This is a genomic window from Cellulosimicrobium sp. EB106-03-01-XG111 (genome assembly GCF_058792115.1).
This window is the reverse complement of sequence record NZ_JBYTEQ010000021.1, coordinates 57672-104922: the sequence shown is the minus strand read 5'-3', so window position 1 is coordinate 104922 and position 47251 is coordinate 57672. Positions and strand designations below refer to the sequence as shown.

The 47251-nt window shown below is 74.9% G+C and carries 48 protein-coding genes, 1 tRNA gene and 1 other RNA gene (1 of these 50 running past the window's edge); 16 read left to right on the top strand and 34 right to left on the bottom strand.

Translation table 11 applies throughout. The features are described 5' to 3' along the window. Positions 1–126: 126 nt before the first annotated feature. From AC3WT4_RS16330 to AC3WT4_RS16295, 8 genes are all read right to left on the bottom strand, one after another. Positions 127–1260, bottom strand: coding sequence for an aspartate-semialdehyde dehydrogenase (locus tag AC3WT4_RS16330; RefSeq protein ID WP_492315934.1), 1134 nt, complete (start codon positions 1258–1260; stop codon positions 127–129). A 25-nt stretch (positions 1261–1285) separates the two neighbouring features. Continuing rightward, the gene (locus tag AC3WT4_RS16325; RefSeq protein ID WP_074804183.1) at positions 1286–2623 is read right to left on the bottom strand and encodes an aspartate kinase; all 1338 of its coding nucleotides are present in this window, start codon (positions 2621–2623) and stop codon (positions 1286–1288) included. A gap of 139 nt (positions 2624–2762) precedes the next feature. Next, on the bottom strand, positions 2763–3557 hold the full coding sequence (locus AC3WT4_RS16320; protein ID WP_074803065.1) for a formate/nitrite transporter family protein: 795 nt from the start codon (positions 3555–3557) through the stop codon (positions 2763–2765). Positions 3558–3723: 166 nt separating this feature from the next. Continuing rightward, positions 3724–4488, bottom strand: a complete 765-nt coding sequence (locus tag AC3WT4_RS16315; RefSeq protein ID WP_400112929.1) for an ABC transporter permease — start codon at positions 4486–4488, stop codon at positions 3724–3726. Beyond that, complete coding sequence (locus AC3WT4_RS16310; RefSeq protein WP_108050403.1) at positions 4485–5321, bottom strand: ABC transporter ATP-binding protein; 837 nt, start codon at positions 5319–5321, stop codon at positions 4485–4487. Before AC3WT4_RS16310 ends, AC3WT4_RS16315 begins: the two co-directional genes overlap by 4 nt. 36 nt (positions 5322–5357) lie before the next feature. Then, positions 5358–6200 (bottom strand): DUF4097 family beta strand repeat-containing protein, encoded by an 843-nt coding sequence (locus tag AC3WT4_RS16305; protein WP_074803085.1) that lies wholly within the window; start codon positions 6198–6200, stop codon positions 5358–5360. 73 nt (positions 6201–6273) lie between these two features. Continuing rightward, the gene (locus AC3WT4_RS16300) at positions 6274–6804 is read right to left on the bottom strand and encodes a histidine kinase (protein ID WP_492315933.1); all 531 of its coding nucleotides are present in this window, start codon (positions 6802–6804) and stop codon (positions 6274–6276) included. Positions 6805–6899: 95 nt separating this feature from the next. Beyond that, positions 6900–7715 (bottom strand): TSUP family transporter, encoded by an 816-nt coding sequence (locus tag AC3WT4_RS16295; protein WP_286186169.1) that lies wholly within the window; start codon positions 7713–7715, stop codon positions 6900–6902. A 125-nt stretch (positions 7716–7840) separates the two neighbouring features. Between AC3WT4_RS16295 and AC3WT4_RS16290 the strand changes: the two genes are divergently transcribed. Both AC3WT4_RS16290 and AC3WT4_RS16285 read left to right on the top strand, forming a co-directional pair. Next, complete coding sequence (locus AC3WT4_RS16290) at positions 7841–8206, top strand: ArsR/SmtB family transcription factor (RefSeq protein ID WP_492315932.1); 366 nt, start codon at positions 7841–7843, stop codon at positions 8204–8206. Continuing rightward, positions 8203–8802, top strand: coding sequence for an SRPBCC family protein (locus AC3WT4_RS16285; protein ID WP_492315931.1), 600 nt, complete (start codon positions 8203–8205; stop codon positions 8800–8802). Before AC3WT4_RS16290 ends, AC3WT4_RS16285 begins: the two co-directional genes overlap by 4 nt. A gap of 41 nt (positions 8803–8843) precedes the next feature. On the opposite strand, the gene AC3WT4_RS16280 is transcribed toward AC3WT4_RS16285, so the two are convergent. From AC3WT4_RS16280 to ffs, 9 genes are all read right to left on the bottom strand, one after another. After that, positions 8844–9413, bottom strand: coding sequence for a DUF5063 domain-containing protein (locus AC3WT4_RS16280; protein WP_061268027.1), 570 nt, complete (start codon positions 9411–9413; stop codon positions 8844–8846). A 15-nt stretch (positions 9414–9428) separates the two neighbouring features. Then, a complete protein-coding gene (recR, locus tag AC3WT4_RS16275; RefSeq protein ID WP_021483478.1) occupies positions 9429–10028 on the bottom strand; it encodes a recombination mediator RecR in 600 nt (199 codons plus the stop codon). 84 nt (positions 10029–10112) lie between these two features. Continuing rightward, entirely contained in the window at positions 10113–10979 is an 867-nt protein-coding gene (locus tag AC3WT4_RS16270; protein WP_108050397.1) for a hypothetical protein, read from the bottom strand. Continuing rightward, a complete protein-coding gene (locus AC3WT4_RS16265; protein ID WP_492315930.1) occupies positions 10976–11572 on the bottom strand; it encodes an RNA polymerase sigma factor in 597 nt (198 codons plus the stop codon). Before AC3WT4_RS16265 ends, AC3WT4_RS16270 begins: the two co-directional genes overlap by 4 nt. Positions 11573–11615: 43 nt before the next feature. Further along, positions 11616–14753 (bottom strand): DNA polymerase III subunit gamma and tau, encoded by a 3138-nt coding sequence (locus AC3WT4_RS16260; protein ID WP_492315929.1) that lies wholly within the window; start codon positions 14751–14753, stop codon positions 11616–11618. A gap of 78 nt (positions 14754–14831) precedes the next feature. Beyond that, positions 14832–15494, bottom strand: coding sequence for a methionine ABC transporter permease (locus tag AC3WT4_RS16255; protein WP_108049735.1), 663 nt, complete (start codon positions 15492–15494; stop codon positions 14832–14834). Further along, positions 15494–16699 carry a methionine ABC transporter ATP-binding protein gene (locus AC3WT4_RS16250; protein ID WP_083384570.1) on the bottom strand — a complete coding sequence of 402 codons (1206 nt, stop codon included), beginning with the start codon at positions 16697–16699 and terminating at the stop codon, positions 15494–15496. Before AC3WT4_RS16250 ends, AC3WT4_RS16255 begins: the two co-directional genes overlap by 1 nt. Positions 16700–16870: 171 nt before the next feature. Further along, positions 16871–17773, bottom strand: coding sequence for a MetQ/NlpA family ABC transporter substrate-binding protein (locus AC3WT4_RS16245; protein WP_074803104.1), 903 nt, complete (start codon positions 17771–17773; stop codon positions 16871–16873). 530 nt (positions 17774–18303) lie between these two features. Continuing rightward, positions 18304–18400, bottom strand: an RNA gene (gene ffs, locus AC3WT4_RS16240) — signal recognition particle sRNA small type. A 167-nt stretch (positions 18401–18567) separates the two neighbouring features. Between ffs and AC3WT4_RS16235 the strand changes: the two genes are divergently transcribed. The 5 genes from AC3WT4_RS16235 to AC3WT4_RS16215 all read left to right on the top strand — a co-directional run bounded on the left by AC3WT4_RS16235 (position 18568) and on the right by AC3WT4_RS16215 (position 23125). Beyond that, a tRNA-Ser gene (locus tag AC3WT4_RS16235) sits at positions 18568–18653 on the top strand. 288 nt (positions 18654–18941) lie between these two features. Beyond that, positions 18942–19637: a TetR/AcrR family transcriptional regulator gene (locus AC3WT4_RS16230; protein WP_492315928.1), complete on the top strand. Its 696-nt coding sequence runs from the start codon at positions 18942–18944 to the stop codon at positions 19635–19637. After that, positions 19634–20569 (top strand): ABC transporter ATP-binding protein, encoded by a 936-nt coding sequence (locus tag AC3WT4_RS16225; RefSeq protein WP_074803111.1) that lies wholly within the window; start codon positions 19634–19636, stop codon positions 20567–20569. The genes AC3WT4_RS16230 and AC3WT4_RS16225 overlap by 4 nt, the downstream gene beginning before the upstream one ends. Continuing rightward, a complete protein-coding gene (locus AC3WT4_RS16220; RefSeq protein WP_492315927.1) occupies positions 20566–22233 on the top strand; it encodes an ABC transporter permease in 1668 nt (555 codons plus the stop codon). Before AC3WT4_RS16225 ends, AC3WT4_RS16220 begins: the two co-directional genes overlap by 4 nt. Before the next feature lie 64 nt (positions 22234–22297). Then, complete coding sequence (locus tag AC3WT4_RS16215; protein WP_194227196.1) at positions 22298–23125, top strand: hypothetical protein; 828 nt, start codon at positions 22298–22300, stop codon at positions 23123–23125. Between the two features lie 28 nt (positions 23126–23153). Here the strand turns inward: AC3WT4_RS16215 and AC3WT4_RS16210 are convergent, their stop codons facing one another. From AC3WT4_RS16210 to AC3WT4_RS16175, 8 genes are all read right to left on the bottom strand, one after another. Then, positions 23154–23648: a hypothetical protein gene (locus tag AC3WT4_RS16210; protein ID WP_492315926.1), complete on the bottom strand. Its 495-nt coding sequence runs from the start codon at positions 23646–23648 to the stop codon at positions 23154–23156. 134 nt (positions 23649–23782) lie between these two features. Next, on the bottom strand, positions 23783–24493 hold the full coding sequence (locus AC3WT4_RS16205) for a response regulator (RefSeq protein WP_021483553.1): 711 nt from the start codon (positions 24491–24493) through the stop codon (positions 23783–23785). After that, positions 24490–27003 (bottom strand): sensor histidine kinase, encoded by a 2514-nt coding sequence (locus AC3WT4_RS16200; RefSeq protein ID WP_492315925.1) that lies wholly within the window; start codon positions 27001–27003, stop codon positions 24490–24492. The genes AC3WT4_RS16205 and AC3WT4_RS16200 overlap by 4 nt, the downstream gene beginning before the upstream one ends. 2 nt (positions 27004–27005) lie before the next feature. Continuing rightward, positions 27006–27620: a potassium-transporting ATPase subunit KdpC gene (gene kdpC / locus AC3WT4_RS16195; protein WP_086149782.1), complete on the bottom strand. Its 615-nt coding sequence runs from the start codon at positions 27618–27620 to the stop codon at positions 27006–27008. A 26-nt stretch (positions 27621–27646) separates the two neighbouring features. After that, on the bottom strand, positions 27647–29800 hold the full coding sequence (kdpB, locus tag AC3WT4_RS16190; protein WP_492315924.1) for a potassium-transporting ATPase subunit KdpB: 2154 nt from the start codon (positions 29798–29800) through the stop codon (positions 27647–27649). A gap of 3 nt (positions 29801–29803) precedes the next feature. Beyond that, on the bottom strand, positions 29804–31477 hold the full coding sequence (gene kdpA / locus AC3WT4_RS16185) for a potassium-transporting ATPase subunit KdpA (RefSeq protein ID WP_492315923.1): 1674 nt from the start codon (positions 31475–31477) through the stop codon (positions 29804–29806). After that, a complete protein-coding gene (locus AC3WT4_RS16180) occupies positions 31477–31566 on the bottom strand; it encodes a potassium-transporting ATPase subunit F (RefSeq protein WP_061268977.1) in 90 nt (29 codons plus the stop codon). The genes kdpA and AC3WT4_RS16180 overlap by 1 nt, the downstream gene beginning before the upstream one ends. Further along, complete coding sequence (locus AC3WT4_RS16175; protein WP_163188684.1) at positions 31563–31700, bottom strand: hypothetical protein; 138 nt, start codon at positions 31698–31700, stop codon at positions 31563–31565. The genes AC3WT4_RS16180 and AC3WT4_RS16175 overlap by 4 nt, the downstream gene beginning before the upstream one ends. A gap of 228 nt (positions 31701–31928) precedes the next feature. Between AC3WT4_RS16175 and AC3WT4_RS16170 the strand changes: the two genes are divergently transcribed. Genes AC3WT4_RS16170 through AC3WT4_RS16160 form a run of 3 tightly spaced genes read left to right on the top strand, consistent with a single transcriptional unit; the run spans position 31929 to position 33560 of the window. Then, a complete protein-coding gene (locus AC3WT4_RS16170; protein ID WP_021480409.1) occupies positions 31929–32225 on the top strand; it encodes a type II toxin-antitoxin system VapB family antitoxin in 297 nt (98 codons plus the stop codon). Between the two features lie 25 nt (positions 32226–32250). Next, positions 32251–32901: a LytR C-terminal domain-containing protein gene (locus tag AC3WT4_RS16165; RefSeq protein ID WP_043652283.1), complete on the top strand. Its 651-nt coding sequence runs from the start codon at positions 32251–32253 to the stop codon at positions 32899–32901. Between the two features lie 50 nt (positions 32902–32951). After that, positions 32952–33560, top strand: a complete 609-nt coding sequence (locus tag AC3WT4_RS16160) for a GNAT family N-acetyltransferase (protein WP_074803144.1) — start codon at positions 32952–32954, stop codon at positions 33558–33560. A gap of 78 nt (positions 33561–33638) precedes the next feature. Here AC3WT4_RS16160 and AC3WT4_RS16155 read toward each other — a convergent pair whose 3' ends face one another. The 3 genes from AC3WT4_RS16155 to AC3WT4_RS16145 form a co-directional block, all read right to left on the bottom strand. Then, on the bottom strand, positions 33639–34973 hold the full coding sequence (locus AC3WT4_RS16155; RefSeq protein WP_074803147.1) for a uracil-xanthine permease family protein: 1335 nt from the start codon (positions 34971–34973) through the stop codon (positions 33639–33641). A 97-nt stretch (positions 34974–35070) separates the two neighbouring features. Beyond that, positions 35071–35994: an LLM class F420-dependent oxidoreductase gene (locus AC3WT4_RS16150; RefSeq protein ID WP_074804194.1), complete on the bottom strand. Its 924-nt coding sequence runs from the start codon at positions 35992–35994 to the stop codon at positions 35071–35073. Between the two features lie 148 nt (positions 35995–36142). Then, entirely contained in the window at positions 36143–36442 is a 300-nt protein-coding gene (locus tag AC3WT4_RS16145) for a Dabb family protein (RefSeq protein WP_108049720.1), read from the bottom strand. A 23-nt stretch (positions 36443–36465) separates the two neighbouring features. On the opposite strand from AC3WT4_RS16145, the gene AC3WT4_RS16140 reads away from it, so the two are divergent. After that, the gene (locus AC3WT4_RS16140; RefSeq protein ID WP_108049718.1) at positions 36466–37359 is read left to right on the top strand and encodes an LLM class flavin-dependent oxidoreductase; all 894 of its coding nucleotides are present in this window, start codon (positions 36466–36468) and stop codon (positions 37357–37359) included. 34 nt (positions 37360–37393) lie between these two features. On the opposite strand, the gene AC3WT4_RS16135 is transcribed toward AC3WT4_RS16140, so the two are convergent. After that, positions 37394–37687 carry a hypothetical protein gene (locus AC3WT4_RS16135; RefSeq protein WP_146177717.1) on the bottom strand — a complete coding sequence of 98 codons (294 nt, stop codon included), beginning with the start codon at positions 37685–37687 and terminating at the stop codon, positions 37394–37396. Positions 37688–37823: 136 nt separating this feature from the next. Between AC3WT4_RS16135 and AC3WT4_RS16130 the strand changes: the two genes are divergently transcribed. Then, the gene (locus AC3WT4_RS16130; RefSeq protein ID WP_074803159.1) at positions 37824–38024 is read left to right on the top strand and encodes a DUF2510 domain-containing protein; all 201 of its coding nucleotides are present in this window, start codon (positions 37824–37826) and stop codon (positions 38022–38024) included. Between the two features lie 36 nt (positions 38025–38060). Here AC3WT4_RS16130 and AC3WT4_RS16125 read toward each other — a convergent pair whose 3' ends face one another. Together AC3WT4_RS16125 and AC3WT4_RS16120 are read right to left on the bottom strand one after the other, a co-directional pair. Then, positions 38061–38660 carry a dihydrofolate reductase family protein gene (locus tag AC3WT4_RS16125; RefSeq protein ID WP_492315922.1) on the bottom strand — a complete coding sequence of 200 codons (600 nt, stop codon included), beginning with the start codon at positions 38658–38660 and terminating at the stop codon, positions 38061–38063. 113 nt (positions 38661–38773) lie between these two features. Further along, positions 38774–40624 carry an ABC transporter ATP-binding protein gene (locus AC3WT4_RS16120; protein WP_492315921.1) on the bottom strand — a complete coding sequence of 617 codons (1851 nt, stop codon included), beginning with the start codon at positions 40622–40624 and terminating at the stop codon, positions 38774–38776. Between the two features lie 142 nt (positions 40625–40766). Between AC3WT4_RS16120 and AC3WT4_RS16115 the strand changes: the two genes are divergently transcribed. The 3 genes from AC3WT4_RS16115 to AC3WT4_RS16105 all read left to right on the top strand — a co-directional run bounded on the left by AC3WT4_RS16115 (position 40767) and on the right by AC3WT4_RS16105 (position 42124). Beyond that, positions 40767–41402: a TetR/AcrR family transcriptional regulator gene (locus AC3WT4_RS16115; protein WP_108049773.1), complete on the top strand. Its 636-nt coding sequence runs from the start codon at positions 40767–40769 to the stop codon at positions 41400–41402. Then, positions 41399–41686 carry a hypothetical protein gene (locus AC3WT4_RS16110; RefSeq protein ID WP_286186060.1) on the top strand — a complete coding sequence of 96 codons (288 nt, stop codon included), beginning with the start codon at positions 41399–41401 and terminating at the stop codon, positions 41684–41686. Before AC3WT4_RS16115 ends, AC3WT4_RS16110 begins: the two co-directional genes overlap by 4 nt. Before the next feature lie 177 nt (positions 41687–41863). Continuing rightward, positions 41864–42124 (top strand): hypothetical protein, encoded by a 261-nt coding sequence (locus AC3WT4_RS16105; RefSeq protein ID WP_108049711.1) that lies wholly within the window; start codon positions 41864–41866, stop codon positions 42122–42124. Between the two features lie 42 nt (positions 42125–42166). Here the strand turns inward: AC3WT4_RS16105 and AC3WT4_RS16100 are convergent, their stop codons facing one another. From AC3WT4_RS16100 to AC3WT4_RS16090, 3 genes are all read right to left on the bottom strand, one after another. Continuing rightward, a complete protein-coding gene (locus tag AC3WT4_RS16100) occupies positions 42167–44911 on the bottom strand; it encodes a polynucleotide kinase-phosphatase (protein WP_492315920.1) in 2745 nt (914 codons plus the stop codon). Further along, positions 44908–46428 (bottom strand): 3' terminal RNA ribose 2'-O-methyltransferase Hen1, encoded by a 1521-nt coding sequence (locus AC3WT4_RS16095; protein WP_492315919.1) that lies wholly within the window; start codon positions 46426–46428, stop codon positions 44908–44910. The genes AC3WT4_RS16100 and AC3WT4_RS16095 overlap by 4 nt, the downstream gene beginning before the upstream one ends. A 191-nt stretch (positions 46429–46619) precedes the next feature. Beyond that, positions 46620–47081, bottom strand: coding sequence for an MOSC domain-containing protein (locus AC3WT4_RS16090; protein ID WP_257418944.1), 462 nt, complete (start codon positions 47079–47081; stop codon positions 46620–46622). Positions 47082–47165: 84 nt separating this feature from the next. Here AC3WT4_RS16090 and AC3WT4_RS16085 point away from each other — a divergent pair, with 84 nt between their 5' ends. Then, positions 47166–47251, top strand: the beginning of a protein-coding gene (locus tag AC3WT4_RS16085) for a TetR/AcrR family transcriptional regulator (protein ID WP_400110529.1). It continues 682 nt past the right edge of the window; 86 of the gene's 768 nt are visible here — the first part of the coding sequence; it begins with the start codon at positions 47166–47168; its stop codon lies off the right edge, out of view.

The window sequence follows — 47251 nt, the reverse complement described above, 5'->3', positions numbered from 1 at the left end:
CCCCCCCCCCCCCCCCCCCCCCCCCCCCCCCCCCCCCCCCCCCCCCCCCCCCCCCCCCCCCCCCCCCCCCCGGGACCGGGGCTCTACCCCGCGGTTCCGGGCTTCTACCTCGCGGGACCCGGGGCTCTACTGTGCGAGGGCCGGGGCGAACGCGGCGCGGACGCCGTCGAGGTCCTGCGCGACGAGCTCGGCGAGCTGGACCGCGTTGAGCGCGGCGCCCTTGCGGAGGTTGTCGTTCGAGACGAACAGCACGAGACCGCGCCCGCCCGGCACCGACTGGTCGGTGCGGACCCGGCCGACGAACGACGGGTCCTTGCCCGCCGCCTCGAGCGGGTTGGGCACGTCCGCGAGCGCGACGCCGGGGGCGTCGGCGAGGATCTCGCGCGCACGGTCGGGCGTGATCGGGGCGCCGAACTCGGCGTGGATCGCGAGCGAGTGCCCGGTGAACACGGGGACGCGCACGCACGTGCCCGCGACGGCGAGCTCGGGCAGCCCGAGGATCTTGCGCGACTCGTTGCGGAGCTTCTTCTCCTCGTCCGTCTCCTCCTGACCGTCGTCGACGATCGACCCGGCGAGCGGGACGACGTTGAACGCGACGTTCCGCGGGAAGACGGTGGGCTCGGGGAAGGCGACCGCGCCGCCGTCGTGCACGAGACCGACGAGGCCCGGGCCGGACCCGTCGGCTGCGGCGGCCTCGGCCTGGGCGCCCGCGACGGCCTGGGCGCGCAGCTCCTCCGCGCCGGCGAGCCCGGCGCCGGAGACGGCCTGGTACGTCGCGACGATCAGGCGCTCCAGCCCGGCCTCGTCCGCGAGCGGCTTGAGGACGGGCATCGCGGCCATCGTCGTGCAGTTCGGGTTGGCGATGATGCCCTTGCGCGCCTCGCGCAGCGCGCCCGGGTTCACCTCCGAGACGACGAGCGGGACGTCGGGGTCCATGCGCCACGCGGAGGAGTTGTCGATGACGACGGCGCCCGCGGCGGCGAACCGCTCGGCCTGCGCCTTCGACGTCGCGCCGCCCGCGGAGAACAGCGCGACGTCGATGCCGCGCAGGTCCTCGGTCGGGGTCGCGGCGACGTCCTCCACGACGACGTCGGTCCCGCGCCACGGGAGCGTCGACCCGGCGGAGCGCGCCGACGCGAAGAAGCGGATGCTCGCGACCGGCAGGTCGCGCTCGTCGAGGAGGCGGCGCATGACCGCGCCGACCTGGCCGGTCGCGCCGACGACGGCGAGGTGCAGGCCCGGGGTGCTCTGGGTGCTCATGGGTGGGTTCCTCTCCTGCGTCGGGTCAGCGGCCGGTGCCGGCGTAGACGACGGCCTCGCCGTCGGCGGCGTCGAGCTCGAAGGCGGTGTGCACGGCACGCACCGCGTCGTCGAGCGAGTCCTCGCGCGTGACGACGGAGATGCGGATCTCCGAGGTGGAGATCATCTCGATGTTGATGCCCGCGTCGCGCAGCGCGCCGAACAGCTTCGCGGAGACGCCGGGGTGCGACTTCATGCCCGCGCCGACGAGCGAGAGCTTGCCGATCTGGTCGTCGAACTGGAGCGAGTCGAACCCGATCTCGGCCTGCAGCGCCGACAGCGCGGACATCGCGGCCGGGCCGTCGCCCTCGGGGAGGGAGAACGAGATGTCGGTGAGGCCCGTGCGGGCCGCCGACACGTTCTGCACGATCATGTCGATGTTCACGCCCGAGCCCGCGACGACCTCGAAGATCCGCGCGGCCGTGCCCGGGACGTCGGGCACGCCGACGACGGTGATCTTGGCCTCGCTGCGGTCGTGCGCGACGCCGGAGATGATCGGGTCTTCCATGACGGTCTCCTCGGGAAGGTCTGCGGTGCTGCCGGCGGTGCCGGCCGGGGAGGCGGCGCTCGCGCCGGGGCGCGCGGTGTACGCGTCCGCGCTGACGAAGGTGCCGTCCTTGCCGTTGAAGGACGAGCGCACGTGGATGGGGACGCCGTACCGGCGGCCGTACTCGACGCAGCGCAGCGCGAGGACCTTCGCGCCGCTCGCCGCCATCTCGAGCATCTCCTCGTACGTGATCCGGTCGATCTTGCGGGCGGACGGCACGATGCGCGGGTCCGCCGTGAACACGCCGTCCACGTCGGTGTAGATCTCGCACACGTCGGCGTCGAGCCCCGCGGCGAGCGCGACCGCGGTCGTGTCCGACCCGCCGCGGCCGAGCGTCGTCACGTCGTTCGTCGCCTGCGTCACGCCCTGGAACCCCGCGACGATCGCGACCTGGCCGCGGTCGAGGGTCTCGCGCACGCGCGTCGGGACGACGTCGACGATGCGCGCCTTGCCGTGCACAGCGTCCGTGATGAGACCGGCCTGCTGCCCGGTGAACGACTTCGCCTTCACGCCGAGGCTGGTGATCGCCATCGCGAGCAGCGACATCGAGATGCGCTCGCCCGCGGTGAGGAGGATGTCCATCTCGCGCTGCGGCGGGAGAGGGCTGACCTGCTGGGCGAGGTCGATGAGCTCGTCGGTCGTGTCGCCCATGGCCGAGACCACGACGACGACGTCGTTCCCGGCCCGCTTCGCCTCGGCGATGCGCTTGGCCACCCGCTTGATGCTCTCGGCGTCCGAGACGGACGAACCGCCGTACTTCTGCACGACAAGTGCCACGTGCTGCTCCATCTGTCGCCGGCCTCCGTCTCTCTCAACGGCCCGCCGGGTGCTTGTGGGTCGGTCGATGATAGGCACGCGTCCCGGGCCTCGGCCAAGCCCGTCCCGCCCTGCGGACCGCGGCGGGCCGCCGCCGGGGTCACACCTCCGGCAGCACGCGCGCCCGCGGACCGGCCACGACGACGTACGCCAGCCCGACGACGACGGCCCCGCCGACGAGGTTGCCGAGGCCCACCCAGGTGAGGTTGCGGCCGAAGTCGGCCCACGTCGTCGGGCCGAGGTCGCCGAAGAGCCCGAGGGAGAACGTCGTCATGTTGGCGACGACGTGCTCGAACCCGGACGCGATGAACGCGAGGATCCCCCAGAACAGGATCACCGCCTTGCCGGCCTCCGAGCGCAGGCGCCCGCAGGCCCAGATCGCGGCGCACACGAGGATGTTGCACAGCACGCCGCGGAAGAAGAGCTCTCCCCCGGTCTCGTGCGCCTTCGCGCGGAGCATCGAGGCGACCATCTCGCCCGCCGCCGCGTTCGAGCGCAGCACGCCCGCCTGCGTGACGGCCCAGCCGAAGAGCATCGACCCGGCCAGGTTGCCGACGAGGCACAGGCCCAGCGTGGCGACGGCGTCGCGCACGCGGACAGCGCGCGTCGCGACGCCCTGGGTGAGGACCATCATCGCGGACGTGGCGAGCTCCGCCCCGGCGAAGACGACGAGCGTCAGCGCCGCGGCGAACACGCCCCCGGCGACGAGCCGCTCGGCGGGCGCCCCGGCGGCGAGGAACGGGCCCGCCGTCGCGACCATGAGCACGACGCCGACGCCGATGTACGCGCCCGCGAGCATCGCCGCGACGAGGTAGCGCCCGGGACGTCTGGCGAAGAGCACCTTCTCCCGGGCCGCCTCCGACTGGGTGGTCACCGCCTGGGCGAGGGTCTGCACGACCTCGATCCTCGCGTCCGGGCGACCTCCCGGACAGGGCCGGTGGTCGCCCCGGCTCGGGACCGAAGGTCCGCGCGTCGGCCCCGGGGCACGGGGGTGCGGACGGGCGAGGGGCCGCGCACGGTCTCCCGCGCGCGGCCCCTCGGGCGTCGGTCCCCGGCGGTCGTCAGCCGACGCGGCGCCGGTAGACCGCCGTCGCCCACGCGTAGGCGAGGACGAGGATGCCGACGAGCCACGCGAGCGCGACCCAGATGTCGCTCCCGACGGGCTGGCCGGCGAAGAGGGACCGCAGGGTGTCGACGATCGCGGTGACCGGCTGGTTCTCGGCGAACCACGCGACCGGCCCCGGCATGCTCTCCGTCGGGACGAACGCCGAGCTGACGAAGGGCAGGAAGATCAGCGGGTAGCTGAAGGCGGACGCGCCGTCGACCGTCTTGGCCGACAGCCCGGCGACGACCGCGAGCCAGGTCAGCGCGAGGACGAACAGGACGAGGATGCCGAGGACGGCGAGCCACGCCCCGACGGACGCGTCGGTCCGGAACCCCAGCAGGAGGGCGACACCCACGACGAGGGTCACGGAGACGAGGTTCGCCACGAGCGAGGTGAGCACGTGCGCCCACAGGACGCTGGACCGGGCGACGGGCATGGACCGGAAGCGCTCGACGATGCCGCCCTGCAGGTCGAGGAACAGGCGGTAGGACGTGTACGCGACGCCCGACGCGACGGTGATGAGCAGGATGCCGGGCAGCAGGTAGTTCACGTAGGACTCGCCGCTGCCGGTGTCGATCGCGCCCCCGAGCACGTAGACGAAGAGGAGCATGAGCGCGATCGGGGTCACGGCGGTCGTGATGATCGTGTCCGGGCTGCGCAGGACGTGGCGCAGCGAGCGGCCCGTGAGGGCACGGGTGTCGGCCAGGGCGTGGGTGGTCATCGGGCTTCCTCTCCTGCCGGGCGGACGCCGTCGGCGCTCGTCCGGTCCGTGGTGGGGGCGCTGTCGCCGGCGTCGCCGACGAGCGCGAGGAACACGTCCTCGAGGGAGGGCTGCTTCTCGACGTACTCGACGGTCGCCGGGGGCAGCAGGGCCTTGAGCTCGGCCAGGGTGCCGTTCTGGATGATCGTCCCGCGGTGCAGGATCGCGATCCGGTCGGCGAGCTGCTCGGCCTCGTCGAGGTACTGGGTGGTGAGCAGCACGGTGGTGCCGCCGCGGGCGAGCTCGCGCACCGTGGCCCAGACCTCGATGCGGGCCTGCGGGTCGAGCCCCGTCGTCGGCTCGTCGAGGAAGATGACCGGCGGGTCGCCGATGAGGCTCATGGCGATGTCGAGCCGGCGCCGCATCCCGCCGGAGTAGGTCCCGGCGCGGCGGGCCCCGGCGTCGGTCAGGGAGAACCGGGCCAGCAGCTCGTCCGCGACGCGCCCCGGGTCCGCGAGGTGCCGCAGGCGGGCGACGAGGACGAGGTTCTCCCGTCCGGTGAGCACCTCGTCGACCGCGGCGAACTGCCCCGTCAGCGAGATGGACTCGCGCACGTGCCCGGGCTGCGCGACGACGTCGAACCCGTCGACGGTCGCGGTGCCGGCGTCCGGCGCGAGCAGGGTGGACAGGATCCGCACGAGCGTCGTCTTGCCCGCTCCGTTGGACCCGAGCAGCGCGACGATGCTCCCGCGCGCCACCTCGAGGTCGACACCACGCAGCACGCGCAGGTCGCCGTACGACTTCTCGATGCCTCGCACCCGGACGGCGGGGGCGAGGGTCTGGTCAGCAGACATCTGCGGATCTCCGATCCCTGGGTTCTGGTGGGTGGTTCAGGGCCGGCGGACGACGACGTCGCCGAACCCGGTGCTGGCGTGGATCTCCGCGGTGGCCTCGTCCTCGACGGGGCCCTCCGTGGGCGTGAGGTGGTTGCGCACGCTGCCGTGCTCGGAGCTCGCGTCGAGGAACGCGGCGGTCCCCTCGGGCACGCCCACCTCGATCGAGCCGTACGACGTCGCGAGGGTGACGCTCCCCGACTCCAGTCGCTCGACCCGGATGCCGGCGTGCGCGGACTTCGCCGTGAGCGTGCCGGCGACGCGCGCCACCGCGATGTCGCCGTGCGCGCCGTGCACGGCGAGCGAGCCGGTGACGGCGCCGACCGTCGTCGTGCCGTTCGTCGCCTTGATCGTGCCCTCGCCACGGACCTCCTCGACGCGGACCGACCCGGCGCTGGCGCGGGCGTCCAGCGAACCCCGCACGCGGCGCGCCGCCACGGAGCCCGCCGAGGCCTTGACGTCGAGCCGGTCGACGTCCTCGACGCGGGCGTCCCCGGCGGAGAGCGCCATCTCGACGGTGCCGAGGCTGCCCTCGGCGTAGAGCGAGCCCGCCTTGCCGCGCACGTCGGAGCCCGCGGGCAGCTCGACGGTGATGTCGGCGGTGCCGGACGCGAACGGCAGCACGTACTGCTTCCACGAGCCGGGGTAGGAGATCGTGAGGGCGCTGCCGTCGCCGTCGACGCGGACCGCCTCGGCGGCGCGGACGCTGCCCGACTTGGCCGGGTCGGTCGGCAGGACCGTGACGACGACGTCGTCGCGGTCCCCGGCGACCACGTGCAGGTGGGCGAACGGCACGTCGACGACGACGGGCAGGGGCTGCGGGGCGGGGAAAGTGGGCATGACGAAGCTCCAGGAGTGGTGTCGTGGTGGTGTCAGGTGCGGTCGGAGAGGGCGGGAACGGAGACCGAGGCGGTCAGCGCACCCAGCCGGTGACGCGGGCGGAGCCGCGCTGCTGCGGGCGGGTCTGCGCGGCCGGGCGCCCGGTGGACTGCTCGAGCGCCGCGGCGACCGCGCGCACGAGCCACGTGTTGACGGAGACGCCGTCGCGGGCGGCGGCGGTCTCGGCCTGCGTCTTGAGATGGTCGGGCAGGCGCAGGGTCGTGCGGGTCGTGGCCCCGGCCTCGACGTCGGACGGCGCAGGGCCGGTCGGCGTGGCCGGGGTGCTCGCAGGGACGAGGTCCTCGACCGGGGCGGGTGCGACGGCGGGGACGGCGACCACGAACTCGGGGGCGCCACCGCGCAGCCGCACGTCCACCGACCCCGGGGCGAGGTCCGCGGAGATCTCTCCCGCCGCGGCGGAGAGCGCGTCGAGGAGCACGAGGCGCACGGCCGCGTCGAGCGGTGCGGTCAGGCGCTCCGCGAGCCGACGGCCGTCGTCCCCGGCGGCGTCCGCCGCGGCGGCGAGGCGGTTCTGGAGGTCGTCGACATACGGGGTGAGGTCCATGACGCCATCATGGCACCACGAATGGTGTCACCGCAACCCTCTGTGACAACACTTTGACACCACTGGTGGCATCGGCCCCCGACGGCGCGGATGCCTCAGGCGGTGAGGTCGCGGACGACGTCGTACCCGAGCTTGACGATCAGCGCGCCGACGACGACCACGAAGACCACGCGCACGAACGCGCTGCCCTTGGCGACCGCCATCCGGGCGCCCACGTACGCCCCGAGCAGGTTGGCCGCGCCCATGAGGAGGCCCAGCCCCCACAGCACCGCCCCGTACGGCACGAAGAAGATCAGCGCGCCGGCGTTGGTGGCGAAGTTCGCGATCTTCGCGAGCGCCGACGCCGGCAGGAACGCGTACCCGAGGATGCTCACGAGCGCGATGACGAAGAACGTCCCGGTGCCCGGCCCGAGCAGGCCGTCGTAGGTGCCGATGACCAGGCCGATCCCGGCCGCCGCCCACCGGTGGCCGTTGCCCTCCCAGCGCAGGTTCGTGGTGTGCCCGAGGCTCGGCTTCGCGATCGTGTAGGCGGCGACACCGACGAGCACCACGAGGATGATCGGCTTGAACAGGTCGGCCGGGATGCGCGACGCGAGCGCCGCTCCCCCGACGGCGCCCACGAGCGCGGCGAGCGCCATGGGCCCGGCGGTGCGCAGGTCCGGCCCGACGCGCCGGTAGTACGTCGCGGCGCTCACCGACGTCCCCATGATGCTCGCGAGCTTGTTCGTCGCGAGCGCCTGCACGGGGCTGATGCCCGGGACGAGGAGCAGCGCCGGGAGCTGGACGAGCCCGCCCCCGCCGACGACGGCGTCGATCCACCCCGCCGTGAGCGCGGCGAGGACGAGCAGGAGGACGGTCACGCCGTCGATCTCGAGGCCGCCGGAGACCGGGAGGGAGAGGGCGGGAAGCACCCCCCAGTGGTACCACGCGGACGCGGCGCGCCCGGGCCGGGTCCACGACCGGTCCGCGGCCGGTCCACGGCCGAGGAGGGCGGGAGGCCCTTCCCTAAGCGTAACCGTGCGGTTACGCTTCCTGGATGGACGTGTTCGAGGCCGTCGCCGACGACGTGCGCCGCGACCTGCTCCGCGCGCTGGGGGCCGGGCGGCTCAGCGCGGGCGACCTCGCGCGCGTGCGCGACGACGTCTCCCGCCCGGCCGTGAGCCGCCACCTGCGCGTGCTGCGCGAGGCCGGGCTCGTGGAGGCCGTCGCCGAGGGGCGCCGTCGCGTCTACTCGCTGCGGCCCGCCGCGCTCGACCCCGTCGCCGCGTTCGTCGCGGCGCTCACCACGCCCGCCCCGCCCGTCCCGGCGCGGGCGCTCGACGGCCTCGACCTCGAGGTCCGCCGCACGACCCGAGAACGTCGTGCCGAACGCGGCACGGCCCAGCAGGAGGAGAGCGCATGAGCGACCCGACGAACCCCTCGCCCGCCCCCACGCCGACGGCACCCGGTGTGCCGGAACCCGGTGTGCCGGAACCCGGTGTGCCGGAACCCGGTGTGCCGGAACCCGGCGGGACGGTCGAGCGTGGCCCCGCGGGCGACGAGCTCGTCGTCACGCGGACGTTCCGCGCCCCCGCCGACGACGTGTGGGCGAGCCTCACGGAGCCCGGCCGGCTCGCGCGGTGGATCGGCTACTGGGAGGGCGACCCCTCGACCGGCCGCGTCGAGTTCTTCATGACGGCCGAGAGCGACGACCCCGAGCCCGAGGAGTACCGCATCACCCGGTGCGAGCCGCCGCACCGCTTCGCCGGGGTGACGTCGTCGGGCGACCAGACGTGGCACCTGTCCTTCGAGCTCGCCGAGCAGGGCGGCGTCACGACGCTGACCTTCCGCCAGCTCCTCGGCCCCGACGACGACGCCCGGAACGTCGGGCCCGGGTGGGAGTACTACCTCGACCGGCTCGTCGCCGTCCGCGAGGGGCGCGACGCCGCCACCGTGCCGTGGGAGCCGTACCTCGCCGGGCTCGCGGACCACTACGGCCGGGCGGGCGACGCCGGCTGACCGCGGGACGCCCGCGGCGCGGGGGCACCGGGAGCGACGGCTCAGGACTGGAGCGCGTCGTACTCCGCCTCGGTCGCGACGTCGTCCTCGACGTCGAGACGCAGGTGCGCGAGCGCGAGCTGCAGGACGCGCAGCGCGCTCGCGGCGCGCTCCCCCCACAGCGAGACGTACGAGAACTGCCACCACCACAGGCCCTCGAGCTCGCGCCCGGCGTCGTAGTGCTGCAGGCCCTTCGCGAGGCACTCGGCGACGCACGCGAGGTCGCCCGAGAGCGACGCCGCGCCGACCTCGGCGCCGACGAGCGGGTCGGTGATCTCGGCGTAGTCGTCGAACCCGTCGAAGAGCCGCGCGAGCGCCGTCCGCAGCGGGTCCACGTCCGTGTCGCGGCCGGCGTCGGGCTCGAAGCGCTCGACCGGCACGACGTCGCCGACGGCTCCCAGGCGGGCGCCCGCGGCGAGCGCGTCGGACAGCGCGAGGAGCAGGAGCGGCAGCACCGCCCCCGGGGCCGCGCCGGACGCGACCTGCGTCGTCGTGGTGAGGTAGGCGCGGGCCTGCTCCGCCATGCCCTCGGCGATCTCCCGCAGGTCGGGGTCGTTGTGGATCTCCCCCATGCTCGTCACCTCCCGTCAGCCGCCGACGAGGCGTCGGCCCTCGAACGCCCGGCCGAGCGTCACCTCGTCCGCGTACTCCAAGTCTCCACCGACGGGGAGCCCGGACGCGAGGCGGGTCACGCGCAGGCCCATGGGGCCGAGCATGCGCGCGAGGTAGGTGGCGGTGGCCTCGCCCTCGACGTTCGGGTCGGTCGCGAGGATCACCTCGGTCACCTGCCCGTCCGCGAGCCGGCTCATGAGCTCCGCGATCCGCAGGTCGCCCGGCCCGACGTTCTCGATCGGGTTGATGGCCCCGCCGAGCACGTGGTACCGGCCGCGGAACTCGCGCGTGCGCTCGATCGCGACGACGTCCTTGGGCTCCTCGACGACGCAGATCACCTCGGGCGAGCGGCGCGGGTCCGCGCAGATGCGGCACTGCTCCGACTCCGCGACGTTCCCGCACGTCTCGCAGAAGCGGACGCGCGCCTTCACCTCGGTGAGGGCGTCGGCGAGCCGGCGCACGTCCACCGCGTCCGCGGCGAGCAGGTGGAACGCGATGCGCTGCGCGCTCTTGGGCCCGACGCCGGGGAGTCGGCCGAGCTCGTCGATCAGGTCCTGGACCGCGCCTTCGTACACGCCCCCAGCCTACGGGGCGCGGCCCACACGCCGGGCCCGGCCCGCCGCTCTCGCGGACGGGCCGGGTCGGCGCTCAGGCCACGGTCATCCCGGCGGCTCGGGCGTCACGGTCCGCGTCGTGCCGTCGGCGTACGTCGCCTCGTAGGTGATGGCGGGCTCCGGGCCGCCCTCGCCGCCGGGACCGTCCACCGTCGCCGGGTCGAAGATCGGCCCGGGCCACCAGGCCACGAAGCGGCCGTCCTCGAGCGTGGTCGCGACGGCGGTCCCGTCCGCGAGCCGGAGCGTGAGCGCCACGACGTCGGCGCCGGCGCGCCCGCCCGTCATCGACAGCACGGGACGCTCGCGGCTCCACGGGTAGGCCTTGCCGCCCGACTGGAACATCGCGCCCTCCGCGACGCCGCGGGAGGACGGCACGAGGCCGCCGCCGCTCGCGGACGCTGCGGAGAGGTCCTCCGCCTCGTCCGCGCCCGGGGGCAGGTAGCCGACGCACGACGACTGCAGGGTCTGCCCCTGTGCGTCGTCGTGCAGGTACATCACGGCCGCCCACGAGCCGCGACGCTCCGCGAGCACGACGTCGTCGACCGTCACCACCCGTTCGGAGCCGACCCGCGCGCGGCACGCCGCGTCGAGCACGGCGAGGTCCTGCGCGGAGAGCGGGTCCGGTTCGGGCGTCCACGACGCGAGCGCGTGCGGCGCCGGACCGACGAACGGGACCGCGAACGCCACCGCGGCGACAGCCGCCACGGCCGCCGGGACGCCGACCCGGCGCGCCGTGCGGCGCCGGGCCTGCACGGCGAGGTGCCCGACGGCGCGGGCACCCGTCGTGCCGGGCTCCTCGCCCGCGAGGATGCGGTCGAGGCCCTGGGCCGCACGCGCGGCCTCGGCGGCGGAGAGGTCGGACGCGGGGGCGGGGTCGAGCCCGCGGAGGACGGTCAGGTCGTCGTGAGTCATCGGAGCGCCTCCTGGGCGGTGACGTCGAGGGATCGGGCACGGGAGGCGGCGGGCCGGTGGTCCGCAGCGTCCGTGTCGGCACCCTCGTCGAGGGCGAGCAGCCGACGGAGCGCCGTGCGAGCGCGGTGCAGACGGAGCCGGTAGGCGACCGCGGAGATGCCGAGGACGCGCCCTGCGTCCGCGGACGGCAGGTCCTCCCAGAGGAGCAGCGAGAGCACCTCCTGCTGGTCCGGGGTGAGGCGGCGCCACGCCGCCGCGAGGTCGGAGCGCGCAGCCGTCTGCTCGTCAGGGGCCGGGACGAGCGGCTCGGGCTGCGCGGCGAGCCGGACACCGAGCGCACCGCGTCGGGTGCTCGCCCGCCGGTCGTTGAGGAGGCAGCCGCGCGCGACCCCGAACAACCACGCCCGCTGGGCGTCCCGGGTCGGTGGGAGGTCGCGCACCCGCCACCACGCGACGACGAACGCCTCGTGGACGACGTCCTCGGCGTGGTCGTCGTCGGTGCGTCGCCGCACGAAGCGGAGCACGTCGGCGTACGTGTCTCGGTAGAGGTCGCGGAACCGTTCCTCACGGTCCGCCACGGGAGGTGGGCTCATACCTCGTACGTGTCCGGCACCCGGCCCGCTGTTTCGGCGGGCGTCAGCCCTGGTCCTGGATCTCCTCGATGATCTTGCCGTCGAGCAGGCTCACCACGAGCGCGGTCCCGACGAGGCCCGTCGAGACGATGTCGGGGTCGTCCGCGGACGGGAGGTCGTCCATCGGGTCGACGGCGGACGTCTCGCCCCGCCGCGCCGGCTCCTCGGTCCGCGGGACGCGGGCCGCCGCGATCGCCGCGCGCGCGGCGGAGACGCCGCGCAACGGCGCTGCCGACGGGCCCGCGGGAGCGGCCGGTGCCGCCGTCCGGGCGGGCGCCTCCTGGCGCGGGCCCGCGGGCGTCGCCGCGCCGGGGCGTCCGGGCGCGGAGGGTGCGGGGCCGCCGGACGGCGCGGTCCGGGCAGGGGTCTGCGTGGCGGTCGGGGTGGGCGCCGACGCCGGTTCGAGCACGGTCTCCGGCTCGGGGCCGTCGTCGAGGTCGGCGGGCGGCTCCGCGGGCAGCCCCGCGAGCCACGCCTCGTCCGCGCTGTCCGCGCGCGGCTCGGGCGCGGGCGTCGGGGCCGACGCCCCGGCGAGCCACGCCTCGTCGGCGGCGTCCACCACGGTCGAGCCGGCCGGCGGCGCGGCGGGCGCGGTCTCCGTGCCCGGTCGTTCCTGGAGCGCGACGGCGGCGCGCGGGGTCTCGTGCGCCTCCGCGGCCTCGTCGGCCGGGCGGGAGGTGCTCGCGGAGCGGGCGGTGCCGGGGGTGCTCGGCGCCACGACGGTCGCGACCGGGACCGTCGCCTGCGAGCCGCCCGGGCCGTGGAGGGCGGCAGCCCCGGCGCTCGCCGAGGCGGACCCCGCGGGGCGGGACACGGCGGGGCCGGCCGCCACGGCGGGCGCCGCCGTGCCGGACGCCGGGGCGCCGGGCGCGGGCGCCGGTGCGGGGGCCGTCGACGGCGCAGGCGATGCCGGCGCGGGGCCGGACGACGGTGCCGAGCCGCCGCCCGGCTGGCCACCCTCGTCGAGGCGCGGCTCGACGCGGACCTGGAGCCCGAGCGTCTGGTAGACGACGTCCTGGACCGCGCTCGTGTGCCGGGACGACGAGAACGTGCGGGCCAGCCCCGGCGACGGGAAGGCGAGGTAGAGCACGTCGGCGCCGAGCTCCGCGACCTGCGCGTTGGCGCTCACCAGCGACCACGTCACGGGGCTCGCGCGGAGGTTCTCGAGGACCTCCGGCCAGCGCCGGCGCAGCTCCTCGGTCGTCAGGGCAGCGCTCGCGCCACCCGCTGCCGGAGCGGACGGCGCGGCCGCCTCCTGCCGGGGAGCCGCCTCGCGCGGCGTCGACGGCCGCTGGGCGTCCTCGCGCGGCGCCTCCTCGCGTGACGTCTCGTGGTGCGGTGCCTCGTGGTGCGGTGCCTCGTGGTGCGGTGCCTCGGGAGCGGGCGAGGGAGCGTCCGCCGGGGCAGCAGAGGCAGCAGTGTCGCGGGCGCGGTCGGCCGAGGCCTCGGACTCCGAGACGGACGTCGTGCCGGAGACGGTGCTCGACGTCGCGTCGGGCGCGGTGCCGGGCCGGGCGCTCGCCGCACCGGACACGGGACCGGTCCGCTCGGGGGCGGACGCCTCGGCAGGCGCGATCCCCTCGCGCGGCGCGGACGAGTCGGCGGGAGCGGACGACCCCACGGCCGACCCGGCACCGTCGTCGCCCGACGCCCTCGCGCCGTCGGCCACGTGCGACGCAGCAGCAGGCGATGCGGCAGCGGGCGACACGGCGGCGTCGACGTCGCCGGACGGGCGGTCCTGCTCCGGCGCGGAGGGAGCCTCGACGCGCCCGACCGGCGTCGGGTCCTGCACGACCGGCGCGCCCGCGGCAGCCTGGGCCGGTCGCGGCGGCCGGAGCGCCGCGCGGACGGCGGCGGCGCCGGTGAGGCCCGACGAGGGCACGCCGACCGGGGACGCGGCCGGAGCCGTGGCCGTGGCGCCGCCGTCGCCCGGGGCGGCCGTCCCTGCGGCGGGCGGGACCACGACGTTGCCCAGGCCGCCCCGCTCGAGCCGGTCGAGGCGCGCCGCGAACCCGGCCGCGCCGTCGTCCGCCCCGGGCAGGAGCAGGCGGGCCATGAGGAGCTCGAGGTGCAGGCGGGGCGACGTCGCGCCCGTCATCTCGGTGAGCGCGGCGTTGACGAGGTCGGCGGCCCGGGACAGCTCGGCCACGCCGAGGTGCTGCGCCTGCGTGCGCATGCGCTCGAGCTGGTCGGCGGGCTGGTCGCGCAGGACGGCCTGCGCCTCGTCGCCCGAGACCGCGATGACGATGAGGTCGCGCAGGCGCTCGAGCACGTCCTCGACGAAGCGCCGCGGCTCGTGCCCCGTCGCGATGACGTGGTCCACGACGCGGAAGATGCTCGCGCCGTCGCGCGCGGCGAGGGCGTCCACGACGTCGTCGAGCAGGGTGGCGTGCGTGAAGCCGAGGAGCGCGACCGCGCGCTCGTACTCGACGGCGCCGTCCTCGGCACCCGCGATGAGCTGGTCCATGACGGACAGCGAGTCGCGGACGGAGCCGCCGCCCGCGCGCGTGACGAGCGGGACGACGCCGCTGCCGATCGACACGCCCTCGGCCGCGCAGAGCTCCTCGAGGTAGGGGCCGAGCACGTCCGGCGGGACGAGGCGGAAGGGATAGTGGTGGGTGCGCGAGCGGATGGTGCCGATGACCTTGTCCGGCTCCGTCGTCGCGAAGACGAACTTCACGTGCTCCGGCGGCTCCTCGACGAGCTTGAGCAGGGCGTTGAAGCCCTGCGGCGTCACCATGTGCGCCTCGTCGAGGATGAAGATCTTGTACCGGTCGCGCGCGGGGGCGAACGCGGCGCGCTCGCGCAGCTCGCGCGCGTCGTCCACGCCGTTGTGCGACGCCGCGTCGATCTCGACCACGTCGAGGCTGCCGGGGCCGCCGCGCGCGAGCTCGACGCACGACGGGCACTGCCCGCACGGCGTGTCGAGCGGGCTCTCCGGGGTGTTCCGCTCGCAGTTGAGCGTGCGCGCGAGGATGCGCGCGCTCGTCGTCTTGCCGCACCCCCGGGGCCCGGAGAAGAGATAGGCGTGGTTCACGCGACCGCTGCGCAGCGCCTGCATGAGCGGTGCGGTCACGTGGTCCTGACCGATCACCTCGGCGAAGGTCTCGGGCCGGTAGCGGCGGTACAGGGCGGTGCTCACCCCGGTCACTCTAGACGTCGCGACCCACACGCACGAGGTCGCTCCGCCGTCGGTCCCGCCGGTCCCGGCCCGGCCAGGTCAGCGGTGCAGCGCCTTGCGCGCGAGCCAGTTGCCGAGCAGCTGCGCGACCTGGACGATCGCGATGATGACGAGCACCGTCACGACCACGACGGCCCAGTTGTAGCGCTGGTAGCCGTAGACGATCGCGAAGTTCCCCAGGCCGCCGCCGCCGATGATCCCGGCGATGGCGGACATGTCGAGCACCGCGATGAAGAGGAACGTGTACCCGAGGATGAGCGGCGCGAGCGCCTCGGGCACGAGCACCGTCGTGATGATGCGCCACGACGACGCGCCCATGGCGCGCGCCGCCTCGATGACGCCCGGGTCGATCCCCACGAGGTTCTGCTCGACGATGCGGCTCGTGCCGAACGCCGTCATCACCGACAGGGGGAAGATGAACGCCTCCGTGCCCAGCGTCGTCCCGACCACCTGGAGCGTCACCGGGCCGAGCAGCGTGACGAAGATGATGAACGGGATCGGCCGCACGATGTTGACGAGCACGTTGAGCACGCCGAACACCCAGCGGTTGGCGAGCAGGTTGCCGCGCCGCGTCACGTAGAGCGCGATGCCGAGCGCGAGGCCCGCGACACCGCCCGTGAGCAGGGCGACGGACACCATCTGGAGCGTCTGGCCGAACGACTCGACGAGGATCGGCCACAGCTGGGACCAGTCGCGGTTCATCAGCGGCCTCCGAGGTTGCCGTGGCGGAAGAGGGTGTCGCGGGCGAGACCGTACGGGTCGCCCGGGTCGTCGTCGGGGTCGGGGGCGTCCTCGTCGGCCGGAGCCGCGGCGAGGCGCGCGACGCGCGGGTCGTCGAGCGGGTGCTCCGCCGTCCCGAGGTCGACGACGTCGGCACGCTCGCCGAGCGCGAGGAGGAACGGCGCGATGCGGTCCTCGGGCGCGTCGAGCTCGACGGTGAGCGACCCGAACGGCCGCTCCCCCACCTCGGAGATGCCGCCGTAGACGACGGACCCGTCGACGTCGTGCTCGCGCAGGAGGCGGAACAGGTCCGTCCCGGTGCTCGCGCCCTCGCGCACGCCGACCGTCACGAGGCGGCCCGGGTGGCGCTCGCGCAGGCGGGCGAGCGTCTCGCGCGACGGCCGGTCGTGCAGCGCGGTGCCGACGAACCGCTGCGCGGCGTCGGCGCGCGGCGCGGAGAAGACGTCGTACACGTCGCCCGTCTCGACGACCCGCCCGTGCTCCATCACGGCGACGCGGTGGCAGGTCGAGCGCACGACCTCCATCTCGTGCGTGATGACGACGATGGTGATGCCGAGCTCGGCGTTGACGCGCCGCAGGAGCGCGAGGACCTCGCGCGTCGTCTCGGGGTCGAGCGCGGAGGTCGCCTCGTCGGCGAGGAGGATCGTGGGCTGCGCCGCGAGCGCGCGGGCGATCCCGACGCGCTGCTTCTGCCCGCCCGAGAGCTGGCGCGGGTAGGCCTTCGCCTTGTCGGCGAGCCCCACGAACGCGAGGAGCTCGGCGACGCGCGCCGCCCGCTTCTCGCGCGACCAGCCCGCCACCTTGAGCGGGTAGGCCACGTTCCCGGCGACGGTGCGCGACGACAGGAGGTTGAACTGCTGGAACACCATCCCGATGCGCGAGCGCACCTCGCGCACGCGGCGCTCGGACAGGCCCGTGATGACCTGGCCGTCGACGACGACCTCGCCGCTCGTCACCGTCTCCAGCGCGTTGACGAGCCGCACGAGCGTCGACTTCCCGGCGCCGGAGTAGCCGATGACGCCGAAGATCTCGCCGCGGCGGATGGACAGCGAGACGTCGTCGACCGCGTGCACGGCCCCCTCGCCCTCGCCGAAGGTCTTGCTCACGTGGCGCAGCTCGATCGCGGGCTGCTCGTCACCACCCGGGTCGCGGGGGACGTCGGTCACGTCGGAATCCTCTCGTCGGAGGCCGGGCCGCAGGGCCGGGCCGCCTGGCGCGGTCGGGCCGCCCGCCGTCGGGCGAGCCGTCCGCCTGCCATCGTCTCTCCCCGGCACGACGGCGCGCGAGGGCGGGCGCGTCCTGCGCGCCCGCCCTCCCGTCGTCCGGGACGTGCCGGGTCAGCCGCGGATGTCGGCCTCGATGCCCGCGAGGATCTCCTGGAGCTCCGCCGGCGAGTTCTCCTTGATGACGGCCGTGCCGCCCGACGCCTTCTTCTCGGCCTCGACGACCTCCGGCGAGTGCGAGAGCTCGGCGAGCTTGAGCAGCGTCTCGTCGTCCTTGTCCTCGGCGCGCGCGACCCACACGTTGATGTAGGGCTTCGCGGCGTCGGAGTCGGGGTCGTCCTGGAACAGGGCCTCGTCGGGCGAGAGGCCCGCGTCCTCGACGAAGTCGTTGTTGATGATCGACGCGTCGACCGACTGGAGCTGGATCGGGGTCTGCGCGGCGTCGACGGGCGTGACGGTCACCTTGGAGCTGGGCAGCACGTCGGCCTCGGTCGAGATCGAGCTCCCGCCGTCCTTCAGCTCGACGAGGCCGGCCTCCTGGAGCACGAGGAGCGCGCGGGCGAGGTTCGTCGGATCGTTGGGCACGGCGACCTGGCCGCCGTCGGGGATCTGCTCGAGCGACGTGTGCTTCGTCGAGTACAGGCCGAGCGGGTAGACGGCGGTCGCGCCGATGGGCTGCAGGTCGTCGTTCGCGTCCACGTTGTAGCCCGCGAGGAACTGCAGGTGCTGGAACTGGTTCACGTCGAGCTCGCCCTGGGACAGCGCGGGGTTCGCCTGCGTGTAGTCCTGGAGGTCGACGAGCTCGACGTCGATGCCCTCGGCCTCGGCCTGCTCCTGGAAGACGGCCCACTTGTCGTCGGACGCGCCGACGACGCCGACGCGGATCGGGCCCTCGTCCCCGCTCTCGCCGGAGGCACCGCCCGAGGAGTCGCCGCCACCGCACGCGGTGAGGGTCAGGGCGGCCGTCGCGGCGATCGCGGTCCAGGTCAGGCGCTTGCGGGTGGTGGAGAACGACATGGGGGTTCCTTCCGATGACGACGGCGCGGTCACGGGTGGCGACCGGCACGGCCGGGGGTGCAGGGGGTCCCTGCGAGGTGGTGGGGTTCGGGGTGCTTCCGGCGGGCCATCAGCCACGCGGCGAGCGGGGGCCGGTCGTCGTCGAGGACGACGCGGCGGGTGCGGCGCAGGTCTCCCTGCGGGTCACGACGGCGTCAGCAGCCGCACATTCGCCCGGTGCGCACGCGGCGACAGCACGACGAGCCGGCGCAGGCTGCTGCGCGCGGGGTCGTGGTGACGACGTGCTGGCGGGTCATGCCGACATCATGGGCACGACGGCGGCCCGCACGCCAATCTCCGGCCACGAAAGTCCACGATGTGGACCACAAAGTGGTCGCATGTCGGGAACAAGGGCGCCCTCATCGGGCCAGAAGGGGGCAATTCGGTCAGACCCGCCGCAGCGCCGCGCACCGAGGCGCTGCTGCACGCGCGGACCGCCGCGCAACGGCCGGACGGCGCAGCCAGCACGGGGCCGCAGCGGGTCCGGGGACGCAAAGGACCCCTCGCACACCCACCAGAGCTCACCTACCCTTGCTGCCTTCCGGCCCTGGGGGAGTTCGGCGAGATGATGCCGCACGAGGGGTCTGCACCCACCCTAGCCCAGGTCGGCGCCGCGCTCGAAACCCGCTCCCCCACGCGCTCCACCACGCGTTCCGGCACACCGCCTCCCAGAGGCGATTCGGTCGGGGAGCCGCCGTCCGGTATCCTCGTTGCGCTGCTGTCGGTGCGCACCCGTGCGTCGTCGACCGTCGCCAGGAGGATTCGCCTAGTGGCCTATGGCGCACGCTTGGAAAGCGTGTTGGGTTAACAGCCCTCGGGGGTTCGAATCCCCCATCCTCCGCAGACCGAAGGGCCCGCCGCACTCGCGGCGGGCCCTTCGTCGTCGTGCACGCGCACACCGAAAAGGCCCGTCGCACAGGTGCGACGGGCCTCTCGACGTCCCGACGGTCCGACGCGCCGGGACGTGGCGCCGGCGGTGCCGCCGACGGCTCCCCCCAGCCTACGGGTGTCCGGCCCGGAACGGCAGGGGTGGAGAGCCCCGGAGTCCCGGATCTTCGCCACATCCGCCCACCCTGGGACTTCTCTGAACCGCTGGACAGGCGTTGAACACGTGTTTAGTCTATTGAACATGCGTTCAGAGCAGCAGCCGCCAGCGAGCACGCCCCCGCCGTCGGGCACCGACGACCTCACGACCCGCGCCCGGATCCGGGACGCCGCGATCGCCCGGTTCGCGCGGGACGGGTTCGGCGCGCCGCTGCGCACCATCGCGGCCGACGCGGGCGTGAGCGCAGCACTCGTCGTGCACCACTTCGGCTCCAAGGACGGGCTGCGTCGCGCGTGCGACGCGTACGTGTTCGACGCCGTCCGCGCCGCGAAGACCGACGCGATCTCGCCGCAGGACCCGGCGGCCGGGCCCATGGCGCTGTTCACGCAGCTCGCCGGGATCGAGGACTACGCGCCCGTGTTCGAGTACACGCTGCGCAGCCTCCAGGCGGGCGGCGACCTCGCACGCTCGTTCGTCGAGCACCTCACGCAGGTCACGCTCGAGTACATGGAGGACGGCGTCGCCGCCGGGGTGATCCGCCCGAGCCGGGACGAGCCCGCCCGCGCGCGGTACCTCGTCTCGCTCTCCCTCGGCTCGCTCCTCGTCGACGGCGCGCTGCGCGAGCGGACCGAGCCGCGCGACCCCGAGGCCGACCTCCGCGAGTACGTCGAGCGCGTGATGCTGCCCGCGCTCGAGGTCTTCACCGAAGGGCTCTTCGTCGAGCCGACGCTGCTCGACGCGTACGTCCGGCACACCACCCACCAGGAGGAGACGCGATGACGAGCACGACCCCCGCCGTCGAGGTGCACGACCTGCGCAAGGCGTTCGGCCACGTGCAGGCGCTCGACGGCCTCGACCTGACCGTCCGCACGGGCGAGGTCGCCGGCTTCCTCGGACCGAACGGCGCCGGGAAGTCGACGACGATCCGGGTGCTGCTCGGGCTGCTCCGCGCCGACTCGGGGACCACCCGGCTGCTCGGCGGGGACCCGTGGCGCGACGCCGTCGACCTGCACCGCCGGCTCGCGTACGTTCCGGGCGACGTGAGCCTGTGGCCGAACCTCACCGGCGGCGAGGCGATCGACCTGCTCACCCGGCTGCGCGGGCGCGTCGACCCGCGCCGCAAGGCGCTCCTGCTCGAGCGCTTCGAGCTCGACCCGTCGAAGAAGGCGCGCACGTACTCCAAGGGGAACCGGCAGAAGGTCGCGCTCGTCGCGGCGTTCGCGTCCGACGTCGAGCTGCTCGTGCTCGACGAGCCGACGTCCGGCCTCGACCCCCTCATGGAGTCGGTGTTCACGCAGTGCGTGCGCGAGGTCACGGCGGAGGGGCGGTCGGTCCTGCTCTCGAGCCACATCCTCGCGGAGGTCGAGAAGCTGTGCGACACCGTGACGATCATCCGCGCCGGCCGCACGGTCCAGTCCGGCACGCTCGCCGAGCTGCGGCACCTCACGCGGTCGTCGGTCACCGCGGTGACCGACCGCGACCCTGCCGCTCTCGACGCGCTCGACGGCGTGCACGACCTCCTCGTCGAGCCCGGCGCCGACGGGACGCGGGCGCGGTTCGACGTCGACAACGACCACGTGCAGCCCGTGCTGCGCGCGCTCACCGACCTCGGGCTGCGGTCCGTCACGGTCACGCCGCCGTCGCTCGAGGAGCTGTTCCTGCGCCACTACGGCGACGAGCTCGCCCAGCTCGACGGGGCCGGTGCGCTGTGAGCGCCCCCACCGCGGCGCCGCCCCGCGGACGTCGCGCGACCGCCGTCGCTCCCGAGCCACCCCGCCCCGGCCGCGCGGCCACGGGCTGGCTCACCCTGCTGCGCTTCGTCCTGCGCCGCGACCGCGTCCGCATCCCCGTCTGGACGGCCGCCGTCGCGCTCCTCTTCGGGTACGCGGCCGTCGCCCTCGACACGCTCTACCCGACGGCGGCCGACCGCCAGGCGCGCGCGGCGCTCGTCTCGAGCCCCGCCGGAATCATGCTGTCCGGGCCGCAGTACGGCATCGAGGACTACACGCTCGGCGCGATGATCGCCAACGAGATGGCCCTCACCGTCATGGTCGCGGTCGCGATCATGAGCATCTTCCTCGTCGTGCGGCACACGCGTGCCGAGGAGGAGACCGGCCGGGCGGAGCTCGTCCGGGCGGGCGTCGTCGGGCGGCACGCGCCCGCGACCGCGGCGTTCGTCGCCGCGGTCGTGGCGAACGCGGCCATCGCCCTCGCGACCGGCGTGGTGCTCGTCGCGACCGGTCTCGACGCCGTGGACTCCCTCGCGCTCGGTGCCGCCGTCGGGGTCACGGGCCTCGTGTTCGCGGCCGTCGCCGTCGTGACGAGCCAGGTCACCGAGCACGCGCGCGGCGCGAGCGGGCTCGCGCTCGCCGTGCTCGGCGTCGCGTTCCTCCTCCGCGCCGTCGGCGACGTCCAGGAGGAGCACGGCAGCTGGGTCTCGTGGCTCTCCCCCATCGGGTGGGCGCAGCAGATCCGGGCGTTCGTCGACCTGCGCTGGTGGCCCCTCGTCCTGTCCGTCGCGCTCGTCGTGCTGCTCCTCGCCCTGGGCGCGGCGCTCGCCGCCCGGCGCGACCTCGGCGCCGGGCTCGTCCCGCCGCGCGCGGGCCGGCCCGACGCCGCCCGGTGGCTCGCGAGCCCGCTGGCCCTCGCGTGGCGCCAGCAGCGCGCGTCCGTGCTCGCGTGGGCCGTCGGGGTCGGCGTCACGGCGCTCGCGTGCGGGACGTTCGTCGACTCGGTGGGCGACATGGTCGCGGACAACCCCGAGATCGCGCAGATGATCGGCGACGCGTCCGCCCTCGTGGGCGGGTTCGTCGCCGTCATGGCCCTCTTCCTCGGGCTCGGCGCGGGCGGGTTCGCCGTCGCCTCGGTGCAGCGCGCCCGGGGCGAGGAGACCGCGGGGCGGCTCGAGCCGGTGCTCGCGACGGGCGTCGGGCGCGTGCGGTGGCTCGCGGGCCAGCTCGTCGTGACCCTTTCCGGGACGTGCGTCCTGCTGGCCGTGAGCGCCGTCGGGCTCTGGCTCGGCGCGCTGAGCGTCGGGGAGGACGCGTTCGGCCTCGGCGACCATCTCGCCGCGTCGTTCGCGTACCTGCCCGCGATCGCGGTCGTCGCGGGGGTCGCGGTCGCGGCGTTCGGGTCGCGCCCGGGCCTCGCGGCGCTCGCGTGGGCGCTCCTCGCCTACTCGTTCGTCGTGACGATGTTCGGCGCCCTGCTCGACCTGCCGTCGTGGGCGAGCGGGCTCTCGCCCTTCTGGCACGTGCCCCAGCTCCCCGGGGCCGACGCCGAGCCGTGGCCCTTCGTGTGGCTCACGCTCCTCGCCGTCGTGCTCGTCGCGCTGGGCCTCGCGGGCTTCCGCCGCCGCGACGTCCCGCGCCCCTGACGCGTGCCCGTCGTGGGCTCCGGCTAGGCTCGATCCACCTTTTCCGACCACGGAGGTGACGGTCATGTCCACGCCCGACCGGAGCGACGCGACGCGCTCGGCCAGGGCCACCCTGCACGAGTGGGTCGACGCGATCCCCGCGCGGGAGCCGACCGAGGGTGCGGGAGCCCGCGAGCCGCGCACGTGGGTCGCGGCCCTCGCGCTCGAGGGCACGTGGCTGGGCCTGTACCAGGACGCGTACCGGTTCACCGAGACGGAGTGGGACGAGCTGGTCGACGACCTCTCCCGGTACGCCGACGTCCGGCCGCCCGCGCGCGCCGTCGTGTTCCGCGACGTCGAGCTCGACGAGGACCCGTTCCGCGACGACGAGCGCCCGCTCGTGGACGCGGTGCTGCGCGTCGCGCTCGAGGAGGGGGTCGAGAACGTCACGTTCGCCGCGGTCGCGCGGCGGTGCGACCGCAGCGAGTCGACCCTGCGGTCGATGTTCGGGGACGCCGAGACGCTGGTCGACGACGTCGCGATCGAGGTCGTGCAGTCCGGGTTCGACGACCTCTCGCCGCTGCGGCTCGACCCGTCGCGCGCCGCGGTCGCGGCGTCCGTCGCGGCGCTCGACGACTCGCGCAAGGCGGCGGCGCTCCTGCGCCTCTACGCCCTCGGCGGGGTCGCGCGCGACGACGTGCCCGAGGGTCAGCACACCGTCCACGCGGACGTGCTGCGCGCGTGGCGGGAGGAGGGCGCGCCGTCGTCCCTCGTGCTCGCGGCGCTCGCGTGCGACGGCTGGCGGGCGGGCGAGCGGCAGCGCGCGCTGCTGTTCCCGCCGGCCCTGCCGGGTGCGGTCGTGCGCGAGCTCGCGCGCCTCGTGGACGACGCCGCGGGCCCGGCCACGCCGTAGCGGTCCCGGCACGGCCCGCGGCTCCCGGTCAGCGCCGGAGCTCGCGCTCCCGCACGACGCCAGGGCACGGGATCGCGACGACGTCCCCACGCCTCAGGTCATCGGGGAGCCGCGCGGCGGCCCCGGCGCGGCCGGGGGCGGGGTGCACGGTGAAGCGGCGCAGGGGTGCCGCCGAGACACGGCCGACGAGCCGGGCCTCCTCGACCGCCGCGCCGCACGCGTCGAGGTCGGCGTCGAGCCACACCTGCCGGTGGTGGCCCCCGAGGCGCGGGACGACGTCCTCCACCCCGGCGAGCACGACGCACCGCGGCGACGCCTCCCACAGCCGCCCGACGCGGCCGGGGTCGGCGCTCGCGGGCACGTGGACGGTCGGGGTCGCGCGCAGCCGGGCGCAGGCGGCGAGGCTCGTCCCGTCGACGAGCACGTCGTGCGGGGCGAGGACGGTGCCGCCCGGCCAGGCCGACGAGGGAGCGCCGCGCAGCGCGGCGAGCCGGGCGGAGAACGCGGTGTGCACGAGGGTCATGGCTCCGGTCTACCGCGCGCGGCGACGGCGGGATCCGGGCCTGACGGAACGCACACGGCCCGCGCCCGGATCCTCACGGCCTCCCGACGCGCGGGGGGCCGTCCGCCCGTGGGGAGGCTGCTCGCGGGCCGGCGTCAGGACGCCGCGGTCGGCGCGCCGGGGTCCGGCTCGAAGCGGTAGCCCATGCCCGCCTCCGTGAGCAGGTAGCGCGGCGCCGCCGGCTCCGGCTCGAGCTTCTTGCGGAGCTGCGCGACGTACAGGCGCAGGTACCCCGTGTCGCTCACGTGCTGGGAGCCCCAGATCTCGGTGAGCAGCGTCTGCCGCGTGACGAGCTTCCCCGGGTTGCGGACGAGCCGCTCCAGCACCTGCCACTCCGTCGGGGTGAGGCGCACCTGCTCGGTCTGGCCGTCGCGCACGCGCACGACGCTGTGGGCCGACAGGTCGACCGTCACGTCGCCCAGCACGACGACCGGGGCGGAGTCCTCGTGCGCGACGCGGCGCGTGAGCGCGCGGATGCGGGCGAGCAGCTCCTCGATGGAGAACGGCTTCGTGACGTAGTCGTCGGCGCCCGCGTCGAGGGCCTCGACCTTGTCGGCGGCGCCCGTGCGTCCGGACACGACGAGGATCGGGGCGTCGGACCAGCCCCGGACGGCGTGGATCACGTCGAGGCCGTCGAGCTCGGGCATGCCGAGGTCGAGCATGAGGACGTCCGGGCGGTGGTCGATCGCGCGCGCGATCGCCTGCGAGCCCGAGGTCGCCGTGATGATCTCGTAGCCCTGCGCGGTGAGGGTGATGCGCAGGGCGCGCAGGATCTGCGGGTCGTCGTCGGCGATGAGGATCTTCATGGCGCGCTGGTCTCCGGTGCGTCGGGGTGGGGCGTCGGGCCCGCGGCGGGCAGGGCCACGACCATGGTGAGCCCTCCGCCGGGGGTGTCCTCCGGGGTGAGCGTGCCGCCCATGCCCTCGACGAACCCCTTCGACAGCGCGAGGCCGAGCCCGAGGCCGGTCGTGTTGTCGGTGTCGCCGAGGCGCTGGAACGGCACGAACACGTCCTCGCGCCGCTCGGGCGGGATGCCCGGACCGTGGTCGACGACGCGGATCTCGACCGACCCGCCGAACGCGCTCGTCGAGATCCGTACCCGCTCGCCCTGGGGCGAGTGCCGTGTCGCGTTGGCGAGCAGGTTGACGAGCACCCGCTGGAGCAGCACCGGGTCGGCGACGACCGCGGGGACGTCGAGCTCGAGGTCGAGCTCGACCTGGGCCGGCCCCAGGCCGAGCTCGTCCAGGGCCGGCAGCACGACGTCGGCCGGCTCGACCTCGGTGCGCGACACCCCGAGGACGCCCGCCTCCAGGCGGCTCACGTCGAGCAGGTCGGTGATGAGCGTGCCGAGGGCGCCGAGGCTCTCGTCCGCGGTCGCGAGCAGCTCGTCCCGGTCGGCGGGGCTGAGCGCGCCGCGCGTCGAGCGCAGGCCGCTCACGGCGGCGGTCGCGGCGCTCAGCGGGCGGCGCAGGTCGTGGCTCAGCGCCGACAGCAGCGCGCTGCGCACGCGGTCGGACTCGGCGAGCTGGTCCATCTCGCTCGCGACCTCGGCGAGGTCGCTGTGCTCGAGCGCCGCCTCGAGCTGCACCGCGATGACGTTGAGCAGCCGCCGCTCGGAGGCCGCGAGGTCCGGGCCGAACAGCTCGAGGTCGGCGCGGTCGTCCACGCGCACCGTCGTGCTGGGCGTGCCCGGTCCCGGGTCGCCGTCGGCCGCGAGCTCCGTCCCGGAGACGACGAGCCGTGCCCCCACCATGCCGAACGCCTCGCGCGCCCGGCTCACGAGGGCCTGCACGGCGTCCTGCCCGCGCAGGACGCTGCCCGCGACCGTGGCGAGCACCTCGGACTCCGCGGCCGCCCGCCGGGCCGCCCGGGTCGTGCGCGCCGCGCGGTCGACGACGACGCTCACGAGCACGGCGATGACGACGTACAGGACGAGGGCCACGAGGTGGAACCGCTCGCCCACGGTGATCGTGTGCAGGGGCTCGACGAAGAAGTAGTCGAGCGTGACGCCCGACAGGACCGCGGCGTAGACCGCGGGCCAGACGCCCCCGACGAGCGCGACGACGACGACGAGCAGCTGGTACGCCAGGACGTCCGTCACGAGCGTGTCCTCGTCGCGCGCCGTGACGAGGAGCCAGGTGAGCAGCGGTCCCCCGACGAGCGCGAGGACGAACCCCGCGACGCGACGCCGCAGGGTGAGCGCGCCGCCCGAGCGGGGCAGGCGCGCCCCTCCCCCGGCGGCGGCGTGGTTGACGATGTGGACGTCGATGTTGCCCGCCTCGCGCGTGACCGTCGCGCCGATGCCCGGACCGCTGAGGGCCGACGCGAGCCGGCCCCGGCGCGAGACCCCGATGACGAGCTGCGTGGCGTTGACACCCTTGGCGAACTCGACGAGCGCGGTGGGGACGTCGTCGCCCACGACCTGGTGGTACGTCCCGCCGAGCTGCTCGACGAGCGCGCGCTGGTGCGCGAGCGCGCCGGGGGCCGCGTCGCGCAGGCCGTCCTGCGTCGTGACGTGCACCGCGAGGAGCTGGCCGCCCGCCGAGCGCGCGGCGATGCGGGCGCCGCGCCGCACGAGCGTCTCCCCCTCCGGGCCGCCCGTGAGCGTCACGACGACGCGCTCGCGCGCCTCCCACGTGCTGTCGATCCCGTGCTCGGTCCGGTAGAGCTGGAGCGCCGCGTCGACCTCGTCGGCGAGCCAGAGCAGCGCGAGCTCGCGCAGCGCGGTGAGGTTCCCGAGGCGGAAGTAGTTCGACAGCGCCGCGTCGACGCGCTCGGCCGGGTAGACGTACCCGCCCGCGAGGCGGTCGCGCAGCGCCTGGGGCGCGAGGTCGACGACCTCGATCTGGTCCGCGCCGCGCAGGACGGCGTCGGGGATCGTCTCGCGCTGCACGGCGCCCGTGATCTTCTCGACCACGTCGTTGAGCGACTCGATGTGCTGGATGTTGACGGTCGAGATGACGTCGATCCCGGCGTCGAGCAGCCGGTCGACGTCCTGCCAGCGCTTCTCGTGGTCGAGACCCGGCGCGTTCGTGTGCGCGAGCTCGTCGACGAGCGCGACGTCGGGGCGCCGCGCGAGGACGGCGTCCAGGTCGAGGTCCGTGAGCTCGACGCCCCGGTGGGTCACGCGGACGCGGGGCACCACCTCGAGTCCCTCCGCCATGGCCGCCGTCGCGGCGCGGCCGTGGGTCTCCACGACCGCGACCACGACGTCCCGGCCCTCGTCGCGCAGACGGCGGCCCTCCTCGAGCATGGCGTAGGTCTTCCCGACGCCGGGCGCCGCGCCGAGGAGGACCCGCAGCCGTCCGCGCGCCATGCTCAGCCTCCGATCCGGTCCAGGGCGACGTTGAGCTCGAGCACGTTCACCGTCGGCTCGCCGAGGTACCCCAGCGCACGCCCCCCAGTGTGCCGCGCGACGAGCTCCTCGACCTGCGCGGCGGTCAGACCGCGCGCCGCCGCGACGCGGTCGACCTGGACGGCGGCGTAGGCCGGGCTGATGTGGGGGTCGAGGCCGGAGCCCGAGGCCGTGAGCGCGTCCACGGGGACGTCGGCCGGGTCGATGCCCTCGAGCTCGGCGACCTGGGCGCGCCGCTCCGTGATCGCGGCGACGAGGTCGGCGTTCTCGGGGCCGAGGTTCGAGCCCGACGACGCCGCGGCGTCGTACCCGTCGCCCGCGGCCGACGGCCGGGGCTGGAAGTACTCGGGCAGCGGGTCGCCGTCGGCGTCGGTGAACGCCTGCCCGAGCAGGGCCGACCCGACGACCCGGCCCGCGCCGTCGTGCACCAGCGAGCCGTCGGCGCGCGCCGGAAGGACGAGCTGCCCGACGCCGGTGACGACGAGCGTGTACCCGACGCCGAGGAGGAGGGTGAGGACGAGCATCGCCCGGGTTGCGACCCAGACGACCCGCCCGGTGCTGCGTGCCGTGGTGTTCATGGAGGTTCTCCTGGTCGTCGTGCGGGTCAGTAGCCGGGGAGGAGGCGCACGACGAGGTCGATGAGCCAGATGCCGACGAACGGGGCCACCAGGCCGCCGACGCCGTAGACGAGCAGGTTCCGCCCGAGGATCGTCGAGGCGTCGGCCGGCCGGTACCGCACGCCGCGCAGCGCGAGCGGGATGAGCAGCACGATGACGATCGCGTTGAAGACGATCGCCGACAGCACCGCCGACGACGGCGAGCTGAGGCCCATGACGTTGAGCACCTCGAGGCCGGGGAACACCCCCATGAACATCGCGGGGATGATCGCGAAGTACTTCGCGACGTCGTTGGCGATCGAGAACGTGGTGAGCGCCCCGCGCGTGATGAGGAGCTGCTTGCCGATGCGCACGACGTCGATGAGCTTCGTCGGGTCGGAGTCGAGGTCGACCATGTTGCCGGCCTCCTTCGCGGCCGACGTGCCGGAGTTCATCGCGACGCCCACGTCGGCCTGCGCCAGGGCGGGCGCGTCGTTCGTGCCGTCGCCCGTCATGGCGACGAGGTTGCCGCCCTCCTGCTCGGCGCGGATGAGCGCGAGCTTGTCCTCGGGCGTGGCCTCGGCGAGGAAGTCGTCGACGCCCGCCTCCTGCGCGATCGCGGCGGCGGTGAGCGGGTTGTCGCCCGTGATCATCACCGTGCGGATGCCCATCGACCGCAGCTCGGCGAAGCGGTCCGCGATGCCCTCCTTCACGACGTCCTTGAGGTGGACGACGCCGAGCACGCGGCTCGCGCCGTCCGGCGTCCGCACCGCGACGACGAGCGGCGTGCCGCCCGACTGCGCGACCTCCTCCACGACGTCGTCGAGCTCCGCGAGCACGCTCGACGCCGCCCGCTCGCCGCCCTGCTCGACCCACGCCGTCACGGCGGAGCCGGCGCCCTTGCGGATCTGGGTGCCGTCCGGCTCGTCGAGCCCCGACATCCGGGTCTGCGCCGTGAACGGCACGATCTCGCCCGGCGCGGTCGGCCCGACGTCGAGGCCCCCGCGGCGCGCGAGCTCGACGATCGACGTGCCCTCCGGCGTCGGGTCCGCGAGGGACGACAGCGCGGCGGCGCGGACGAGCTCACGCTCGTCGACGTCGCGCAGCGCGACGAACCGCGCGGCCTGCCGGTTGCCGTAGGTGATGGTGCCCGTCTTGTCGAGCAGGAGGGTCGTGACGTCGCCCGCCGCCTCGACGGCGCGGCCGGACATCGCGAGCACGTTGCGCTGCACGAGGCGGTCCATCCCCGCGATGCCGATCGCCGAGAGCAGCGCGCCGATCGTCGTCGGGATGAGGCAGACCAGGAGCGCGACGAGGACGGCGACGCTCACGGGGCTCGCCGCGTACGACGCGACGGGGTTGAGCGTGAGGGCGACCACGACGAACACGATCGACAGCGACGCGAGGAGGATGCTCAGCGCGATCTCGTTCGGCGTGCGCTGCCGGCTCGCGCCCTCGACGAGCGCGATCATCCGGTCGACGAACGTCTCGCCCGGCATCGAGGTGACGCGCACGACGATGCGGTCCGACAGGACGCGCGTGCCGCCGGTGACGGCGGACCGGTCGCCGCCCGACTCGCGGATCACCGGCGCGGACTCCCCCGTGATCGCGGACTCGTCGACCGACGCGATGCCCCAGACGATCTCGCCGTCGCCGGGGACCAGCTCCCCCGCCTCGACGACGACGACGTCCCCCAGCCGCAGGTCGGCCGAGGACACCTCGACCGCGCGGGCGCGCAGGGCGCCGGGGTCGCCCGTCTCGTCGTACGCGGCGGCCCGGTGCGCGACGGTCGCGGTGCGGGTCCGGCGCAGCGAGTCGGCCTGGGCCTTGCCGCGGCCCTCCGCGACCGACTCCGCGAGGTTGGCGAAGAGGACCGTGAGCCACAGGAACACGGCGATGACCGCGGTGAAGGACCCGGGGACGGGCGTGCCGCCCGACTCCTCCGGACCGCCGAGGAACGGCTCGACGACCGCGATCACGGTGGTGAGGGCGGCCCCGACCCAGACGAGGAACATCACGGGGTTGCGCCACATCTGGCGCGGGTCGAGCTTGCGGAACGCGCCGGGCAGCGCCTGGCGCACCTGCGACCAGGTGAACAGGCCGCCGGTGGTCGCGGCCGGCTGGTGCACGGCGCGCGGGGACGGGTGGGTGAGCGTGGACATGGGTTACAGCAGCCCTTCAGCCAGGGGACCCAGCGCGAGAACGGGGAAGTACGTGAGCGCGGTGAGGAGGACCACCACGCCGATCAGGAGCCCCACGAACTGGGGGCGGTGGGTCGGCAGCGTGCCGGCGGTCGCGGGCACCTTGTCCTGCTGCGCGAGCGAGCCCGCGAGCGCGAGGACGAGGGCGATCGGCACGAACCGGCCGAGCAGGATCGCGACCCCGAGCGCGGTGTTGAGCCACGGGGTGTTCGCGGTGAGACCCGCGAACGCCGACCCGTTGTTGTTGGCGGCCGACGTGAACGCGTACAGCACCTCGGTCGTGCCGTGCACGCCGGGGTTCCAGATCGACACCGTCTCGACGCTCTCGCGCACGGCCGGGATCGCGAAGCTCAGGGCCGTGCCGACGAGCACGAGGGTCGGCGTGACGAGGATGTAGAGGCTCGCGAGCTTGATCTCGCGCGGCCCGATCTTCTTGCCCAGGTACTCGGGCGTGCGCCCGACGAGCAGGCCAGCGATGAAGACCGCGATGACGGCGAGCACGAGCATCCCGTAGAGCCCGGAGCCGACGCCGCCCGGCGCGACCTCGCCGAGCATCATGTTGAGCAGCGGGAGCATCCCGCCCAGCGCCGTGTACGAGTCGTGCATCGAGTTGACCGCGCCGGTCGACGTCGTGGTGCTCGTCGTGGCGAAGAGGGTCGAGCCGATGATCCCGAACCGCGCCTCCTTGCCCTCCATCGCGCCCCCGGCGAGCTGCGGCGCCGTGCCGTTCCCGGCGGACTCCAGCGCGGTCAGGGCCACGAACGAGGCCACGAAGAGCACGCCCATCGTCGCGAGGATCGCGTAGCCCTGCCGGTCGTCGCCGACCATGCGGCCGAACGTGCGGGGCAGGGAGAACGGGATGACGAGCATGAGCAGGACCTCGACGACGTTCGTCCACGCCGACGGGTTCTCGAACGGGTGCGCCGAGTTCACGTTGAAGAACCCGCCGCCGTTCGTGCCGAGCAGCTTGATGACCTCCTGCGAGGCCACCGGCCCGCCCGGCACGCTCTGGGTGCCGCCCGCGAGGGTCGTCACCTGCGTGAAGCCGTCGAAGTTCTGCACGACACCGCCGACGAGCAGCACGACCGCGCCCACGAGGGAGATCGGGAGCAGGATGCGCAGGCACCCGCGCACGAGGTCCACCCAGAAGTTCCCGATCGTGCCGACCCGGCGGTACGCGAAGCTCCGCACGAGCGCCACGGCGACCGCCATGCCGACCGCCGCGGACACGAAGTTCTGCACCGCGAGCCCGGCGAGCTGCACGGTGTACCCGAGCGTCTGCTCCGGCAAGTACGACTGCCAGTTCGTGTTGCCCACGAACGACGCGGCCGTGTTGAACGCGAGGTGCTCCGACGGCGCGGGCAGCCCGAGCGAGTACGGCAGCCACTGCTGCGTGCGCTGGAGCAGGTAGAGGAGCAGGAGGCCCACGGCCGAGAAGGCGAGGATGCTGCGCAGGTAGGCGGGCCACGTCTGCTCGGAGCGGGGGTCGACGCCCAGGACGCGGTACAGGCCCCGCTCCACCCGCCAGTCCTTCGGCGTGGAGTAGACCCGCGCCATGTGGTCGCCCAGCGGGCGGTAGAGCGCCGCGAGGACCAGGGCGACGGTCCCGAGCGCGAGGAGCGCGAAGATCCAGGTCATCAGAAGCGCTCCGGTCTCACGAGCGCCACCACGAGATACACGATCGCCGCCGCACCGAGAGCCGCGGCGAGGAGCTCGAGCACGATCACAGCTTCTCCACCGCCTTCCCGATTCCGGCGACCAGCACGAACACGGCGATCACGCCGAGCACGTAGACGATGTCGAGCACGAGACGTCCCCAGGTCGAGACCGACGGCCCCCTGTCGGGCGGCCGGGCGCCCACCGGACGGGGCGCCGACGACGATCGAACACCCGCTCCGAGGCGCCGGAGCCCGTCCTCACGGGACCCATACGGCGCGGGGCGCGACGCTAACGGTCTCCTCACGGCCCCCGCCGGTCCGGGAGGTCGCGGACGACCCCGTCGGTTCCCGTGGGGAGTTCGTGACGACTGCGTGACCGGCACCCCGCCATCGGGGGCAGCGGCCGCCGTCGGGCACCTAGGATGTCCCGCATGATCTTCAAGGCCGTCGGCGACGGGCGCCCCTACCCGGACCACGGCCGGGTCACCGCCCGCGACTGGGCGGAGGTGCCCCCGCGTCAGGTGCGCCTCGACGAGCTCGTCACCACCAAGCGCACGCTCGACCTCGACGCGCTCCTCGCCGAGGACTCCACGTTCTTCGGCGACCTCTTCGCGCACGTGGTCGAGTTCGACGGCGTCCTCTACCTCGAGGACGGCCTGCACCGCGCCGTCCGCGCCGCCCTGCAGCAGCGGGCGATCCTGCACGCGCGCGTGCTGACGCTGCGATGAGCGGCCGGTCCGGTAGGTTGCTGGCGTGACACTCCGCCCCGACACCGCGCGCGCCGTCCGCCGCCGGCGCATGCACGAGCGCCAGGCCGTCGTGTTCGGGCTGCTCATCGCGGCGCTCGCCGTCGTCGGGATCGGCGCCCTCGCCGTGTACACCGGGGCGATCGAGGCGCCGTTCGACCGGGAGCTGTCCTCGCCCGAGGCCGTCGACGACCTCGCGGACGTCAAGGTCCCCTGCCTCGCGGACGGCACGCTGCCCGTCGCGACGGGCGACATCCAGGTCAACGTCTACAACGCGTCCGGCAAGGACGACCCGCTGGGCCGGCTCAACCAGGACATCCTCACGTCACGCGGGTTCGCGGTGCTCTCGACGGGCAACGCCCCGGACCTCGACGGCGACGGGAAGTCCGACGTCGTGTCGCGCACGCAGATCCACTTCGGTGCCGCGGGCGTCGCGCAGGCGTACACCCTCGCCGCGCACTACGAGAACCCGGGCCTCGTGCTCGACGCGCGCGAGGACGCGACCGTCGACCTCTACGTGGGCGCCGACTTCGAGAACATCGTGGACCCGGAGCTCGTCGGCCTGTCCGGCGACGTCCCGCTCGAGAGCCGCGCGGGGTGCGTCCCGATCGAGGAGATCACGCCCCGCCCGCTGCCCGTGCCCCCTGCCGAGGGCTAGCACGTCCCGGCCCGGCGCCCGCCGGACCTCCTGACCGCCGAACGGTACCCATGAGCACCCTGCCCCTCCGGCCCGCCCGGACCACCGACCCCGCCGAGGTCGACCGCCTGTACGAGATCTGCCTGCGGACCGGTGCGTCCGGCGCCGACGCGAGCGGGCTCTACACCGACCCGCGCCTGCTCGGCGAGGTCTACCTCGGCGCGTACCTCGCGCTCGAGCCGCAGCTGGCGTCCGTCGTCGAGGCCGACGGCGTCGTGGCCGGCTACGTGCTCGGCGCCCGCGACACCGCCGCGTTCGAGGACCGGTGCGAGCGGGAGTGGTGGCCGCCGCTGCGGGCGCGCTACCCGCTCGGGAGCTTCCCCGCGGGGTCGCGCGACGAGGCGCTCGTCGAGCAGATCCACCGCCCGCACCGCACCGACCCGTCCGTGCTCGGCGACTACCCGTCGCACCTGCACGTCGACCTGCTGCCGTCGGCCCAGGGCGGCGGGAACGGTCGCCGCCTCATGGAGGTGCTCTTCGACGCCCTGCGCGCCGCCGGGTCGCCCGGGGTGCACCTCGGCGTGGCGGAGGACAACGCGTCCGCGATCGGCTTCTACGAGCACCTCGGTTTCACCCGGCTCGACGTCGCCGAGGGCCTCGTCCTCGGCCTGCGCCTCTAGCTGACGGCCCGGCGGGCTGGTGCCCGCCGGGCCGTCGTCTCCGTGGAGCCTCCGCGGAGGCCGCGCACGCGCGTCGCGTCAGCGGGCGTCCTCGACCGCCTCGTGGACGGCGGGCTCGTCGCCTCCGGGGGCCGACGCCGGGCTGGCAGGCTCCTGGGTCGTGCCGCGCCACCGCGAGAGGTTCCGCATCACGTGGTAGATCACGAGCGCCGCAGCCGTGCCGAGCGCAATCCCCTCGAAGGTCAGGTCGCCCACGGCCCACGTGAAGTTGGCGATGCCGACGACGAGCGGCACGGCCGCGGTCGTGAGGTTGACCGGGTCGGAGAAGTCGACCTTGTTCTGCACCCAGATGCGTGCGCCCAGGATGCCGATCATGCCGTAGAGCATCGTCGCCGCACCGCCCAGGACGCCGACCGGGATCGTCGCGATGAGCGCACCGAACTTCGGCGACAGGGAGAGCACCAGCGCGGTCGCCGCCGCGACCCAGTACGCCGCGGTCGAGTAGACGCGCGTCGCGGCCATGACGCCGATGTTCTCGGCGTAGGTCGTCGTGCCCGACCCGCCGCCGATGCCCGCGAACGTCGTCGCGAGGCCGTCCGCGAAGAGCGCGCGTCCGGTGAGGTCGTCGAGGTTCTTGCCCGTCATCGCGGCGACCGACTTCACGTGCCCGACGTTCTCCGCGATGAGCACCAGCACGACCGGGACGAACAGGCCGAGCACGGCGACGTCGAACGTCGGCGTGACGAACTCGGGGAGCCCGAGCCAGGCAGCCTTCCGCACCGCGTCGAACGACACCTCGCCCTGGACCACGGCCACGACGTAACCGACGACCACGCCGACGAGGATCGACAGCCGCCCGAGGATCCCCTTGAACAGGACGCTCACGAGGATGATCGCGGCGAGCGTGACGACGGCCGTGACCGGCGCCTGCTGGAAGTTGCCCCACGCGGCCGGGGCGAGGTTGAGCCCGATGAGCGCGACGATCGTGCCGGTGACGATCGGCGGCATGACGACGTCGATCCACCGCGCGCCCGCCACGTGGACCACGAGCCCGACGGCGGCGAGCACGAGGCCCGTGACGAGGATCCCGCCGACCGCGACCGACTGGCCCTGCGACGCCGTCGCGGCCCCGATCGGCGCGATGAACGCGAAGCTCGACCCGAGGTAGCTCGGGAGGCGGTTTCGCGTGATCAGCAGGAACCCGACCGTGCCGACCGCGGAGAAGAACAGCGTCGTCGCGGGCGAGAAGCCCGTGAGGAGCGGCACGAGGAACGTCGCGCCGAACATGGCGACGACGTGCTGCATCCCGATCCCGATGGTCCGCGGCCAGGTCAGACGCTCGTCCGGATCGACGACGTCCCCTGGTCGGACCGTCTTCCCGTTGCCGTGCAACCGCCACCCGATGGCGCTCATGTCTCTCCCGTCCGTGAAGCCCGTGTGAAAAAACCCCCGGTGCAGGGTAGTGGCCCGACGTCACGGCGGTGTTTCCCGGGCGCCCCGGACGCGGACGTCACGGCAGCTGGGGCACGACCTCGCTCGCGATGAGCTCCAGGTGGTCGAGATCGTGCAGGTCGAGCACCTGGAGGTAGAAGCGCGTCGCGCCCTGCTCCGCGGCGGCCGCGATCTTGTCCGCGACCTCGCCGACCGTGCCGGCCAGGCCGTTGCGGCGCACCTCGTCGGGCTCGCGCCCGATCGCGTCGGCCCGACGACGGAACTCCGCCTCGTCCTTGCCCACCGCGACGACGAACGCCGCCGAGTACACGAGCGAGTCGGGGTCGCGGTCGGCGTCGAGGCACGCGGCGCGCACGTTCTCGAACCGGTCGGGCAGGACCCCCGGGTCGGGGAACGCCGCGTTGAACTCGCTCGCGTACCGGGCCGCGAGCGCCGGGGTGCGCCGGGGCCCGTGGCCGCCGACGATCACCGGGACGCGCCCCTGTGCGGGCTTCGGCAGGGCCGGGGAGTCCGTGAGCGTGTAGTGCTCGCCGCTGAACGAGAACGTCTCGCCGACCGGCGTCTCCCACAGCCCGGTGATCACCGCGAGCTGCTCCTCGAGGATCCCGAACCGCTTCTCCGGGAACGGGATGCCGTACGCCTCGTGCTCGCGCGCGTACCAGCCCGCACCGAGGCCGAGCTCGACGCGGCCGCCCGACATCTGGTCGACCTGCGCGACCTGGATCGCCAGCACGCCGGGGTGGCGGAACGTCGCCGACGACACGAGCGTGCCGAGCCGGATGCGGCTCGTCTCGCGGGCGAGGCCGGCGAGCGTCGTCCAGGCGTCGGTCGGGCCGGGCAGCCCGTCGCCGTCGCCCATGACGAGATAGTGGTCGGAGCGGAAGAAGGCGTCGAAACCGAGGTCCTCGGTGGCCTTCGCGACAGCGAGGAGGTCGTCGTACGACGCGCCCTGCTGGGGCTCGGTGAAGATGCGCAGGTCGATCTGGGTCATGCCGTCACCCTGCCACACCGCGCCCCCGCCCCCGCCCACGCGCCGGCCCCCCGTGAGGTAGAAGGTCCGGCCGCGAGGTAGAGCTCCGCGCGTCCTACCTCGCGACCGCGCGTCCTACCTCGGCGGCCGGGCGGTGCGGTCAGTCCGCCAGAGGGACGAGGTCGAGCTCCTGGAACTCCGCGACCTCGGGGACCCACCGCTCGGCGACGAAGCGGCGGTGGTCGGGGTGGGCGTCGTACGCGGCGTACGCGGCGTCGTCGTCGAACACCATGGAGAACTGGAACGTCAGCGGGCTCTTCGGGCTCACCTGGCGCGAGACGGTGAAGTCCCGGACGCCCGGGACCCCGGTGAGCGTCGCGCGGGCGGTGCCGAGGAACTCGGACTCCTCCGCGCTGCCGACGGGGTGGACGAGGCGGAAGGCGACGGTGTGCTGGATCACTCCCCCACCCTAGGCTGGCGACCATGCGCGCGAGCACCGTGATCCTGCCGATCTACCCGTGGCGCGAGGGCCGGGACGTCTGGCGGTCCGCCGACGACCTCGGGTTCCACGCCGCCTACACGTACGACCACCTGTCGTGGCGGTCGTTCCGCGACGGCCCGTGGTTCGGGGCCGTCCCGACGCTCGCCGCCGCGGCGGGCGTCACGGAGCGGGTGCGGCTGGGCACGCTCGTGTCGTCGCCCAACTTCCGCGAGCCGGTGACGTTCGCGAAGGACGTCATGACGCTCGACGACCTGTCGGACGGGCGCATGACCGTCGGCCTCGGTGCGGGGACGACGGGCTTCGACGCGACGGTCCTCGGCGGCGAGCCGTGGTCGGCCCGGGAGCGCGCCGACCGGCTGCGCGACTTCACGATCCTGCTGGACCGCCTGCTCACCGAGCCCGCCGTCACGCACGAGGAGGGGCACTACCGGGCGCACGAGGCACGGACCATCCCGGGCCCCGTCCAGTCGCCGCGGGTGCCCTTCGCGATCGCCGCGACCGGCCCGCGCGGGCTGCGGCTGGCCGCGCGCTACGGCGAGGCGTGGGTGACGACGGGCGACGGCCGGCTCGGGGACGACGCGACCCCCGCGCAGTCGCGCGCCGCCGTCCGCGACCAGGTCGAGCGGCTCGACGCCGCGTGCCGTGACGCCGGGCGCGACCCGGCGTCGGTGGAGCGCATCCTGCTCACGGGGTTCACGCCCGACCCGGCGCTGGAGTCCGTCGACGCGTTCGTCGAGACCGCGCACGGCTACGCGGAGGTCGGCATCACGGAGATCGTCGTCCACCGGCCCATCCCGGGCACCCAGTTCGCGGCCGACGAGCGCGTGTTCGAGCAGATCGCGACGGACGGCGCCGCGCAGGTCGCCGGGCTCTAGGGCGCGGGGCCGTCGTGGCTCGGGGCCGAGGGACCTAGAACAGGACGTCGAGCACGAACCGGACGGGGGCGGTCACCGTCTCCCACAGGACACGCCCGGCCGACCTCTGCTCGAGGCGCGCCAGGCGTGCGGAGAAGACGGCGGCGGCGATCCCCCCGAGGGCCGCGGCGCCCAGGCAGACGCCCACGAGCCACGTCGGCAGGTCGACCAGGTAGGCGGCGAGCGAGAGCACGGCGGCGACCCCGCCCAGCACGAGGCTGACCGCGAGTCCCCAGGCCCCGACGGGGTCGAGCTCCGGGCCGTTCCGTGTCTCGGGGGTGTCCTCCACGCGCACAGTGTGCCGTACCTCCGCCACGTCCTCGCGGTCGGGTGGAACCTTCCGACGCGCTGCTGCGTGTCAGAGGTGGGAGCCCCGCGACACATGTCCTGCGAGGGCTCACCGACCCGGGACGCGAGGAGGCGACGTGCGCAAGGCATCGGCGGGGTGGTACGCGGACGCACCGGGCTCCGGGAGCGAGCGCTGGTACGACGGCGCGTCGTGGACCGACCGGACCCGTGACCGCCGGGCGCCGGACGACGTCGGCCCGTGGCGGCGGGTCCTCGTGCTGGGGTCGGTCGTCGTGCTCGTCGTCGCCGCGCCGCTCCTGCTCGCCGTGCTCGGCTGAGGCCCCGCGCGCCGGGAGAGCCGCTCGCCACGAGCGTCAGCCGAGCGGTCCCCGCACCCGGTAGGTCATGTGCGTGACCTGGGACGCCGCGCGGACGGCGAAGGTCTCCAGCGCGAGGGGCGGGACGCCGTCGAGCACGCGGTCGCCGTGGCCGAGGACCTGGGGCACGACGTGCAGCCGGAGCTCGTCGAGCAGCCCCGCCGTGATCACCTGGTTGATGGTCGCGGCGCCGCCTGCGATGGCGACGTCCCGGTCCCCCGCCGCCGCCCGCGCCTGCGCGACGGCGGACCCGATGCCGTCGGTGACGAAGAAGAACGTCGTCCCGCCCTCCATGACGAGCGGCTCGCGCGGGTGGTGCGTGAGCACGAACACCGGCGCGTGGTACGGCGGCTCCGGACCCCACCAGCCCCGCCAGTCCGGGTCCCACTCTCCTCGCCCGGGCGTGAACATGTTCCTGCCCATGACGAACGCCCCCGCGTCGACGATCGCGGCGATCTCGGCCGCGTTCTCGTCGGCCGTCTCGAACATCCACCGGTGCAGGTCCACGCCCGCGCCGAACGGGTGCTCCTGCGTCTGGTCGGGGCGCGAGGAGTACCCGTCCACCGACACCGCCACGTCGCACGTCACGTTCCCCATGCCACCCTCACCCTCCGCGGTGCGCGACCGCCGTCGTCCGTCCTGCCGACACGTCCGACCGTCCCGGGCCGCGGAACTCATCGCCCACGCCGAGCCCGCGGCGCGCGCCGGGGTCAGCGCGGCGCGGGCGATTCCTCGGTGGCGATGCGGAGGGCGGCGACGAGCTCCCGGTACAGCTCGTCGATCGCGAGGAGCTCGGGGTGCGTGCCCCGTGCCCGGACCCGCCCGTCCTCCATGACGAGGATGACGTCGGCGTCGATGACCGTGGACAGGCGGTGCGCGATGGTCACGACGGCGCGGTCGCGGGCCAGGTCCTCGATGACGGCGTGCACGGCGGCCTCGGTGAGCCCGTCGACCTGGGCGGTGGCCTCGTCGAGGAGCAGCACGTCGGGCGCGTGCAGGACGGCGCGCGCGAGGGCGACGCGTTGGCGCTCTCCGCCCGAGACGGTCGTCCCGACGAGCGACGTGTCGAGGCCGTCGGCGAGCGAGCGCACCTTGGCCTCGAGCCGGACCTGCGCGAGCGCGGCCCACATCGCCTCCTCGGTCGCGGCGGGGTCGGAGAGGCGCAGGTTCTCGCGGATCGTCCCCGGCACGACGGGGGTCTCCTGCTCGACGTACGCGAAGCGGCGCCGCACGTCGTCGAACGTCAGGTCGTCGTAGGGGACGCCGTCGAGCAGGATCTGCCCCGACTCGGGCTGGAGGAAGCGCAGCAGGAGCGAGAAGGTCGTGGTCTTGCCCGCCCCGGACGGGCCGACGATCGCGACCTGGCCGCGTGGCGGCACGTCGAGGTCGAGGTCGCGCACCACGGGCTCGCCGCCCGGGAGGTAGCGCGCGGTGACGCCGCGCAGCGACAACCGCGGCGCGTCGTGGGGAGCCACCGTGCCCGACGCCGGGCCCACCCCGGCGGGACGACGCGCGGCGGGGTCGTCGTCCTCCTCCGGCTCGATCGCCTGGACCTCGCGGATCCGGCCCGCGGCGGCGATCCCGGCCTGGAGCTGCGTGACGTTCATCGTCAGCCCCGTGACGGGCTCGACGATCTGGAACGCGTAGAGCAGGAACGCGACGAGGCTCGACACGGCCAGCAGACCCTGGTCCACGCGCCACGCGCCGAGCGCGAGGATGACGATGATCGCGAGCTGGATGCCGCCCCCGGCGATGCTCCAGGCGACCGCCTCGGTCCGCACGGCCCGCACGCTGTGGCGCGCGGAGTCCTGGGCGTCGTCGAGCACCCGGTCGATCTGGCGCCCCTCGGCGCGGCTGGCCTTGATGGTGCGGATCGCGCGCAGCCCGCCCTCGAGCGTGCCGCCGAGGCTGCCGAGCGACTCCTGCGCCTTCTCCTGCGCCTTGGCGATGCGGGGCATGAGGGCGCCGACGAGGACGCCGATGACGACGATCGCCCCGAGGGTCGTGCCGAGCAGGACGAGGTCGAGCACACCCATGAGCACGACCGTGCCGACGAGGGACACCGCCAGGTTCACGAGGTTCACGAGGCTCGACGACGCCGCCTCGCGCAGCAGCACCGTGTCGGAGGTGACGCGCGTGACGAGCTCGCCCGTCGGGCGGCCCGTGAGCGCGCCGATCCGCGCGCGGAAGAAGCGCCGCACCATGGACGACCGCGCGTCGAGCACGACGCGCTCGGCGAGCGTGCCGAGCAGGATCCACTGCCACAGCCCGAGCACGAGCCCGACGAGCAGCAGCCCGACGAGCGTGAGCACGGCCGGCGTCAGCGACGCCCCCGTGCCGAGCGTGTCGAGCACCCACTTGGTGACCATCGGCGTGGCGAGGGTCGCGGCCGTCGTGCCGAGACCGAGCACGAGGCCGAGCAGGAGGGTCCGGCGGTGCGGGCGGACGAACTGCCACAGCACGGCGAGGCGTGGGAGGAACGGGCCGCGGGGCGTGCCGTCGGGAGGGGTCGGCGGAGCCTCGGGGCCGCTGGGAGCGGTCGGGGACATGTCGTCAACCATGGTTGACATCATCTCTCGTGTCAACTGTCGTTGACGCGGTGCGGGCGGTCGCGCACCGGAGCGCTCGACGCCCCTAGTGGAACATGACTGTTCCACGAGTGACAAGCGGCGTTCCGTCACGACGAGGGCTATCGTGGGCCGCGTGACGGCACGAACGAGCGCGCGGGACACCCCTGCGGCCACGCCCTCCCGAGCGGCTCCCGACGCGCCGCCCCCGAGCGGCACCCGCACCCGCACCCGGCGCGCGATCCTCGACGCGGCGGTCTCCGTGCTCAGCACGGACAAGTCCGCGTCGCTCGCCGACGTCGCGCAGGCCGCCCAGGTGGGCCGCACGACGCTCCACCGCTACTTCCCCGAGCGCGCCGACCTCGTCGAGGCGATCGGCGCCGAGACCGTCGAGCGCACGCGCGCGGCGATCGCCGCCGCCCGGCTCGACGACGGGCCCCCGGCGTCCGCGCTGCGCCGCCTCGCCTTCGAGTACTTCGACCTCGGCCCCTGGTACATGGTGCTGTTCACCGAGCTCGCCGACGCCGAGTCCGCGTTCTGGGCCGAGGCCGAGCGGGCCGAGGAGCCGGTGCGCGAGCTGCTGCGCCGCGGGCAGGAGGCCGGTGTCGTCGACGACCAGCTCAGCGTGGCGTGGATCGTCCGCACGCTGTGGTGGATGCTGTTCAACGCGTGGTCCATGGCCGACGACGGCGAGATCTCGCGCGCCGACGCGCTCCGCATGGCCGTCCGCAGCATCGAGGGCGTCGCCCTCACGCGCGAGGCCCGCGCATGAGCGTCGGACCGGGGCCGGCACCTCGTCGCGGCCTCGGCGAGCGGCTGCGCCGCTGGTGGCAGCGCGCCGACGACGTCCGGACCGGCGTGCGCTGGGCGAGCGTCGCGACCGTGCTCGGCGGGATCGTCGTCGCGGTCGTGTGCCTCGTGCTCGTGCTGCGCGGCCGCGTCTGGGCGTGGGTCCCCCTGGTGGTCGCGGCCGCCGTCGCGCTGCGCGAGGTCCGCTACCTCCAGCGCGCCGCCCGGGGCGGCCGGCCCCGGTACCAGGAGAACGCGCCGCGCTGACCGTCGTGCGGCGGGGTGCACCCACCGGGCCACGAGGAGCACGCGCGCGTCATCCGGAGGTCGCACCCCGGTGGACCGCAGTATCCACCGGACGGGCGACGCGCCCGCGGTGCGCCGCGGGGAAGACTGGCCGCACGGCGCCGGTCAGCGGCGCCGGCCAACCTCCGGAGGCGCACCGTGACCCCCACCCCCGCCCGGGACACCGCGTTCCCCGCCCACGACGGCTCACCCGAGCAGCCGTCCACCCACGCGGCCGCGCGCGGCCTGCGCTTCACCGCGCGCCGCGCGTCCCGTGCCCGACGCCGGGGCGCCGCCCCCGCGCGTCGGCCCGCCGTCCCCCCGGTCGAGCGGGCGAACGGCTGGGTCGTCGCGCTGGCCGTGGCCGCGGGCGCCGTGCTCTTCGCGACCCTCGCGATGAAGGCGTTCCTCGGCGGCTGACCCACCCCGGCCCCCGCGGCGCCCGCCGCGGGGTGACCCGACTCAGAGCCGCGGGTCGACCGGCTCCGACTCCAGCGCCAGCACCGCGAACACCGGCTCGTGGACGCGCCAGGTCGGCTCGCCGCGCGCGACCCGGTCGAGCGCCTCCAGACCGAGCGCGTACTCGCGCAGCGCGAGCGAGCGCTTGCGTCCCAGCGACCGCTCGCGCAGGCGCTCGAGGTTGCGCTCCTCGGTGTACTCGGGGCCGTAGATGATGCGCAGGTACTCCCGACCGCGGACCTTGAGGCCCGGCTGGACGAGCCCGCCGCCCTTGCCCGGCGCCCCGCGTCGCCGCACGAGGTTGGCGAGCGGCTTGACGACCATCCCTTCTCCTCCGGCCGCCGTCAGCTCCTCCCACCACGTCGTGCCCTCGGCGCGCGACGCGTCGTCGGCGAGGTCGACGACCACGCGCCGCGTCGCCCGGAACAGCGCCGGGTCCGCCGCGACGAGCGCGTCCGCGACGCCGAGGTGCCACAGGTGGTCGCGGTCGGCGTACGTCGCCCCCGTGACCTCCGGCGAGCCCGGCCTCCCGGCCGTCCCGCTCGCGAGCACCTGGAACGGGGCGACCTGGACGCCTCGCAGCTGGTCGCCGCCCGCACCGTCACCGACCGGGCCCGTGCCCGCAGCACCGGCCGCGCCCGTGTCCCAGCGGTAGCGCCGGTACGCCTCGACGAAGAGCTCGGCGTCGGTCGCGCGCCGCGCCGTCCGACGACGGAGGTCGCCCACGTCGACGCCCCGCGCCTCGGCCGCGGCGAGGGCCGCGAGCGCCGCGGGCATGACGGCGCGCGCGGCCGCGCCGACGCTCGCGTACTGGTCGCGCAGGAGCTGGTCGGCCTTGAGCGACCACGGCAGCACCTCGGCGTCGAGCAGGACCCAGTCGGCACCGAGCGCGTCCCACGTCCCGGCCGCCTCCAGGGCCGCGGCGACCCGCGCGAGGAGGAGCTCCGTCGTCGGGCCGTCGAGGAACGACCGCCCGGTGCGGGTGTGGACGACGCCCGGCGCCTCGATCCCGAACCGCTCGGCGACGACGCGGGAGCCGCCCGGCCCCGAGTCGCGCGCGACGAGCAGGACGGCGCGCGACCCCATGTGCTTCTCCTCGCACACCACGCGGTCGACGCCGTCGCGCGCGTACGCGGCGAACGCGCCGTCCGGGTGCTCGAGCAGGCCGGGCAGCGTCGAGGTCGCGACCGGGCTCATCGTCGGCGGCAGGTGGAGCAGCAGGCGCGGGTCGACGGCGAACCGGCTCATCACCTCGAGCGCCCCCGCCGCCTGCTCCTCGCTCACGGTCACGCGCCCGTGCGTCGCCGTCTCGACGCCGCGGCGGCCGAGCACGTCCGTGACGCTCAGCAGGTCGTCCGCGCGCGCGGGCGCTCCGGGACCGGCCGCGCCGTCGGGCAGGAACGGGCGCGCCGGCGCGTAGTACTCGCGCGCGGCCGGCACCTGCACGACCTTCTTCTCCGGGTAGCGCAGCGCGGACAGCTTCCCGCCGAAGACGCACCCGGTGTCGAGGCAGATCGTGTTGTTGACCCACTCGGCCTCGGGAGTGGGCGTGTGCCCGTAGAGGACCGTGGCGCGGCCGCGGTAGTCGTCGGCCCACGGGTAGCGCACGGGCAGGCCGAACTCGTCGGTCTCGCCGGTCGTGTCGCCGTACAGCGCGAAGCTGCGCACGCGGCCCGACGCGCGGCCCTGGTAGGCCTCCTTGAGCCCGGCGTGCGCGACCACGAGGCGGCCGTCGTCCAGCACGAGGTGGGACACGAGGTCGCGGCAGAACGCCTCGACCTCGCGCCGGAACTCCTCCGGCTCCTCGGCGAGCTGGACGAGCGTCGTCTCGAGGCCGTGGGAGACCTTCACGTCGCGCCCGCCGAGCGCCCGCACGAGCTTGTGCTCGTGGTTGCCCGGCACCGCGAGCGCGTGCCCCGCACGGACCATGCCCATCGCGAGCCGCAGCACGCCCGGGGAGTCGGGCCCGCGGTCGACGAGGTCGCCGAGGAAGATCGCCCGCCGGCCCTCCGGGTGCGCGGCGTCGACGGGCCGGCCGGCGTCGTCGCGCACGACGGCGTAGCCGAGCGCCCCGAGCAGCGTCACCAGCTCGTCGAGGCAGCCGTGCACGTCGCCGATCGCGTCGAACGGACCGTGCTCGTCGCGACGGTCGGTGAGCAGGGGCGTGCGCACGATGCGCGCCGCCGCCACCTCGCCCTCTCCGCGCAGCACGTGCACGGTGCGGAAGCCTTCGCGCTGGAGGCTCTTCAGCGACGACCGCAGCGCCGCGCGCTGGCGCTTCACGACGTGCGCGCCGAACCCGCGGTCCGCCCGCGCCGCGTTCCGCTCCACGGCCACCTTCTCCGGCACGTCGAGGACGATCGCGACGGGCAGGACGTCGTGCGCGCGGGCGAGCGCGACGAGCGACCCGCGGGCCTCGCGCTGCACGTTCGTCGCGTCGACGACCGTGAGCAGGTTCGCCTCCAGCCGCTGGGACACGATGGTCTCCAGGACCTCGAACGCCGCCCGCGTGGCCCCCTGGTCGTTCTCGTCGTTCGACACGAGCCCGCGGCACACGTCCGACGACACCGTCTCGTACGGCCCGAAGTGCTCGCGCGCGAAGGTCGACTTCCCCGAGCCGGACACGCCGACGAGCACCACGAGGCTCGACGCGGGCACCCGCAGCTCGCGCGTCGTGGTCGTGGTCGTGGTCGAGGTCGGCGTCGCGCCCGTGGTCGGGCTCGCGCTCTCGGTCGCCTGCCCGGTCATCGGGTCTCCTCCGTGGTGCGTGCCGCGGCCGGGGCCGGCGCGGCGTCGAGCGACGCCGCGTCCCCGACGAGGGTCAGCACCGCCATCTGGGTGGGCGCCCCGACGTCGGGGGCGAGGGGGCCGACGTCGCGCAGCTCGACCGCGTACCCGTAGCGCTCCGCCGCGGTGGCCGCCCACGCGCGCAGCTCCGCGCGCGTCCACTCGAACCGGTGGTCGGGGTGGCGCACGCGCCCGCCCCCGGGCCCGTCCAGCAGGTTCGGGTAGTGGACGTTGTACTCGGCGTTCGGCGTCGTCACGACGACGGTCCGCGGCCGGGCATGGCCCAGCACCGCGGCCGTGAGCGCGTCGAGGCGCGACGGGTCGACGTGCTCCACGACCTCCATGAGCACCGCGGCGTCGAACCCCGCCACGCGGTCGTCGACGTACGTGAGCGACGACTGCACGAGCCGCACCCGCTCGCGCTCCGCGTCGCTCGCCTCGTGCAGGCGCAGGCGCGCCGCCGCCCGCTCGAGCTCGCGCGCCGACACGTCCGTACCGAGCACGCGCGTGAAGGTCCGGTCCGCGGCGAGGCGACGCAGGAGCGCGCCCTCGCCGCACCCGAGGTCGACGACGGTCCGCGCGCCGGCGTCGTGCAGGGCGGCGAGCACCGCGTCGGCCCGTTGCCGCGCGAGCGGCGGCTCCGGCGTGCCCTCGGCGTCACCCGCCGTGACGGCGCCGGCCGGCGTTCCGGCGGCGGCTGCGGCGTCCTCCTCGGGGACGTCCCCGTCGAGCGCGGCGAGACGCGCGGTGGCGTCCTCGACGTAGCGGCGCTGGTGCGCGAGGTAGCGGCGCAGGATCTGCGCACGCTCCGGGTGGTCCGCGAGCCAGCCGCCGCCCGCGCGCACGAGCTTGTCCACCTCGTCGGTCGAGACCCAGTAGTGCTTCGCGTCGTCGAGCACGGGCAGCAGCACGTAGAGCTGCGCGAGCGCGTCCGCGAGCCGACGGGTGCCGCGCAGGCGCAGGTCGACGTAGCGCGACGCGCCCCACGCCGGCACGGTCGGGTCGAGCGGCTCCGCCGTCGCCGTGACGCTCCAGCCCAGCGGCTCGAACAGCCGGCGTGCGAGGTCCGCACCGCCGCGGCACGGGAGGGACGGCACGTGCACGTCGAGCGGGATCGGGGCGTCCGCGAGCGCCGGTCGTGCGTCGCACCGGCCGCTCATCGCCGTCGCGAACACCTTGCCGAGCGCGACCGCGACCATCGACGACGCGGCGTACGGGCGGTCGTTCACGTACTGCGCGAGCGCGAACGCGTCGCCGCCGCCGAACCGCTTGTTCCGCACGATCCCCACCGGGTCGACCTCGAGCAGGAGCGCGGCCTCGCACCGCTCCGCCGTCGCCTCGGGGTAGAAGACGTGCGCGCGGCCGACGGGCAGGTCGAACACCTGCGCCCGGTCCGGGTGCTTGTGCAGCAGGAAGCCGAGGTCGGTGGCGTCGTCGAGCGTCCCGGGGGACGCCGTCGCGGCGAGGGTCACGAGCATGGCCGCCATGGTGCCACCCGGCGGGGGCCACGGCACCGGGTTTGTGGACGACCTCCGGGCCTGTGGACGGCCGTCGTCTCACCCGCCCCGGCCGTCGACGCGGGGGCCGTCCCGGGTCTACCGTCGAAGCACGGGCGCCGCTGCCGACGGCACGCGCCCGGCCACCGTCGGACCGGAGGCCGCCCCGGGGCTCACGCCCCGTCGGCGGCCGCCTCGTCCCACACCACGACGTCGCCCGCCCGGACCGTGCCGGACGACAGCAGACGGCACACGACGCCGCCCCGCGCGTGCATCGCGCGCATCGCCCCGGGCGCGATCCAGTCGTCGAGCAGCCGGCACGGCGCGGCGATCCGCAGCACCTGGAGCTCGACGTCCCCGATCCGCAGGAACGAGCCGGGCTTCGTGGGCAGGTCGCCGTGGGTGAGCGTGACGTTGCGCCGCGTGAGACCGGGGTCGATCTCGTGCCCGAGGGCCGCGGAGGCGGCCGCGAGGTCGGTGAGCGTCTGGATCGTCACGTGCCGGTGCTTCGACCCGTGGTACCGGTCGCCGACGAGGCCCCTGCCCTCCTCGGCCTCGACCGACGCGACGACCCGCGTCGGCAGCCGACGGGCCTTCGCGACGTGGATCGCGTGCACGCGAGGCTGGTCCGGCATGGCCCCAGCCTCGCACCCGGCGGCGCCCCCGGGCCACCGCCCCCGGGCCGGGCGAGCGCCGGGTACCGGTGTACCGTCCGGTGCATGACCGACGTCCGCAGCCGCACCCATGCCCAGGCCGTCGACGCAGCGATCGAGCTCTTCACCCGCAAGGGGTACGAGCAGACGAC

Bases quoted from the DNA above. Each gene is read 5' to 3' on its own strand.
- AC3WT4_RS16090 (WP_257418944.1), bottom strand. From the start codon at position 47,081: ATGCCGGACCAGCCTCGCGTGCACGCGATCCACGTCGCGAAGGCCCGT.
- AC3WT4_RS16095 (WP_492315919.1), bottom strand. From the start codon at position 46,428: ATGCTCGTGACCCTCGCCGCGACGGCGTCCCCCGGGACGCTCGACGAC.
- AC3WT4_RS16155 (WP_074803147.1), bottom strand. From the start codon at position 34,973: ATGAGCGCCATCGGGTGGCGGTTGCACGGCAACGGGAAGACGGTCCGA.
- AC3WT4_RS16285 (WP_492315931.1), top strand. From the start codon at position 8,203: ATGAGCGACCCGACGAACCCCTCGCCCGCCCCCACGCCGACGGCACCC.
- AC3WT4_RS16290 (WP_492315932.1), top strand. From the start codon at position 7,841: ATGGACGTGTTCGAGGCCGTCGCCGACGACGTGCGCCGCGACCTGCTC.
- AC3WT4_RS16230 (WP_492315928.1), top strand. From the start codon at position 18,942: ATGCGTTCAGAGCAGCAGCCGCCAGCGAGCACGCCCCCGCCGTCGGGC.
- AC3WT4_RS16160 (WP_074803144.1), top strand. From the start codon at position 32,952: ATGAGCACCCTGCCCCTCCGGCCCGCCCGGACCACCGACCCCGCCGAG.
- AC3WT4_RS16170 (WP_021480409.1), top strand. From the start codon at position 31,929: ATGATCTTCAAGGCCGTCGGCGACGGGCGCCCCTACCCGGACCACGGC.
- kdpA (WP_492315923.1), bottom strand. From the start codon at position 31,477: ATGACCTGGATCTTCGCGCTCCTCGCGCTCGGGACCGTCGCCCTGGTC.
- AC3WT4_RS16270 (WP_108050397.1), bottom strand. From the start codon at position 10,979: ATGACTCACGACGACCTGACCGTCCTCCGCGGGCTCGACCCCGCCCCC.
- AC3WT4_RS16140 (WP_108049718.1), top strand. From the start codon at position 36,466: ATGCGCGCGAGCACCGTGATCCTGCCGATCTACCCGTGGCGCGAGGGC.
- AC3WT4_RS16330 (WP_492315934.1), bottom strand. From the start codon at position 1,260: ATGAGCACCCAGAGCACCCCGGGCCTGCACCTCGCCGTCGTCGGCGCG.
- AC3WT4_RS16120 (WP_492315921.1), bottom strand. From the start codon at position 40,624: ATGGTTGACGACATGTCCCCGACCGCTCCCAGCGGCCCCGAGGCTCCG.
- AC3WT4_RS16255 (WP_108049735.1), bottom strand. From the start codon at position 15,494: ATGAACCGCGACTGGTCCCAGCTGTGGCCGATCCTCGTCGAGTCGTTC.
- AC3WT4_RS16205 (WP_021483553.1), bottom strand. From the start codon at position 24,493: ATGAAGATCCTCATCGCCGACGACGACCCGCAGATCCTGCGCGCCCTG.
- AC3WT4_RS16215 (WP_194227196.1), top strand. From the start codon at position 22,298: ATGTCCACGCCCGACCGGAGCGACGCGACGCGCTCGGCCAGGGCCACC.
- AC3WT4_RS16210 (WP_492315926.1), bottom strand. From the start codon at position 23,648: ATGACCCTCGTGCACACCGCGTTCTCCGCCCGGCTCGCCGCGCTGCGC.
- AC3WT4_RS16265 (WP_492315930.1), bottom strand. From the start codon at position 11,572: ATGAGCCCACCTCCCGTGGCGGACCGTGAGGAACGGTTCCGCGACCTC.
- kdpB (WP_492315924.1), bottom strand. From the start codon at position 29,800: ATGTCCACGCTCACCCACCCGTCCCCGCGCGCCGTGCACCAGCCGGCC.
- AC3WT4_RS16310 (WP_108050403.1), bottom strand. From the start codon at position 5,321: ATGTCTGCTGACCAGACCCTCGCCCCCGCCGTCCGGGTGCGAGGCATC.
- AC3WT4_RS16100 (WP_492315920.1), bottom strand. From the start codon at position 44,911: ATGACCGGGCAGGCGACCGAGAGCGCGAGCCCGACCACGGGCGCGACG.
- kdpC (WP_086149782.1), bottom strand. From the start codon at position 27,620: ATGAACACCACGGCACGCAGCACCGGGCGGGTCGTCTGGGTCGCAACC.
- AC3WT4_RS16110 (WP_286186060.1), top strand. From the start codon at position 41,399: ATGAGCGTCGGACCGGGGCCGGCACCTCGTCGCGGCCTCGGCGAGCGG.
- AC3WT4_RS16305 (WP_074803085.1), bottom strand. From the start codon at position 6,200: ATGCCCACTTTCCCCGCCCCGCAGCCCCTGCCCGTCGTCGTCGACGTG.
- AC3WT4_RS16200 (WP_492315925.1), bottom strand. From the start codon at position 27,003: ATGGCGCGCGGACGGCTGCGGGTCCTCCTCGGCGCGGCGCCCGGCGTC.
- AC3WT4_RS16315 (WP_400112929.1), bottom strand. From the start codon at position 4,488: ATGACCACCCACGCCCTGGCCGACACCCGTGCCCTCACGGGCCGCTCG.
- AC3WT4_RS16225 (WP_074803111.1), top strand. From the start codon at position 19,634: ATGACGAGCACGACCCCCGCCGTCGAGGTGCACGACCTGCGCAAGGCG.
- AC3WT4_RS16280 (WP_061268027.1), bottom strand. From the start codon at position 9,413: ATGGGGGAGATCCACAACGACCCCGACCTGCGGGAGATCGCCGAGGGC.
- AC3WT4_RS16245 (WP_074803104.1), bottom strand. From the start codon at position 17,773: ATGTCGTTCTCCACCACCCGCAAGCGCCTGACCTGGACCGCGATCGCC.
- AC3WT4_RS16125 (WP_492315922.1), bottom strand. From the start codon at position 38,660: ATGGGGAACGTGACGTGCGACGTGGCGGTGTCGGTGGACGGGTACTCC.
- AC3WT4_RS16300 (WP_492315933.1), bottom strand. From the start codon at position 6,804: ATGGACCTCACCCCGTATGTCGACGACCTCCAGAACCGCCTCGCCGCC.